The organism is Crocosphaera sp., assembly GCF_030064895.1.
Taxonomy (GTDB): domain Bacteria; phylum Cyanobacteriota; class Cyanobacteriia; order Cyanobacteriales; family Microcystaceae; genus Crocosphaera.
Genome location: NZ_JASJEB010000019.1, coordinates 1 through 56,602, shown reverse-complemented (window position 1 = coordinate 56,602; position 56,602 = coordinate 1). Strand labels below are relative to the sequence as shown.

At 34.8% G+C, this 56,602-nt stretch carries 63 protein-coding genes and 2 pseudogenes (1 of these 65 cut by a window edge); 18 read left to right on the top strand and 47 right to left on the bottom strand.

The window, feature by feature from the left end; genetic code table 11:
- The 3 genes from QNJ66_RS07410 to QNJ66_RS07400 all read right to left on the bottom strand — a co-directional run.
- Positions 1-99 carry the beginning of an Rpn family recombination-promoting nuclease/putative transposase gene (locus QNJ66_RS07410; RefSeq protein ID WP_300504678.1) on the bottom strand. It extends 696 nt beyond the left edge of the window, so only the first 99 of its 795 coding nucleotides appear in the window; it begins with the start codon at positions 97-99; its stop codon lies beyond the left edge, outside the window.
- 109 nt (positions 100-208) lie between these two features.
- Positions 209-565, bottom strand: a complete 357-nt coding sequence (locus QNJ66_RS07405; RefSeq protein WP_300504675.1) for a DUF5615 family PIN-like protein — start codon at positions 563-565, stop codon at positions 209-211.
- Positions 558-959 carry a DUF433 domain-containing protein gene (locus QNJ66_RS07400; RefSeq protein ID WP_300504672.1) on the bottom strand — a complete coding sequence of 134 codons (402 nt, stop codon included), beginning with the start codon at positions 957-959 and terminating at the stop codon, positions 558-560. The genes QNJ66_RS07405 and QNJ66_RS07400 overlap by 8 nt, the downstream gene beginning before the upstream one ends.
- 174 nt (positions 960-1,133) lie before the next feature.
- Between QNJ66_RS07400 and QNJ66_RS07395 the strand changes: the two genes are divergently transcribed.
- Together QNJ66_RS07395 and QNJ66_RS07390 are read left to right on the top strand one after the other, a co-directional pair.
- Positions 1,134-1,316 carry a hypothetical protein gene (locus QNJ66_RS07395; protein WP_300504669.1) on the top strand — a complete coding sequence of 61 codons (183 nt, stop codon included), beginning with the start codon at positions 1,134-1,136 and terminating at the stop codon, positions 1,314-1,316.
- An 11-nt stretch (positions 1,317-1,327) separates the two neighbouring features.
- A complete protein-coding gene (locus QNJ66_RS07390) occupies positions 1,328-1,732 on the top strand; it encodes a PIN domain-containing protein (protein WP_300504668.1) in 405 nt (134 codons plus the stop codon).
- Positions 1,733-2,142: 410 nt separating this feature from the next.
- Here QNJ66_RS07390 and QNJ66_RS07385 read toward each other — a convergent pair whose 3' ends face one another.
- From QNJ66_RS07385 to ruvA, 10 genes are all read right to left on the bottom strand, one after another.
- Complete coding sequence (locus QNJ66_RS07385) at positions 2,143-2,925, bottom strand: Rpn family recombination-promoting nuclease/putative transposase (RefSeq protein WP_300504665.1); 783 nt, start codon at positions 2,923-2,925, stop codon at positions 2,143-2,145.
- A gap of 143 nt (positions 2,926-3,068) precedes the next feature.
- Positions 3,069-3,488: a secondary thiamine-phosphate synthase enzyme YjbQ gene (locus QNJ66_RS07380; protein ID WP_300504662.1), complete on the bottom strand. Its 420-nt coding sequence runs from the start codon at positions 3,486-3,488 to the stop codon at positions 3,069-3,071.
- Positions 3,489-3,859: 371 nt separating this feature from the next.
- Positions 3,860-5,014 carry an NAD-dependent epimerase/dehydratase family protein gene (locus QNJ66_RS07375; protein ID WP_300504659.1) on the bottom strand — a complete coding sequence of 385 codons (1,155 nt, stop codon included), beginning with the start codon at positions 5,012-5,014 and terminating at the stop codon, positions 3,860-3,862.
- A gap of 148 nt (positions 5,015-5,162) precedes the next feature.
- A complete protein-coding gene (locus QNJ66_RS07370; protein ID WP_300504656.1) occupies positions 5,163-5,540 on the bottom strand; it encodes a DUF423 domain-containing protein in 378 nt (125 codons plus the stop codon).
- Positions 5,541-5,578: 38 nt separating this feature from the next.
- Entirely contained in the window at positions 5,579-6,241 is a 663-nt protein-coding gene (gene nfi, locus QNJ66_RS07365) for a deoxyribonuclease V (RefSeq protein WP_300504654.1), read from the bottom strand.
- On the bottom strand, positions 6,238-7,110 hold the full coding sequence (locus QNJ66_RS07360) for a phytanoyl-CoA dioxygenase family protein (protein ID WP_300504651.1): 873 nt from the start codon (positions 7,108-7,110) through the stop codon (positions 6,238-6,240). The genes nfi and QNJ66_RS07360 overlap by 4 nt, the downstream gene beginning before the upstream one ends.
- Before the next feature lie 245 nt (positions 7,111-7,355).
- Complete coding sequence (locus QNJ66_RS07355) at positions 7,356-8,195, bottom strand: sulfotransferase domain-containing protein (RefSeq protein WP_300504648.1); 840 nt, start codon at positions 8,193-8,195, stop codon at positions 7,356-7,358.
- Between the two features lie 127 nt (positions 8,196-8,322).
- Positions 8,323-9,519, bottom strand: a complete 1,197-nt coding sequence (locus tag QNJ66_RS07350; RefSeq protein WP_300504645.1) for an ABC transporter ATP-binding protein — start codon at positions 9,517-9,519, stop codon at positions 8,323-8,325.
- 214 nt (positions 9,520-9,733) lie between these two features.
- Entirely contained in the window at positions 9,734-10,018 is a 285-nt protein-coding gene (locus tag QNJ66_RS07345; RefSeq protein WP_300504711.1) for a hypothetical protein, read from the bottom strand.
- A 20-nt stretch (positions 10,019-10,038) separates the two neighbouring features.
- A complete protein-coding gene (gene ruvA / locus QNJ66_RS07340; protein WP_300504643.1) occupies positions 10,039-10,671 on the bottom strand; it encodes a Holliday junction branch migration protein RuvA in 633 nt (210 codons plus the stop codon).
- Positions 10,672-10,943: 272 nt separating this feature from the next.
- Between ruvA and QNJ66_RS07335 the strand changes: the two genes are divergently transcribed.
- Together QNJ66_RS07335 and tatC are read left to right on the top strand one after the other, a co-directional pair.
- Entirely contained in the window at positions 10,944-12,944 is a 2,001-nt protein-coding gene (locus QNJ66_RS07335) for a diguanylate cyclase (RefSeq protein ID WP_300504640.1), read from the top strand.
- Between the two features lie 64 nt (positions 12,945-13,008).
- Positions 13,009-13,773, top strand: a complete 765-nt coding sequence (gene tatC / locus QNJ66_RS07330; protein ID WP_300504638.1) for a twin-arginine translocase subunit TatC — start codon at positions 13,009-13,011, stop codon at positions 13,771-13,773.
- Position 13,774: 1 nt separating this feature from the next.
- Here the strand turns inward: tatC and QNJ66_RS07325 are convergent, their stop codons facing one another.
- The 3 genes from QNJ66_RS07325 to QNJ66_RS07315 form a co-directional block, all read right to left on the bottom strand.
- Positions 13,775-14,206 (bottom strand): universal stress protein, encoded by a 432-nt coding sequence (locus tag QNJ66_RS07325; RefSeq protein WP_300504635.1) that lies wholly within the window; start codon positions 14,204-14,206, stop codon positions 13,775-13,777.
- Positions 14,207-14,597: 391 nt separating this feature from the next.
- Positions 14,598-17,678: an alpha-mannosidase gene (locus QNJ66_RS07320; protein ID WP_300504634.1), complete on the bottom strand. Its 3,081-nt coding sequence runs from the start codon at positions 17,676-17,678 to the stop codon at positions 14,598-14,600.
- Positions 17,675-18,070, bottom strand: a complete 396-nt coding sequence (locus QNJ66_RS07315; RefSeq protein WP_300504631.1) for a hypothetical protein — start codon at positions 18,068-18,070, stop codon at positions 17,675-17,677. Before QNJ66_RS07315 ends, QNJ66_RS07320 begins: the two co-directional genes overlap by 4 nt.
- A 68-nt stretch (positions 18,071-18,138) precedes the next feature.
- Here QNJ66_RS07315 and fni point away from each other — a divergent pair, with 68 nt between their 5' ends.
- The gene (gene fni / locus QNJ66_RS07310) at positions 18,139-19,221 is read left to right on the top strand and encodes a type 2 isopentenyl-diphosphate Delta-isomerase (RefSeq protein ID WP_300504628.1); all 1,083 of its coding nucleotides are present in this window, start codon (positions 18,139-18,141) and stop codon (positions 19,219-19,221) included.
- On the opposite strand, the gene QNJ66_RS07305 is transcribed toward fni, so the two are convergent.
- The 5 genes from QNJ66_RS07305 to QNJ66_RS07285 form a co-directional block, all read right to left on the bottom strand.
- Positions 19,211-19,666, bottom strand: coding sequence for a DUF29 domain-containing protein (locus tag QNJ66_RS07305; protein ID WP_300504625.1), 456 nt, complete (start codon positions 19,664-19,666; stop codon positions 19,211-19,213). The two genes, fni and QNJ66_RS07305, sit on opposite strands and share 11 nt — an antisense overlap.
- Positions 19,667-19,695: 29 nt before the next feature.
- Positions 19,696-20,151, bottom strand: coding sequence for a DUF29 domain-containing protein (locus QNJ66_RS07300; RefSeq protein ID WP_300504622.1), 456 nt, complete (start codon positions 20,149-20,151; stop codon positions 19,696-19,698).
- A 451-nt stretch (positions 20,152-20,602) separates the two neighbouring features.
- On the bottom strand, positions 20,603-21,586 hold the full coding sequence (locus tag QNJ66_RS07295) for a glycosyltransferase (protein WP_300504620.1): 984 nt from the start codon (positions 21,584-21,586) through the stop codon (positions 20,603-20,605).
- Between the two features lie 7 nt (positions 21,587-21,593).
- Positions 21,594-22,766 (bottom strand): glycosyltransferase family 4 protein, encoded by a 1,173-nt coding sequence (locus QNJ66_RS07290; RefSeq protein WP_300504617.1) that lies wholly within the window; start codon positions 22,764-22,766, stop codon positions 21,594-21,596.
- Positions 22,767-22,836: 70 nt separating this feature from the next.
- Positions 22,837-23,652 (bottom strand): glycosyltransferase family 2 protein, encoded by an 816-nt coding sequence (locus QNJ66_RS07285; protein WP_300504614.1) that lies wholly within the window; start codon positions 23,650-23,652, stop codon positions 22,837-22,839.
- A gap of 163 nt (positions 23,653-23,815) precedes the next feature.
- Between QNJ66_RS07285 and QNJ66_RS07280 the strand changes: the two genes are divergently transcribed.
- From QNJ66_RS07280 to cysC, 3 genes and pseudogenes are all read left to right on the top strand, one after another.
- Positions 23,816-24,034: an NAD(P)H-quinone oxidoreductase subunit O gene (locus QNJ66_RS07280; protein WP_300504612.1), complete on the top strand. Its 219-nt coding sequence runs from the start codon at positions 23,816-23,818 to the stop codon at positions 24,032-24,034.
- Positions 24,035-24,046: 12 nt separating this feature from the next.
- Positions 24,047-25,018 (top strand): malate dehydrogenase, encoded by a 972-nt coding sequence (gene mdh / locus QNJ66_RS07275; protein WP_300504610.1) that lies wholly within the window; start codon positions 24,047-24,049, stop codon positions 25,016-25,018.
- A 569-nt stretch (positions 25,019-25,587) separates the two neighbouring features.
- Positions 25,588-26,145: pseudogene (gene cysC / locus QNJ66_RS07270) on the top strand (adenylyl-sulfate kinase); the annotation flags it as partial.
- An 89-nt stretch (positions 26,146-26,234) separates the two neighbouring features.
- Here the strand turns inward: cysC and QNJ66_RS07265 are convergent.
- The 8 genes from QNJ66_RS07265 to QNJ66_RS07230 all read right to left on the bottom strand — a co-directional run bounded on the left by QNJ66_RS07265 (position 26,235) and on the right by QNJ66_RS07230 (position 31,523).
- A complete protein-coding gene (locus tag QNJ66_RS07265) occupies positions 26,235-26,690 on the bottom strand; it encodes a DUF4351 domain-containing protein (RefSeq protein ID WP_300504608.1) in 456 nt (151 codons plus the stop codon).
- 33 nt (positions 26,691-26,723) lie between these two features.
- Positions 26,724-26,903 carry a hypothetical protein gene (locus QNJ66_RS07260; protein WP_300504605.1) on the bottom strand — a complete coding sequence of 60 codons (180 nt, stop codon included), beginning with the start codon at positions 26,901-26,903 and terminating at the stop codon, positions 26,724-26,726.
- Positions 26,904-26,928: 25 nt separating this feature from the next.
- Complete coding sequence (locus tag QNJ66_RS07255) at positions 26,929-27,918, bottom strand: ornithine acetyltransferase (RefSeq protein ID WP_300504602.1); 990 nt, start codon at positions 27,916-27,918, stop codon at positions 26,929-26,931.
- A 20-nt stretch (positions 27,919-27,938) separates the two neighbouring features.
- Complete coding sequence (locus tag QNJ66_RS07250; RefSeq protein WP_300504600.1) at positions 27,939-29,285, bottom strand: AAA family ATPase; 1,347 nt, start codon at positions 29,283-29,285, stop codon at positions 27,939-27,941.
- 50 nt (positions 29,286-29,335) lie between these two features.
- Positions 29,336-29,809 (bottom strand): hypothetical protein, encoded by a 474-nt coding sequence (locus tag QNJ66_RS07245; RefSeq protein ID WP_300504597.1) that lies wholly within the window; start codon positions 29,807-29,809, stop codon positions 29,336-29,338.
- Between the two features lie 9 nt (positions 29,810-29,818).
- Positions 29,819-30,115 carry a HigA family addiction module antitoxin gene (locus tag QNJ66_RS07240; protein WP_300504594.1) on the bottom strand — a complete coding sequence of 99 codons (297 nt, stop codon included), beginning with the start codon at positions 30,113-30,115 and terminating at the stop codon, positions 29,819-29,821.
- A gap of 52 nt (positions 30,116-30,167) precedes the next feature.
- Positions 30,168-30,401, bottom strand: coding sequence for a type II toxin-antitoxin system RelE/ParE family toxin (locus tag QNJ66_RS07235; RefSeq protein ID WP_300504591.1), 234 nt, complete (start codon positions 30,399-30,401; stop codon positions 30,168-30,170).
- 108 nt (positions 30,402-30,509) lie between these two features.
- Positions 30,510-31,523: an NHL repeat-containing protein gene (locus QNJ66_RS07230; RefSeq protein WP_300504588.1), complete on the bottom strand. Its 1,014-nt coding sequence runs from the start codon at positions 31,521-31,523 to the stop codon at positions 30,510-30,512.
- Positions 31,524-31,871: 348 nt separating this feature from the next.
- Between QNJ66_RS07230 and typA the strand changes: the two genes are divergently transcribed.
- Both typA and QNJ66_RS07220 read left to right on the top strand, forming a co-directional pair.
- Positions 31,872-33,665, top strand: coding sequence for a translational GTPase TypA (typA, locus tag QNJ66_RS07225; protein WP_300504585.1), 1,794 nt, complete (start codon positions 31,872-31,874; stop codon positions 33,663-33,665).
- Between the two features lie 144 nt (positions 33,666-33,809).
- A complete protein-coding gene (locus tag QNJ66_RS07220) occupies positions 33,810-34,679 on the top strand; it encodes a site-specific DNA-methyltransferase (protein ID WP_300504582.1) in 870 nt (289 codons plus the stop codon).
- Here the strand turns inward: QNJ66_RS07220 and QNJ66_RS07215 are convergent.
- Positions 34,666-35,256, bottom strand: a complete 591-nt coding sequence (locus QNJ66_RS07215) for a ScaI family restriction endonuclease (RefSeq protein WP_300504579.1) — start codon at positions 35,254-35,256, stop codon at positions 34,666-34,668. The genes QNJ66_RS07220 and QNJ66_RS07215 overlap by 14 nt on opposite strands.
- Positions 35,256-35,474, bottom strand: coding sequence for a helix-turn-helix transcriptional regulator (locus QNJ66_RS07210; protein WP_300504576.1), 219 nt, complete (start codon positions 35,472-35,474; stop codon positions 35,256-35,258). The genes QNJ66_RS07215 and QNJ66_RS07210 overlap by 1 nt, the downstream gene beginning before the upstream one ends.
- Before the next feature lie 179 nt (positions 35,475-35,653).
- On the opposite strand from QNJ66_RS07210, the gene QNJ66_RS07205 reads away from it, so the two are divergent.
- Positions 35,654-36,094, top strand: coding sequence for a hypothetical protein (locus QNJ66_RS07205; protein ID WP_300504574.1), 441 nt, complete (start codon positions 35,654-35,656; stop codon positions 36,092-36,094).
- Here the strand turns inward: QNJ66_RS07205 and QNJ66_RS07200 are convergent.
- Positions 36,091-36,492, bottom strand: coding sequence for a ketosteroid isomerase family protein (locus tag QNJ66_RS07200; protein ID WP_300504571.1), 402 nt, complete (start codon positions 36,490-36,492; stop codon positions 36,091-36,093). The two genes, QNJ66_RS07205 and QNJ66_RS07200, sit on opposite strands and share 4 nt — an antisense overlap.
- Positions 36,493-36,589: 97 nt before the next feature.
- Between QNJ66_RS07200 and QNJ66_RS07195 the strand changes: the two genes are divergently transcribed.
- The 3 genes and pseudogenes from QNJ66_RS07195 to QNJ66_RS07185 all read left to right on the top strand — a co-directional run bounded on the left by QNJ66_RS07195 (position 36,590) and on the right by QNJ66_RS07185 (position 39,077).
- Complete coding sequence (locus QNJ66_RS07195; protein ID WP_300504568.1) at positions 36,590-36,787, top strand: hypothetical protein; 198 nt, start codon at positions 36,590-36,592, stop codon at positions 36,785-36,787.
- A 246-nt stretch (positions 36,788-37,033) separates the two neighbouring features.
- A pseudogene (locus tag QNJ66_RS07190) lies at positions 37,034-37,363 on the top strand (formylglycine-generating enzyme family protein); the annotation flags it as partial.
- The gene (locus QNJ66_RS07185; RefSeq protein WP_300504566.1) at positions 37,356-39,077 is read left to right on the top strand and encodes an ABC-ATPase domain-containing protein; all 1,722 of its coding nucleotides are present in this window, start codon (positions 37,356-37,358) and stop codon (positions 39,075-39,077) included. The pseudogene QNJ66_RS07190 and the gene QNJ66_RS07185, both read left to right, overlap by 8 nt.
- Before the next feature lie 84 nt (positions 39,078-39,161).
- Here the strand turns inward: QNJ66_RS07185 and QNJ66_RS07180 are convergent, their stop codons facing one another.
- The 9 genes from QNJ66_RS07180 to QNJ66_RS07140 form a co-directional block, all read right to left on the bottom strand.
- On the bottom strand, positions 39,162-39,473 hold the full coding sequence (locus QNJ66_RS07180) for a hypothetical protein (protein ID WP_300504564.1): 312 nt from the start codon (positions 39,471-39,473) through the stop codon (positions 39,162-39,164).
- Positions 39,474-39,516: 43 nt separating this feature from the next.
- Positions 39,517-40,068 (bottom strand): nuclear transport factor 2 family protein, encoded by a 552-nt coding sequence (locus QNJ66_RS07175; RefSeq protein ID WP_300504561.1) that lies wholly within the window; start codon positions 40,066-40,068, stop codon positions 39,517-39,519.
- 82 nt (positions 40,069-40,150) lie between these two features.
- Positions 40,151-41,086, bottom strand: a complete 936-nt coding sequence (locus QNJ66_RS07170) for a DMT family transporter (RefSeq protein ID WP_300504558.1) — start codon at positions 41,084-41,086, stop codon at positions 40,151-40,153.
- 120 nt (positions 41,087-41,206) lie between these two features.
- The gene (locus QNJ66_RS07165) at positions 41,207-41,947 is read right to left on the bottom strand and encodes a hypothetical protein (RefSeq protein ID WP_300504556.1); all 741 of its coding nucleotides are present in this window, start codon (positions 41,945-41,947) and stop codon (positions 41,207-41,209) included.
- Between the two features lie 103 nt (positions 41,948-42,050).
- Positions 42,051-42,938 carry a hypothetical protein gene (locus QNJ66_RS07160; RefSeq protein ID WP_300504554.1) on the bottom strand — a complete coding sequence of 296 codons (888 nt, stop codon included), beginning with the start codon at positions 42,936-42,938 and terminating at the stop codon, positions 42,051-42,053.
- A 109-nt stretch (positions 42,939-43,047) separates the two neighbouring features.
- Complete coding sequence (locus tag QNJ66_RS07155; RefSeq protein ID WP_300504552.1) at positions 43,048-43,305, bottom strand: hypothetical protein; 258 nt, start codon at positions 43,303-43,305, stop codon at positions 43,048-43,050.
- Positions 43,306-43,308: 3 nt separating this feature from the next.
- A complete protein-coding gene (locus tag QNJ66_RS07150) occupies positions 43,309-44,187 on the bottom strand; it encodes an S-methyl-5'-thioadenosine phosphorylase (protein ID WP_300504550.1) in 879 nt (292 codons plus the stop codon).
- 135 nt (positions 44,188-44,322) lie between these two features.
- On the bottom strand, positions 44,323-44,580 hold the full coding sequence (locus QNJ66_RS07145) for a hypothetical protein (RefSeq protein WP_300504547.1): 258 nt from the start codon (positions 44,578-44,580) through the stop codon (positions 44,323-44,325).
- Between the two features lie 352 nt (positions 44,581-44,932).
- Positions 44,933-45,508, bottom strand: coding sequence for a DciA family protein (locus QNJ66_RS07140; protein ID WP_300504544.1), 576 nt, complete (start codon positions 45,506-45,508; stop codon positions 44,933-44,935).
- Between the two features lie 143 nt (positions 45,509-45,651).
- Between QNJ66_RS07140 and QNJ66_RS07135 the strand changes: the two genes are divergently transcribed.
- Positions 45,652-46,788, top strand: coding sequence for a SpoIID/LytB domain-containing protein (locus QNJ66_RS07135; protein ID WP_300504541.1), 1,137 nt, complete (start codon positions 45,652-45,654; stop codon positions 46,786-46,788).
- A gap of 155 nt (positions 46,789-46,943) precedes the next feature.
- A complete protein-coding gene (locus QNJ66_RS07130) occupies positions 46,944-47,975 on the top strand; it encodes a DUF2207 domain-containing protein (protein WP_300504539.1) in 1,032 nt (343 codons plus the stop codon).
- Between the two features lie 26 nt (positions 47,976-48,001).
- On the opposite strand, the gene cobW is transcribed toward QNJ66_RS07130, so the two are convergent.
- The 6 genes from cobW to pcrA all read right to left on the bottom strand — a co-directional run bounded on the left by cobW (position 48,002) and on the right by pcrA (position 54,530).
- A complete protein-coding gene (gene cobW, locus QNJ66_RS07125) occupies positions 48,002-49,030 on the bottom strand; it encodes a cobalamin biosynthesis protein CobW (protein WP_300504536.1) in 1,029 nt (342 codons plus the stop codon).
- Positions 49,031-49,094: 64 nt separating this feature from the next.
- Positions 49,095-49,727, bottom strand: coding sequence for a type I restriction enzyme HsdR N-terminal domain-containing protein (locus QNJ66_RS07120; RefSeq protein ID WP_300504533.1), 633 nt, complete (start codon positions 49,725-49,727; stop codon positions 49,095-49,097).
- A 58-nt stretch (positions 49,728-49,785) separates the two neighbouring features.
- On the bottom strand, positions 49,786-50,571 hold the full coding sequence (locus QNJ66_RS07115) for an ion transporter (protein ID WP_300504530.1): 786 nt from the start codon (positions 50,569-50,571) through the stop codon (positions 49,786-49,788).
- Positions 50,572-50,577: 6 nt separating this feature from the next.
- Entirely contained in the window at positions 50,578-51,351 is a 774-nt protein-coding gene (gloB, locus tag QNJ66_RS07110; protein WP_300504527.1) for a hydroxyacylglutathione hydrolase, read from the bottom strand.
- 235 nt (positions 51,352-51,586) lie between these two features.
- Positions 51,587-52,081 carry a thioesterase family protein gene (locus tag QNJ66_RS07105; protein ID WP_300504525.1) on the bottom strand — a complete coding sequence of 165 codons (495 nt, stop codon included), beginning with the start codon at positions 52,079-52,081 and terminating at the stop codon, positions 51,587-51,589.
- Between the two features lie 127 nt (positions 52,082-52,208).
- Positions 52,209-54,530, bottom strand: a complete 2,322-nt coding sequence (gene pcrA, locus QNJ66_RS07100; protein WP_300504522.1) for a DNA helicase PcrA — start codon at positions 54,528-54,530, stop codon at positions 52,209-52,211.
- Between the two features lie 451 nt (positions 54,531-54,981).
- Here pcrA and trxA point away from each other — a divergent pair, with 451 nt between their 5' ends.
- A complete protein-coding gene (trxA, locus tag QNJ66_RS07095) occupies positions 54,982-55,305 on the top strand; it encodes a thioredoxin (RefSeq protein ID WP_300504518.1) in 324 nt (107 codons plus the stop codon).
- 82 nt (positions 55,306-55,387) lie between these two features.
- A complete protein-coding gene (locus tag QNJ66_RS07090) occupies positions 55,388-56,443 on the top strand; it encodes a cyclase family protein (protein ID WP_300504515.1) in 1,056 nt (351 codons plus the stop codon).
- Positions 56,444-56,602 lie beyond the last annotated feature (159 nt).

Sequence of the window (56,602 nt, the reverse complement as noted above, 5' to 3'; positions counted from 1 at the left end):
GGGTTTTAATTCTGTGAGTTCAATGGGTTCATTTAATAACCAGTTAGCAAAATCACGACTAAATCTTTCCGCTAAGAATTTACAAACATTATCATACATCAGCAACAAAAATAAGTTAACAGTTTGAGTGCATAATAATATTATGCCCCTACAATAATTATAATGCTTTGTAGGGGTTTAACACTGTTAAAGCCAATTTCGATAAATCCTAACATTTCCATTGATTTAACCAGCGAATTTGTCCCTGTAACTCCTCTGCCTCTGTTTCAGATAACATCTTACTCAATGCAGCAATTAAACTTGATAAATTCCAACTACTTTGTGCTGCCAAAATAATACCATAATGATTTTTGTATCTTTCTCCTAAGATTAAAAAATCTCGAATATTGAACGTAAATATACATCTTTCTTGTGCTGTTGCCCCTAATAATTGTACATCATCACTTGCATCTAATGCCATCCAATCTGTGGGAGTTCGAGTAACATCATAACCTTTATTAATTAGAGCATTCTGTAACGCTTTAATAGAAGTATCAGCATCCAAATGTAATTTTAACTTACTCATTATAGATAGATTCAAGAACTTTATCCGTAGCGATCGCTGTATCAATTTCTTGACGATGCTGATCATAAAATGCCATCACATTATTAACTTGTTCTTCGCTTATTTCATATTCATCAGCAACTTGTTGAGGGGTTAATTGCCAATTTTTCACAGCAACTACTAAAGTTTTAACTTGTATATTTGTTCCTCGTAATTTAGGAATCATTTCACCTTCTTGATTACGAGAATAGACAATATCTGGAAAATTATTATCATCTAAATTTTGTTTTAAACTGCCAATCTTTTCAGCGATTGCCCAAATAATTAGATTATCTAATGTTATACCTTGATCAGTGGCATATTTTTCTGCTTCTTGTTGTAATTTAGGCGGTAATTTAAGAGAATATTGTGTCATGATTACAAAATACCAAAATTTCCTATCTTGAGTATAGCTTGATTTTTCTATTATTTTATTTCAATTAACATTTTAGCTAAATCTGAAGCAATTTAACAGTGTTAAACCCTATATATATTGTTTTCAGGAGAAAATTAGTGTTAAACTTAGAATGTAGAATTTGTAAATGGAATAATGGTATCTATCCCAGAGAATAAAACATTGCAAACAGAACAAGAAACCGATGAACTTTTAGCATTTCTTCAAGAAAAAGGTTGTAAGACAGAACTTAAAATCGGTTTAAATATTACTCCTGCTGAAAAAGGAAGTGGTAAAACTGATATATCAATTAATCATGACCAATTTTTTGCTGAATAAGTTAATAAAAAGTGAAAATACGAGGAATAATTGCAGATACAGGGCCGTTATATGCTGCTATTGATATAGACGATCAATATCATCAGCGATCGCAACAAGAATTAAAAATAATAAATCAACAAAAATTAGCAATTCTAGTTCCTTATCCTATTTATTTAGAAACCAATAAATTAATTTTACAATCATTAGGAATAACTGCTGCTTTAAAATTTACAAGAGACATTGAGAAACAAGTGAATTTTATTAATCCTACTACTGAAGATTATCAAGCAGCAACTTCCATCATTACTAAGTTTCCAGATCAAAAGATTACCTTATTTGACGCAGTTACAGTTATTTTAGCTAATCAAATTAACTTACCTGTCTGGACGTATGATTATCATTTTGATATTATGAAAGCTGAAGTTTGGCGTTAATTTTATCCTAAATAATATAAAAAATCTAAATGTAATTTTAACTTACTCATTATAGATAGATTCAGTAACCATCCCATTTTTCCAACTATAGCAGTCGAAGTATAGTTTAGGACAGTCTATATTCTTGAAACCCCTTCAGAGAGTGGTTTTACCTCCTGCCCTCTGCCCTCTGCCTTCTGCCTCCTGCTATACCTTTCAGTTTAACATCAATTCTTAAGGGCATAATAATATTATGCCCCTACGGTAATTATAGCAGTCGCCAAAGCTATTAGGACATTTTTCTGTTCCCTGTTCCCTGTTCCCTGTTCCCTTAAAATATAATTTATGTGTCCTAACTAGCCTGTCTATTGCTATATAATGTTTTGTAGGGGTTTAACACTGTGTTTTACCCCATGTATTAATATTACTATTTAGTTTGATTCCTCTCTATTTAAAGATGAATTAAGTTGCTCAATTTCTTGTAAACTTAATCCCGTTAGTTTAGCAATATCATTAATATTCATACTGTTTCTAAGCATATTTAAAACAATATTTTGGATAGCTTGTTTTTCTCCTTTAATTTCACCCTCATGGAAAATTTCTTGATAAACAACTGATTCTTTCATGATATCGCTCCTAAGAATGCGTTTAATACTGTCTTGATCTAATTTTAACCCAGATAAAATAGCTGTGGATGCACTAATATCACTTTGCTGTTGTTTATTGGGCATACTATCAATAATAGTAGCAATTTGGGTTAAGGTTTCTCTAGGGTTATCCGTACGAGTTAGTACAGCGAAAGGTAATAAACCTGAGTTATTAAGAAAACTATCTGTTGGTTGTTCCCAGAGACGAATAACATTAAATTGATGACGTAAATTCGTCAATTCAAAGCTATTTTGATATACTAATTCTGAATTACTGGGTTTCAAATATATCACCACTTGATACATTTCTTTATTGGGATAACGACGATAAACCCGTAAACGATAGTCAGTCATCCTAAAAGGTATATCTTCATCTGGTGAGGTTTGAAACTCAATATGTAAAACAACTTCTTCAGATTGCAAAAAGATTAAAGAATCTGCTCTAATAGGATTTAATGACAGTTCTGTAGGTTTTAATTCTGTGAGTTCAATGGGTTCATTTAATAACCAGTTAGCAAAGTCACGGCTAAATCTTTCTGCTAAGAATTTACAAACATTATCGTACATCAGCAACAAAAATAAGTTAATAGTTTAACGGCATAATAATATTATGACCCTATAATAATTATAAAATTATAACTCGTATGCTTGTGTTGTAGATAACATCTTACTTAATGCAGCAATTAAACTTGATAACCGCTTTTTCAGTTCTAGCTACCATTAATATGAACAACAATCTCTCGGTTATGACTCCTTTGACGGTGTTCCCAGAGATAAATACCTTGCCAAGTTCCTAAGACTAATCTACCATTAGAAATAGGGATTTGTTCTGATGTTTTTGTTAACATGGAACGAATATGAGCCGGCATATCGTCAGGTCCTTCCGTACTATGCTCATACAGTTTAGAATCTTCGGGAACTAGCTTAGAAAAGAAGTTGGCTAAGTCTATTAAAACATCAGGATCGGCATTTTCTTGAATAATTAAAGAAGCAGAAGTATGACGCACAAAAATAGTACATAAACCCGTCAAAATTCCTGATTTACTAACAACATTTTCAACGTCACTGGTAATAGGATGAAAGTCTTTTCCTCTAGTACGAATAGATAATAATTTCTGATAATGATTCATGAAAATTTCAATCCTAATCATGTTGAAACAATAATAATTTCTCCCCACATCCCTCATATTCCCGTCTTCCCTAACTACGATGCCAAGTTGTTACTTCTCGAGCTTGATCCACTAAAATAATACCTTGTTCCTTTAACCCATCTCAAATGCGATCGCTTTCAGCAAAATTCTTATTTTTTCTGCCTTCTTTTCTCTGTTCAATTAATACTTCAATATAACCATGATCCAACCCATCACTTGCTTCAGGTTTCAATGGTTATGAAAGAGTCTTTTTTCCGGGCTAAGGTGTCGATAAATTTAGTGTCATTTGTCATTTTGTTGACATGAAGTTACAGGGTGCCTAGATGGCCACCCTATAACTGAACAAGCAATTATTTGCGATGCCAAGAAACAGTAGGTAAAATCTGCTCTTTGTCAACCCTTCCTTTATATTTCTCAGCAAAATTTAACAAAGAATCTAGAAGAGAATCAGACAGATAATGAGGTTGTAAACCTAACTCTAATAAGCTAGTATTCTTAGCGTTGAAATAGTGTTCATCTAATTCAACCCTGGGGTTATCTAAGTTGTCAATTTCAACTTTTAAGCCAATGGCTGTTCCAGCTTTTTGCACCATCTCAGCTAACCCTTTAATACTGAATAACTCGGTAAACTGGTTAAAGACGCGCATTTTTCCGGCCTCAGCAGGATTTTTAATGGCGATATCGATACAGCGTACTGTATCACGAATATCTAAAAAGCCTCTGGTTTGTCCACCTTTACCATATACCGTTAAAGGATGACCAATGGCTGCTTGAATACAGAAACGATTTAAGGCAGTTCCAAAGACTCCATCGTAGTCTAAACGGTTAATGAGCATTTCGTCCATACCCGTTTCTTCCGTCAAAACCCCATAAACTACACCTTGGTTTAAATCAGTGGCTCGTAAGCCCCAAATTTTGCAAGCAAAATGGATATTATGGCTATCGTGTACCTTACTCAAATGATAGAAACTACCGGGTTGTTTGGGATAGGGTAAAGTGTCTTTACGACCATTGTGTTCAATGGTAATGTAGCCTTCTTCAATGTCAATGTTGGGGGTACCATATTCTCCCATAGTTCCCAGTTTAACGAGGTGAGTATCTGGGAAATCTTCTTTCATGGCGTAGAGAATATTCAGGGTTCCTACCACATTATTAACTTGGGTAAAGACCGCGTGTTCCCTATCAATCATGGAATAAGGGGCAGAACGTTGTTCTCCAAAATGGACAATTGCCCCAGGTTCAAAGTCTTTCAGGGCTTGACTTAAAAAGCTATAATCGGTAATATCACCTACAAATAACTCAATGGTTTTCCCTGTCAACTCTTGCCAACGTTGAATGCGTTTTTGAATGGGGGCGATTGGGGTTAACGTATCTACTCCGAGTTTAGAGTCCCAATAACGTCGGCTTAAGTTGTCGAGAATACCAACGTCATACCCTTGGTTGGAAAGATGTAGTGCGGTTGCCCAACCACAATAACCGTCACCGCCAATAACAATAACTTTCATACTGACTCTAATAAATAACTTTGCTGATCTCAGGCAACAGTAACAAGTTTTGGGACTGCCTAGACCATAGAATATCAAAACTTTTGTGCCTAATAGGTCAGTTTATCATCTTAGAGGGAACACTACCGCAAAAATATGTAATTTTAATTTACTCCATCCCCCAAGCTGCGATCGCCAAACTTAACCAACCGATGAGAAAGGCCGCCCCACCAATAGGCGCGATCGCTCCCAACCATTTTATGCCTGTTAAACTCAGGGCGTAAAGACTGCCGGAAAAGATTAGAATACCTATAATAAAAGCATATCCTGCACTAACCATAGTTATTGGGGTATTTTCTTGGCTCTTTAACAGTAAAGCCACCAAAATTAAAGCTAGGGCGTGATACATTTGGTATTTTGTCCCCGTCTCAAATATTTCTAGGGAGCGATCGCTTAATTGATTTTTTAAAGCGTGAGTAGCAAATGCACCACCGGCAACGGATAAACCAGCTAAAATTGAACCAATAAGTAGAAAAAATTTGGCCATATCGTGTAATGAAAAAACTAATGACTAATAACTGTTTACTAATGACTTGATGCTAACTTATCTGCCCATCTAGTGGTTTCGGGTAAGCGATATTTTGTTAAACAGTCTATTACGTAATTCAAGGCTGTTGGTAGACTAATTTTATGACCAATAGAGATGTAAATGGGTTTAACATTAGTTCTTGATCTTAGCACGGCTCCAATAATTTCTCCTTTATCTATTAAAGGTTGCCAACTTCCTTTTTCTAAAGGGACTTCTTCGTGTTTGCCGATGAATAAAGATTTAGCAACACCAATGGTAGGAAGATCGAGTAAAACTCCTAAATGAGAAGCAATACCAAAGCGTCTAGGATGGGCTATTCCTTGCCCATCACAGAGAATTATATCAGGCATAATGTCTAGTTTTTCTATGGCTTTTAATAGGGCAGGAATTTCTCGAAATGATAAGAAACCAGGGATATAAGGAAAGGTTGTAGGAGTTAATGCAGTTTTACTTTCTACTAATTCTAGACTAGGAAATTTTAAAACAGCGATCGCCGCTTTGGTAATTTTATAATTATCTTGAAATCCTACATCCACCCCTGCTACATAATCAACTATTTCCAAGTTATCTTTTTTGATAACTTGATTAGTTAGCTTTTTTTGTATGATTTTTGCTTCTTCTAAAGATTGAGGTGATAGAAATTTTGTCTTAATTTTCATTTTTTTAGTTTTTCAAAATATTCTTCTGCTAGTAGAATGTTATTTTCAATAAATTTTTGTCTATTTTCCATTGACAAAAATAACTTACTATTTTTATTTTGTTTAATTTGCCGTTTCATATTGTTAATAGCAAAGTTTTTTGTATAATCATTAGGAAAACCATAGGTAAAGAAGATAGATAATCTATCGCCATACAAAGTATCATAGATTTGTTTGAGATATTGATCACTTTTTTGAGGGGATATTTTTAAAATTTTCTTGAGACCCTTTTTTATTAAATCATTAGGTTTTTGTAAAAAATCAACAGGAAAAACATCTCTTTGTCCTGTATGAGTTAACCTTACATCAAAAATAATAATATCTCCTGCTTTAGTTTTTAAATAAGTCTCTTCTCCTTGATTGATATCTGAAAATTTATGAGAACCTTTTCTAACTGTTAATCCGGCTTTATTATGATCATGGTCTTGTAAATAAAGGGCAATTTTATACACTTTACAATCTTCTTGATCATAGGTGGGAAATCCAAAATAGCCCCCTTTCATCACTGTCATTCCGTCATCTTTGTGCCATGCTGATAAAGTACGACAATGAAGATCACAATGACTGGTAAACATTATCTCTTCTTGTCCGAGTAATTGACGCATCACTGCTAAAATTTTAGGGTGATAAAATATCCAATTAATATCAGGAACTTCTACAGCAGCATTAGGTTGAGTTAAACCTAATATTGTCGACACTCCACGAGAACTAAAATGATTTTTGATTAATTTTCTTAGAGTAACGATTTCGCCCTTAGAAAGAATGTTTGGTAAGAGAATAAAACCATTATCAGTAATCTCTTTGATCAAATTTTCGTTAGAGTAGTGCATTTTTTTTGAAGAAATAAAAAAGGAGGGGAGCATCCCATTTTTGCAACTTAACCGTTTTAGGATGACTGAAACCCTTGCCTGTCGTGGCTTTGAGTCATGGACTTACGAAAATGGGATGCTCCCAAAAGGAGGCTAATAAAATGATAGTGAGTCTATAATTCTAAAATTATCCTGTATCAAATTAGCAATAATCAATCATCTGAAATTTTTCTAGCAATAAAACCAATCCAGATCATGATTTTTTATCAATGACTGTATCCATATCTTCTTGGTAATTTTTCCATCAAGGCGTTGCAATAGTCTATATCTTCGCCTGACAATTCTTTTAAGTAAGAACCAATTTTAGCATTCCTGACTTTTAGTGAGTTTCTATCAACGTCCAAAAAGTTCATTCCGTCAATTTGACCTTGAAGTTCCATTTTTCTCATATTATCTGCCTCACTTATTTGATAAACATTCCTAATCAAATCTTCGTCAATACTCTTCAATTTTGTAAAATCAATAACTTTCTGTAATGTTTCTACACCTTTTCTAACCAAATCTTCATATCTAATAAGCAACAAGTGTTTATGAATCCAACGATAACGATTCCATATTTGATAAAAACGAATAATACGTTCAAATCCATATAAGGGATGACGAACAAATTCAGTTAAAGAATTTATTTGGATAGAACAATTCTTAACTCTTTTCGTTATTTGATAGTAATGAGATACAACTACATCACGAGGATCTCTAACTAATAAAATTACTCGGTTGTTTAGATATTTTAAACGTCCTCCATAAATAAATAATTTTTCAGCGTCATTTTGATTTGCTCTTTCATCTATCAAGTAACTATCTTCATGGGTTGGAATTATTGGTGGCAAGCTAGGATATTTTTTAGTGAGTTGATCAACAAAAACAGTAGTCTTCTCTGATTCAAGGTTGTAAGCCTTAATTATCATTTCTGATAACATAAAGCACAACCAGGTTCTACCACATTTTGGAAAAGATACTAAATAAGTTGTCTTGCCATTTGATCTACGCATTTCTTGCAGATCATTGATAGCGTACTTTAACCACTTTTTTTGAGTTTGTAACATAGATAATCCTTATCATTAATGAATTAATACGCTTGTTGACTATTTATAAGTTAATCACAAGTAAGCCAAGATTAACAATTGTTTGTCCACAAGTATTCTATAGTAGTGTTACTATTCATGATATACTTTATGTTTTTACTAACCAATTTCCGTATATTTGAATTGGTGATGCACAAAAATGTTCACCAGTTACTTTTAATTCATAAGCATTATTATGTTTACATAAGATTTTTCCATTATCTTTTGTAGTAATAATCACTGTAATTAAATAGCTTCCTGGACTTAAATTTATTTGACCTAAATCTACAGAAATACTCATTTTATTGTTCTGGTTAGTAAAATGTGTTTGGTTAAAATAGGAATTGCAATAAGCTACAGGTTGTAATTCCTGACTAACAATAGCAATAACAACATCAAAAACATCTATATGTAGATCAACAGAGACTTCTAGGTTTATTGAAGTTTGATCTAGATAGTTAATACTATCCATTACTAATTTACCATTACTTTCTAAATCTATAGAATGAATGGTTGCTTCTCCACTACCAGTGGCCACTCCTTTCTCAGATTCAAAATAAGAGTAGAATTTATTAATTCCGTTGGCTACATCCCTACCTTGGAAAACACATTTACCATGATCCATAACCACGATATCAGAACAAACTCTGGAAATTTGAGGCATGGAATGAGAAACTAGCACAACTGCCGCTCTCTCCATCATTTGATATATAGTATTAAAACACTTAGCCCGAAAGCCCACATCTCCCACAGCTAAGACTTCATCTAATAAAAGGACATCGGGTTCCATCTGGGATGCCACAGCAAACCCCAAGCGAACTTTCATACCTGAACTATAATTAACTACAGGTGTATCAATAAAGTCTTCTAGCTCAGAAAAATCGATAATAGCATCTAGTTTCTTCTGAATTTCTGCTTGAGTAAAACCCAAAACTGCCCCTCTGCTATAGATATTCTCTCTACCTGTTAAAATGGCGTTAAATCCAGCACTTAGTTCAATTAATGCGGCTATTCTACCACGCAGTTCAACTCTTCCTCTATCCGGTTTTATCAGTCCATTGAGAATTTTTAAAAGCGTACTTTTCCCCGCTCCATTGGGTCCAATTAATCCTAAACATTCGCCGCGACGTAACTCAAAAGAGATATCGTTTACTGACCAAAATTCGTCTTCTCTAAGTTCGCGTTCATAATTACGAGCCGTGGCCTCTGACAGGATATCCTGAACCCCGTACCATAAAGATCGTTTAAGATCACGACAAAATTTTTTTGAAACATTATCAACTTTAATTAGTACGTCATCAGCCATGTATGTAAAATCTCCTGATCTATAGATTGTCTGATTCAAAAGTAGAGTGGCGTTTACCTAAAATCTGTAATTTTACTAAACAGCATTAGTATCGAGCAGAAAACAATTATTGAGTCTTCCTATACAAAATATCACAAACCTAGAAAAATGGGTAAATATTTGTCCAACAAAGCCTTGTAGTGTTTATGTACTAAATATTGTTGTATCTCTAATTTTAGAATAAGTTTTCCATCTGTTTCCAAGTTAATCCTTTTTCAATGTAATTAGGCTCATTGGGATTATAAGGGCTTTGAAGGCGATCAATACTGATAATATCTGCTGCTTCCGGAAGCATGGGAACATCTGGGTTAAATTCTGTTGGACGCATTAAAGAACTAGAAAATCCTTTAAAAACCATCAGTTGATCCCTTTCTTTCTCAATAGTAGCTGTTATTAGTAATACTTCTTGAGGATGTTTAATTGTGTATTGTTCTAGTTTTTGTATTTTTGATAATGACATGGTTGATAATTGATAACTGTTCACTGACTTAACCAAGCGATCGCTTCTTTGATCCATTCTTCTGTGTTAGTATTTTTGAGCATAAGATTATCTTGACTTAAGGTAGAAATAGCTTTGTCTATCTCTTCATTAGTATACCCTAAAGCTAACAAGGTCATCTCAATATCTTCTAAAATATCCAAGGATGGCATAGCAGAAGAGGAAGTTACTGTTACTCCTACGAGTTTTCGCCATTGTGATAGCTTAGTTTTTAATTCTAAAGCAATTCTTTCGGCAGTTTTTTTGCCGACTCCTGGGGTTTGATATAATTTTTTGATGTTGCCTGTGACAATGGCTTGTACTAATTCTTCTAATCCTAATGTATCGATTAAGGCAATTCCTGATTGTGCGCCAATACCACTCACACTGATCAATTGGCGGAATAAGTCTCTTTCTGCTGTGCTAGAAAAACCGTATAAAATTTGCTGATCGTCTTTGATTTGTAAATGGGTAAAAATTGAAATAATCTCTAATTTCTCTTGAGAAATATGTCGGGCAAATTTTGAAGGTATTTGCAATTCATAGCCAATCTGATTAACTTCTAAAACCAATATTATCCGATTATTGGTATTCTTAATCACTTCTATGGGAATGCCTTTTAAATAGTTAATCACAGGGTTTCAATAAATAAAAAATAATTGATAGATTATAGCATTAATTCAGCTTTTTAGTTAAGATTAAGTTAAGAAAAATAAACTAATTCTCCTAGATGTTACTACATTGTTAGCATGAAACAATTACTATAAAATTAACAATGGGTTAAAATTAAATTGATAGTATAAAGTGGCCTAATCCGTTTAATTATTTTAACCTAATCTTAATCATAAGTAGAGAAGGTTGAAATATAGTTTTTGTTATCAATATGCCTAAGTAAAACTTAAAAATAATGCAGTATTTTCTTAATCATTTATCTTCTCATAATCAATATATTCCTCATGGAAACTGTTATTTATGGCAACCATCTTTATTATGGTTACATATTATTTCTGATAGTTTAATCGCTATTACTTATTTTTTCACACCTCTTATTTTATTATATTTTATTCGTCAGAATAAAGGAATTCCCTTTAGAGGAATTTTGATTCTATTTGGGCTATTTACTTTATCCTGTGGAACAACACATATTTTTTCAATTATTACCCTTTGGGTCCCGATTTATTGGCTATCTGGTGCTATTAAAAGCTTTACAGCTATGGTTTCTGTTTATACAACTATTGCTTTAATACCCATTATTCCTCAAACTTTAAGCTTGCGTTCTCCTGATGAATTAGAAGTTTTAAACCAACAATTAAAATCTCAAATAAAAGAAAAAGAAAAGGCAGAAAAAATAGTTATTCAACTCAATGAACAGTTAGAAAATAAAGTAAAGCAAAGGACAGATGAATTAGAAAAAGCAAATTATGCCCTTGAAAGAAAAATAGAAGAAAGAAAACAAATTGAAGAGATTTTACGAGACAACCAAAAATTTAATCAACGAATTGCTGAACTGACCCCAAACCTTGTTTATATTTATGATTTAATTGACAATAATACTGTCTATTGTAATCGATTTATTACAGAAATTTTAGGTTATAGTATTGAAGAAATTAAACAAATGAAGTCTGATATTTTTTCCTGCTTAGTTCACCCAGACGATAAAATTAAAATTGATAAATTTAGACAGCGATGTTTGAAGCTAAAAAATGATAGTTATTTGGAAATAGAATGTCGTTTACGAGATAGTGAAAATAACTGGCATTGGATTCAGATTAGGAAAACGATTTTTAGCCGTACTGCAAAACAGGAATCTCGACAAATTTTAACCGTTGCTGCTGATATTACAGACAGAAAAAAAACAGAATTAGATATTAAAAGAATTAATGAACAGTTAGCAGAAAGAGTCAAAGAATTAGAAGACCGCACCCAAGAAATGATCTTATTAGGAGAAATGACTGATTTTTTACAAACTTGCTTATCTATCTCTGAGGCAGAAAGAACTTTATCAGATTTATTAAGACCGATATTTCCTGATTTTTCTGGTTCTGTATTTACCTTAAAACCATCTCGTAATTTACTGGAATTAGTGGCACTCTGGGGAGATAATACCAATACGAATAATCTTATTAAACCTCAACAATGTTGGGGTTTAAGGCGAGGAATTTCTCATTTAGTTAAAAGTAATTCTCCTAATTTATATTGTGATCATGTTAAACATAATGAGTCTATGGGTAACACTTTATGTGTTCCTATGATGGCGCAAGGGGAAACATTAGGATTACTTTCTTTATATTCCAATTCCAAGAAAAATATCTCCCTTGCTCAAAAGCGTTTAGCAGAAGCAACATCAAAACAAATTGCTATTTCTTTAGCGAATTTAAAACTGAGAGAAACTCTACAATATCAAAGTTTTCGAGATCCCTTGACAGGACTATTTAACCGTCGTTATTTAGACGCTTCTATGGATCGAGAATTACATCGAGTGATGCGAGAAAATAAACCATTAGCAATTATTATGTTGGATGTGGATCATTTTAAAAAATTTAATGATACCTTTAGCCACGATGCTGGGGATGTTGTACTAAAAACCATTGGTAATTTTATACAAAAAAGTGTTCGTCAATCGGATATTGCTTGTCGTTTTGGAGGGGAAGAATTTACTATTATTTTACCTTATTCTTCCCTAGAAAACGCTATAGAAAGGGCAGAACAATTAAGATTGGGTATTAGAAATTTGTATATTCAATATGGGAATCAATCTTTAGGGTTAGTGACAGTTTCTCTCGGGGTTTCTGCTTATCCAAATCATGGAAAAAAATCCAAAAAATTACTACAAAATGCTGACTTGGCTTTATATAAAGCCAAACAAGAAGGACGCGATCGCGTAATTTCTTTTGATTTAATCTCTTAGAAGTCGCGGAAGCTGAACATTTTTTCTTACAATGGGTAATGATTAAACCCACTGTAGCCGAGTTATGACCCAAACCAATAGTGAACCCCGTACCGATGTTGAAAAAGAAGCCTATCTTGATGAAATACCCGATGAGGTTGAGATGTCTTTGTTTGACCATCTCGAAGAACTGCGGATGCGCATTTTTTATGCTTTGATTGCGGTAGCAGTGGGTATGATTGCTTGTTTCCTGGTGGTTAAACCTTTGGTCCGATGGTTGGAGGTTCCGGCGCAAGGGGTCAATTTTTTACAGTTAGCCCCTGGTGAGTTCTTTTTTGTGTCAATTAAGGTGGCTGGTTATAGCGGTTTATTGGTGGCGAGTCCTTTTATTCTTTATCAGGTTATTCAGTTTGTTTTACCAGGTTTGACTCGTCGGGAACGTTTTTTATTGGGTCCTGTAATTTTGGGATCAAGTGTGCTATTTTTTGCAGGAATTGGTTTTTCTTATTGGGCTTTAATTCCGGCTGCTTTAAGGTTTTTTATTGCTTATGGATCGGATGTTGTTGAACAAGCTTGGTCCATTGAGCGTTATTTTGAGTTCGTTTTATTGTTAATGTTTAGTACGGGTATTGCTTTTCAAATTCCTGTGATTCAATTAATTTTAGGACAGTTGGGTATTGTTTCTTCAAATCAGATGTTGAAGGGATGGCGTGTTATTGTTTTAGGGTCGGTTATTTTGGGTGCAATATTAACTCCTTCTACTGATCCCTTGACTCAATCTTTATTAGCTGGGGCAGTTTTAGGATTATATTTTGGTGGTATTGGCCTTGTTAAATTGAGTGGGAAATAAGTTAATGGGTGGGGACAATTAAAATTGGACATTGGGACTGAGAAATAACTCCTTTACTGACACTTCCTAAAAATAGTTCGGAGATGAGGTTATGTCTATGAGAACCGATGATAATCATCTCCACTTGCAGTTTTTTCGCTTCTTTAATAATTGTCTCTACGGTTGAACCTTGTATTAATAAAGCGCTTGCTTCTATGCCTTCATTACGCAAGTTTTTGGCTATTTCTTGAATCTGAGAATGTTCTGAATGCAAGACTTTGGCAACATAATCTCTCTCTGTTTGGGGACCTGTATTATATCCCACAAAATCGGGTTCCGGTTGGGCAACATGGATAACCCATAGTTTGCCTGACAAAGCTTTAGCTATTTCTTGGGCTTTGTTAACTACTTTTTGAGTTGAGTCGGAACAGTCAACAGCAACTAGAAGATTCACTGTTTTTTTCCTAATTTTTCTACTTTTATGATAACACAAATCTTACTAATTTGTTGTTTATTTTACAGAAGTTTTTATTTGTATATAACAGTTCTATTTACTTATGAGGTACAGGAGTTTTTAGTATTAGGGAACAGGAAACAGGAAATATAGCACTTCTCATACTTGTGAGGTACATAGGTGATCTCTTTGAGGCAGGAGGCAGGGGGCAGGAGGCAGGAGTTAGGTGTACCTCATGAGTCCGAGAAACGCTATAAAATCAAGATGTACCTCACGAGTCAGAGAAACCCTATAGATTAAACATTAAAATATCAACACTTTCCATAGTTTCCACAGTCCTCTAAACAAAATATTAATACACTCAATTGAAAACTGCTATTCGTGGCGATCGCTATTCTTTTTTTAGGTCAAAGGTGACAATTTTCCAAGGTTTAATTTTATACTCATCATTGGTTATTTCTTCTAATAAGTTTCTTGCCTGACCTAACTTTAGGTTTAAATCACTTTCTATTCCGATTAGATCAGGTTTACCTTCGCATTCATAACAGCGTAAAATATAGTTATCTTTTCCCTCTTCTATTGGTTTCAATGCTGAAATAATTAAGTTATCTGGTGTTACTTTTAATCCTGAAAATACGGGAGGTAATTTTCCTTGATTATTATTTTTATTATTAGAAATTATTATTTGTAAAGGAATATTTAATTCACGGGCTTTTTGTACTGTTTTTGCTGTTTGCCAACTTCCTCTATGGGGATAGATAGCATAGGTAAATTCGTGTTTTCCAATGTCACAAGTGGGATCAGGCCATCGGGGACTTTTTAATAGGGTAAGTCTGAGGCGATCGCTTTTACTATCATAGCCATATTTACAGTCATTTAATAAGCTTACTCCATAGTTTTTACTATTATCTGTTAAATCTGCCCATCGTAAAGCTGGTACTTCCCATTTTGCTTTTTCATATGGTGTTTCTGGACAGTTTGACCTTTGAATAGTCCCAAAGGGAATTTCATAACTACTATATTCTGCTGTTAAATTAAGTGGAAATGCTGCTTTAACTAAGACATATTTTTCTTCCCAATTTACTTTGCTTTTTATTTGCAAAATTGCTGAATTTTTCTGCAAGATATAATCTTGTGTAAAGTCTGATTTACCTAATGTTCTAGTTACTCTTACTTTCCATTGAATGGGACCTACTTCTAATATTTCTAGAGATATTAATTTTGTATTTGCTAATGGATAAGTATTATAATTTGGGTCAATATTCCAAGCATCCCAATATTGTCCTTGATCTTGAAAGCTTTGTAATTGATTACCTTCTCCTTTTAAAATTTCTATATTATTGTTTTTATCATAAATACTGTCAATGTTTCCTGTCTGCTCATTAATCTTTACTTTCAGGTACTCATTCTCTAAAATAGTTTCATTTTGTAGCAATATTTTTTCTTTCTTTTTCTTGGTATCTATGGGAACTAGATAAAAAATACGATAACCAAGAGAAGGAATGTTTTTTGCTAAAAATAGAAGCTTATTATCATGGGAAACTTGAGTAATTATTTTATTGCTTTCTAAGTCATAAATTTCATAATTATCATCAATATTATCAATTTCTACTATTTCCGAACGCTCCCAGTTGAGAGAATTAAAAATAATTATTGGTTTTGCCTCAAGCTTATATAGAAAAGGTATTTTAATCCAAGATACGATTTTTTTTAAAGCAGATTTAAAGACATTATTTCCTATGATTTGAGATTTTTCCCAGTCTTCATTTGCTTCTACAAAAACATCGGTAATAGCAGTTCCTGGTAAGATATCATGAAATTGATTCAATAAAACTTTTTTCCAAGCTAATTCTAGGTTACTTTTGACTTCATTATCCAGAGGTTTATTTTCAATGATAGCCGCTAAACATGACCATAACTCTGCTTGATATAATAAGTCTTCACTGCGACGATTATAATATTTTTGGTCTGCGTGAGTGGTATAACAACCGCGATGTAAATCTAAATATAGTTCATCATCCCATACAGGAATTTTTAAACCATTTTCAACAGTATTTTTTACCTTATCTAGATAACTTTTAGCAGTTGTAAAATTAACTTGTGGAAAAAAGGGAGAATGTTTCCAGCGTTGACTAACTTCTACCATGTCACGAGTTGGACCACCTCCATGATCTCCAACACCTGGTATCCATAAGATTTCTTGTAAACCAGTTTGTTGTTCCCATTCCACACTATAATTAGTCATAGGAATAGGATTGGTTGTCATTACTCCTTCTACATTTGGGGGAGACATTACGGTTAATAATTTTGTGCCATCAAGAGATTGCCACCAAAAGGCACCATAGGGAAATTCTACTGTATTGTTCCAGTGTAGTTTCCCTGTAACAAAATAGTTAATGCCACTTTGTTTAAAAATTTGTGGTAGCTGTAAACAAAATCCAAAACTGTCGGGTAGCCAAGAAACTTCTGTGATAGTGCCAAATTTTTCTCTGATGTATTTTTGTCCATATAAAAGCTGTCTGACTAAGGATTCTCCTGAGACTAAATTTACCTCTGGTTCTACCCACATTCCGCCTAAAATTTCCCATGTACCGGCTTTATATGAGGCTTTAATTTGTTTAAAAAGCTCAGGACGATTTTTTTCCATCCATTCATAAAGAAGAGGGGTTGTATGGCAAAATGTAAGATAACTAAATTCTTTTTGTAAGTTAATAACTGACCTAAAAGTTCGTTCTGCTACTTCCCAAGTTTCCTTTACTGTCCATAACCAAGCCATATCTAAATGAGCATGGCCAACAATATTAAATTTTCGTTGTTTGATGGTATCACTAAAAGGTTGTAATTCTCTTCTCATCTTCGTTAGTTCGTCATTAAACTTGTTTACATCATGAACATAATTAAAGTTAATATTATTAACAGTCTCTTCTAAAATATCTAATTTTTTAGGGTAAAAAGTCGATATATAGTTAAATAAAACAGCAATTTCTTCTGCTACAAAACCAGGATCGATTTTCTTATAATCACTTTCATATATTAATTGAGACTTCATTAATGCCCCAATATCATGGCCAGGACTAACTAACCGTAAACAGACTAAAAATTCTTGCCCAATCTCAGCAGAAGAAGTTAATAAAACTCTGGCTAAAGAGTCAAATAAATCTCCCTCTTGTACCAACTCACCATTGACAAAAATTTCTGCTACTTCTGCCCACCAAACGAGAGATAATCTTAGAGAAAGTTGTTGTAAAGGATAACCATTTAATTGTTCAGGAATAACCAATTTTTGAACCAACCATTTAACCTTACTTCCTGCTTCCCAGGTTAAATATCCTTTTTCGTTAGCTGTCATTAATTGTAAATCATCAAAACTAAAATCATTAATGTCTATTTCTTCCGAACTACCTAACCAATTATTTTGGACACTAACTTGTGTGAGGGAACGTAACTTATCAATAATGTCAGTAATCTTCATTTTTTAGCCACAATTAACATAATTAACATTGTCATCAAAACTATTTCAGTACCAACTAAACCATTTAAAGTTTCTATATCCTCTGGTTTGGTAATAAAATACTGACGAAATAGAGTATAAGGTATAATTTGTAAGAGAATAATACAAAAAAAAAAAGTAATTATTCCAGAAAAAGAATGAAACCAAAGACTAATAGCAATAATCACATCAAAAATTAATAAAATAATATCCATGACTCGCCACAGAAGAGGTGTTTCTAACCAAGAAACGTCACCTAAACTTAAAATGTTGCTACAATGTACCAAGGCACCATAAACCAAACAAATAGACAAAAATCTCAAAAAAATTCCCGTCCAATATTGAGGAAAGGATTCTTCTAAATCATTAAACATTTTTGATATCTACCCAATGAGTTTTTTGCTAGAATAAATAAAAAAACCGATCTACCCTACTTTAACCCATGTCTTCCTCTGTTAATCAATCTCCCATTGTTCCTCCTACTCTAATCGAAAATAGAAAAGCGGATCATATCAATATTGTTTTAGAGGAAGATGTAAAAGGTAAAGGCATCACTACAGGATTTGAGCAATTTTTCATCGAACATGATGCCCTTCCTGATGTGGATCTCGATGAAGTTGACCTCAGTTTACAACTCTGGGGCAAAACCCTAAAAGCCCCTTTACTAATAAGTAGCATGACCGGCGGCACAGACTCAGCCCATGTTATTAACTTGAATTTAGCAGAAGCAGCACAAACTTTGGGTATTGCTATGGGAGTAGGTTCCCAACGTGCAGGCATTGAACAGCCAAACTTAGGCAAAAGTTATCAAGTACGGGGAGTTGCACCCGATATCTTACTATTTGCTAACTTAGGGGCAGTACAGCTTAATTATGGTTACGGTATCGATGAAGCCAAAAAAGCCATAGATATGATCGAAGCCGATGCTTTGATCCTCCATCTCAACCCCCTACAAGAAGCTGTCCAAGGAGAAGGCGATCGCAACTGGAAAGGACTCTATAGCAAGATCGCAACGCTAGCTACTCAATTAGAAGTACCCATCATCGCCAAAGAAGTCGGTAATGGTATCAGTGGTAAAGTAGCCAGTCGTTTAGCTGACTGTGGGATGTCTGCCATCGATATTGCCGGTGCTGGAGGTACCAGTTGGAGTGAGGTCGAGGCATACAGACAAAGAGATCCCCATCTTCGTCAGATAGCCCATTGTTTCGCCGGTTGGGGCATTCCTACAGCCGTGTCGTTGATGCAGGTACGTAAGGCTGTCCCAGAGTTGCCTGTGTTTGCTAGTGGGGGTATTCGTAGCGGGATCGATGTTGCTAAAGCGATCGCCCTGGGAGCAACGTTGGTTGGTAGTGCAGCACCTTTTCTTGATGCTGCTACCTATCAGTCTGAAGCGGTTTATGATAAGTTCTCAATCTTATTGGAAACCCTGAAAATTGCTACTTTTTGTGCCGGTGCTTCTAATTTAACTGAGTTAAAACAAGTTCAGTTACATCATAAAAATAGTTCGTTTTACCCTATGGAGTAGGACACCAATCTTCATCTAATAGTTGTTGTAATGTATAAGGACAGTCTTCAGGAAATGTATCTAAACCGGACTTTATTTCTACATATTTACGGGCTTTTCGATAAATTTTGGCTAAGTTTTCCTCCAGATAATTATAGAAGTTACTGGTCATGCGATCGTTAAGCTGATCCCGAAAATTGAAAATCTCTGACCGCCAATGTCGGTAATTTCTATCATGCTCATTATGCCAATACTCTAATAATAATAAATGACGAATTATTTGCTGTAATAAACTTTCTACCTTATGCCTTTTCTCACTACCCAAGTCCTCTAACTCCTCAATTAAATTCTCTAAATCTAATTCATCAAACCGCTTCCCTTTCAATAGTTTAACCGTTTCTTCTATCCATAAATAATCGTCAATTTCATATAATTCCTTGAGTTTGTAGTTCTCTAGTTCTAACATAATTTATTTCGACTTATTTTTATTTTATTTTAATTCGTTATTAACCAATCTTCATGTAATAATTGTGATAGGCTATAAGGACAATCTTGGGGAAAGGTATCTAACCCTGACTTAGCTTGTACATATTTACGTGCTTGTCTATAGATTTTTGCTAAATTTTTCTCTAGATAATTATAAAAGTTTGTAGTCATCCGTCTATTAAGTTGAGTACGAAAACCAACAATTTCTGCTTGCCAATGTCGATAGTTTCTGTCATATTCATAGTGCCAATATTCAAGGAGCAAAAAATGACGGATAATTTGTTCTAATAAACTTTCTACCTTATGCCTTTTCTCACTACCCAAGTCTTCTAACTCCTCAATTAAATTCTCTAAATCTAACTCATCAAACCGCTTCCCTTTCAACAGTTTAACCGTTTCTTCTATCCATAAATAATCGTCAATTTCATATAATTCTTTAAGTTTGTCCACATTCTTAACTACCATAACTAAAACTCATTCTTAAGCTAAATTACCTAATAACTGTTCACTGTTCACTGTTCACTATTCACTATCTAACCCACCCAAAAAGCTTCTATAGGCAGACATATTTTTCACCCATACACCTAACACTGTCATTATTATATAAAAAAGTAGTATGGTCTGTCAACCCCATTGTCTCGTTACTTATTGCAAAAAATTAGTAATAATTCTGTGGTAGTATTGAACAGTTTGTTGGTCATTTTGTAATCTATGTTACTGTTTTTTGGAAAACGGCTAGAAAAACTTTATATTAAAAATACAAATATAATACAAGAAAATATTAGCTATTACTTATCAATTCCCCAAAGATAATTGAACCATAAAGGGGAGGATGTCAATGGCCTTATCTTTTTATCTAAAATGTCGAGTTAAATAAGTTAAAACAAGTTCAGTTGCATCATAAAAATAGTTGATATTAGTCTAATTCTTGAAGAAAAGTAATAAGTTTTTGCCGAAAAAACTGCTCATTTTTTAAATACCAATTTCTAGCATTTTCTGCCAGTTCTTTGCGTTGTTGATGACTCATAGCCAAAACTTCTTCTATTTTCTCCTCTAAGTTTTGGGGATCAACATAATAATTAGTTCCTAATCTTTGGGGTTTTGTGTTGTGATAACCCACTAATAAACCTCTTTCTGGGGTAATTAATTCATTCATAGGAGGTGCATCTGTGGTTAAAGTTAAAGCTTTGGTACTCATAGCTTCTAGAATATAATGACCAAACCCTTCTGCTTCTGAAGGACATAAATGAATACCCAATGTATTTTGATATTTTCTGAGGGTTTCATCATCTAAAAAGTCATGAATATACTCTATATTAGGGACAGAAACATGAAAAGATTTTTTGTTTTGTCTGAGTATAAGGGGAGGCCACTCAGGATGACGACTCCAAAGGTCAACAATGGTTTTTGTTCCTTTTTGAATAGACCCACTACCTGCTAAATGAAAAAACTGATTATAATTTTTTTCTTGATGTTTATCCCAACAATCAAAACTGGTAAAACTGATAAATTCTGTTCGACATCCTAATTTGTTAAAGATAGATTGAGCATATTTTGTTTTACAGAGAATATAATCTAATTTGGGAAGAAATTGCAAACAACCATCCCTAAACCATTCTTGATTCGGAATTAAACAGTTAATCTTAGCATAAGCAAACCAAGCGGGAATAATATCCTGCAAAAATAGGTTAATATCATAGGGAGGAGTCTTGGTAATTTTCTCACTAAAAAAAAGTTCCCCATAGGTATAGATTCGGTGTAACTTATGAGCAATAGTAGGTTTTCCTACTTCAAAAACAGAAACCTTAAAACCTGATTCCTGTAAAACTTTTTTCAGTATTTTGGCATCTCTTGTTAAGCCACCATTGTTATCTACAGTAATGATATTAATCTTTTTCATGATTTTCTTAATTAGTAGTATAGGCAATATTTTTTATTATTTTAAGAGTTTCTTCTGTCATTTTTTCTTCAGAAAAGTCTTGCAATCGCAATGCAGAATTTTTGGACATTTCCTGCATTGCTTCAGGATTTTTTAATGCCCAAAAAATTGCTTGTTTTAGTTGCTCTTTATCTCCTTTGGCAAAAAGGAGACCATGAATTTTATTGTCAAGAATCTCGGGTATACCACTAGCATCTGAGGTGATAATAGGTAAATTATAGGCCATAGCCTCACTAACTACAAATGATTGTCCTCCTTCGATATAAGTAGGAAAAACAAATAAATCTGACGCTTTCATTAATCGAGGAACATCTTTTCTATATCCCAATAAAATAACATGATTATTAAGGTTATGCTTGTTGATTTGTTCAACCAAATATTCCCTCTTGTCTCCTTCTCCTACCCAGACAAACTTAGCATGATTGAATTCTTGAATAATGGGTGAAATCACTTTAACTAAGTCTTGATATCCTTTGTGGAAATGTAAACGTCCTACGGTTAATAAGATGATATCATCATAATTAATTCCGATTTCTTGACGAACTTGATTACGAAGATTGAGGGTATCTTCTGGGGAGTAATTGAGAAATTCAGAACTGGTTTTTGCTCCATTATAGACCACGGGGAATTCTTCTTTAGGTATTTTAAAGGACTCACTGATAAAGTCTCGATTATTATTTGAGATAGCAATCCATTTTTGCCTTCTATTATATGCCCATTGATAAGCCTTTAATCTTAGGTTACTGTAATGGTAATGACCAGGGAATAATTGAAAGACAACCACGGTTGGAATATTTAAGACAGCACAAGTTACTAAAGTATCAAAACACCAAAAAGGCCAGGGAACAGTAAGATGAACCACATCAGGGTTTACTTTTTTAAGCAAAGAGAAACTTCTATAACAATGGGGAATATGCTCTCTAAATAGTTTAAGTCTTTTCCCGGCTACAGGAGCAATATCTAAAGGATGATATGTAATTCCTATCTCTTGAAAATCTTTAATTAAAGAGGTTGTTTTTTCAGTTTGTGGAAAAGCAGCATTGACTTCCCAACCTTGGTTTATGGCCGCTTTACCAATAGTTAGTGCATATTCTTCTGCACCACTTCGGATCTCTGACGGAAAAATTATTAGTAATTTCATCTTAACTATTAGCAATAAATATCGGGGTTTAGCAAGATTATTTGTCTACTCCTTAAGTAATTTTATGTATTTAATGAGAAAAAATTGATTGCATTTTTTGTTTGAGAGAAGGAATGATGTCTTGAGGATGACGGTAAAAATATGTCACTCTCACCAAAACTAACATATACAATTGTAAAAGAAATGGTAATTTTTTTCGATAATTCTGTAAGAGTTTTCGATAACGTTTTTCTCCTTGACCACTCTTAGCATCTTCAACACTTTTTGTTCCTTCCAAATATCTAAAGTTTCCCCAAATTTCATCTACATATTTAACTTTAGCAGCTTGAACAGCCCTCAATAAAAAATCAATATCCATTGCATAGTTTTCCTCTAGATCATACAAACCAATTTTCTCATGAAGAGATTTATGATAAAAATAAGCAGAGGGATTAACAGGAGGTTGAGTAAAAGTCCATCCTAATAATAAATCAGTAATATGAAGTTTTGAGGGTTTATTCACTCCTTTGAGATTTTCTTGATTATCCCAAATATTACAATTACCCACTAATAAAGTCGGTTCGGGGAAATTATTAAAAACTTTTTCTATTTTATTAAGAACATTAGGCTCATAATAGTCGTCAACATTTAAAAATCCAATAACTTCTCCTTTGGCCATTTTAATACCTTTGTTCATAGCATCAGATTGACCTCGGTCAGCTTCAGAAATCCAGCGAATATGAGGATATTTTTCAGCATACTGTTTGATAATAGTAACTGTACCATCTTGCGAACCACCATCAACAATAATATGTTCAACATCAGAACAATTTTGCTCGATGACAACCTTAATACAAGACTCAATAAAAGACTCTCCATTGTAAACAGGAGTAATAACACTAATCATAATTAACTTGTAATTTTTCCGACTAAATTTAACATAATTACTATCCACGCCCCAATATAGCATTTTCAGGCGTGAATCGTAACACAGTCTTCTAGACTGTATAACTAGAGCTTGTGATAAAATAAAAAGCAAGCCCTAAAAATTGAGAGTAAAGGAATCATATATGCCAGCTAAACTTAAAAAAGGCGCATTAGTGAGTGTCATCAAAGAAAAACTTGAAAATAGTGTAGAAGCTAAAGCCAGTGATCAGCGTTTTCCCAGTTATCTCTTTGAAAGCAAAGGAGAAATTCTGGATTTGAACGATGAATACGCCCTAATTCGATTTTATGTTCCCACTCCCAGTGTTTGGTTACGCCTCGATCAACTCGAACTCATAGACTAAACCTTAAAAGTTATGACTGTCCCTTACGACCCCCTTATCCACTGTCAATCTCTCCGTGTGGCTATCATCGGTGCCGGTAATGTGGGGCGAACTTTAGCCCAACGCATCGTTGAAAAGGACTTAGCTGATGTTGTCCTCTTGGATGTAATAGAGGGACTTCCCCAAGGAGTTGCCCTCGATTTGATGGAGGCTCAAGGGTTAGAATATCACAACTGTGAAGTGGTGGGGACAAACAACTACGAAGACACAGCTAACGCCGATTTAGTGGTTATTACCGCAGGCCGAGCAAGAACCCCTGGTATCAGTCGAGATGACCTTTTGGCGATTAATGCAAAAATTGTGGCTGACGTGGCTGAAAAAGCCTTTAAATACTCTCCCAATGCAATTTTCATCGTCATTACCAACCCCCTCGATGTGATGACCTATTTAACCCGACAAGTGACTGGTTTACCACCACAACGGGTGATGGGAATGGCTGGTGTCTTGGACTCTTCACGTCTGCAAACGTTTATAGCTATGGAGTTGGGCATTTCTACTGCCAATGTGACGGCCATGGTATTGGGTGGTCACGGTGATTTAATGGTGCCTTTAGCCCGTTATTGTACCGTCAACGGCATTCCTATTACCGAGTTATTAGACTCCCAAACCATCGATCGCTTAATAGAAAGAACCCGTAAAGGAGGGGCAGAGGTTGTTAAATTATTGAAAACCGGAGGGGCTTATTATGCGCCGGCTTCTGCTGCTTATGTTATGGTGGAAACCATAATCAGGGATCAGTCTCGTTTATTGCCAACTGCGGCTTATTTACAAGGGGAATATGGATTAAATGATATTTATCTCGGGGTTCCTTCCTTTTTGGGTTGTCGTGGCGTTCAGAAAATATTAGAAGTAAAATTAACATCTGAGGAAACAGAAGCACTCCATATTTCTGCTAACTCTGTCAGGAAAAATCTCAAACTTGCTTTAGAAAGTGTTGGCATCTAAGCATTCTAAGACTTTTATTATTGGCGATCGCATATTTGTCCAGAAAAGTCAGCCTATTGTAATCAAAGCACAAAGGTTTTAACCAATTCTTGGCGAGAAATCCCCGATTGAGCAAGAGCAGGTCTTGCTTGAGGAACGAAAATCGAGGGATGATAGCCAAGCCAGCACTTTTGTGATATAGTATCCATTGGTTGCGACCCACCCGAACTTTGGATTGACAGACAGCCTAACATCAAAGCAAAGTAGCAATACTTTCGGCGCAGAAACATTGTCAGATCGGGAAGAGAAATTACTGAAGAATCAAAAAGTCGGCAGCAATAGCGTAAGTCCAAACAGTGATTTGTCGAAGAACAATTTATACTCCTTGGGACACAGGGAGTCTGCCTCGGTACAGTAAACACTGTACGACAGTTAGTACCACTTTTGTGAGTAAAACCTGCGGAGGGAACGTAAGACCAAAACAAAACTTGTTTTGTGGAGGCAGATCCCGTTGAAAGAGGAAGCCCCGTATGAAGCGTAGCGAAATACGTGGGTATGTCACAGTTATTCTTGACGACCATTAACAACACTATAAAAATAACATGGAACAAAGGGGCGTAACAGTTTGGTTTACAGGATTAAGTGGTGCGGGCAAAACCACCATTACCCAAGCTTTAGAAAAGAAATTAAGAGAAGCAGGTTATCCTCTAGAAGTATTAGATGGGGATATTGTTAGAACGAATTTAACTAAGGGGTTAGGTTTCTCTAAAGAGGACCGTGACACCAATATTCGCCGTATTGGTTTTGTGTCTCACTTACTTACCCGTAACGGTGTGATTGTTTTAGTTTCTGCTATTTCTCCCTATCGTGAGATTCGTGAAGAAGTTAAAGCTAAAATTGGAGACTTTGTGGAAGTTTTCGTTAATGCGCCTTTAAATGTTTGTGAAGATCGAGATGTTAAGGGATTATATAAACGGGCCCGCGCTGGTGAAATTAAATCTTTCACTGGAATTGATGATCCTTACGAACCTCCTTTAAACCCTGAAATTGAATGTCGCACCGACCTCGAAACTTTAGAGGAAAGTGTTAACAAAGTTTGGCAGAAACTGGAAGAAATGGGTTATCTAGCTAAACCTGTTGCTGTTTAAGTAATGAGTTTTGGGGAGATTTATTTTTATTTTAGTCTCCCCCTTTCTTACCATAAAGTTGTAAAAAATGCAAGCTGTTTTTTGTTTCTTTACAATTCAGGATAACCTAACCAAGCATCTAAATCATTAATATCTTTAAATTCCAGTAAAGACATAGCTAAATCTTCGATATCGTTTAAAGAAAGGGTTTGAATTTTATTGGTTAACCTTTCTTCTAAATTTGGAAATCTTTGATTAAGTTGTAACATTACTAATTTTAATCCTTCTTTTATTTCTCCTTTTCTTTCTCCTTTTTCTAGGATATCTTGGTAAATAACAGAACCTTTCATAATGTCCTCCTGAAATAGTGAGTTAACTAATATTTTATCAAATCGTAAACCGGCTAAAATACTGGTACAACTTCCTAAGATTTGACGCTGTTCAATATCTTCTAGGTTGTTTATTTTAGCAGAAATTTGTTGTAGTAAAGTGTTAGGATTTTTACTGTTAGTTAAGGGAGCAAAGGGATAAGCTAAAAAGCATTTAAAATGCTTTTTATAAGGCAAAAGGAAAAAAGCAAAAGGCAAAAGGGAAGAGGATTATAGCTTTTTTATCCATTTCAACAATAATAAGAATAAAACAGAATCAGCACGAATGGGGTCAACATTAAGTTCTGTTTTTAATATTCTTATCTTAACGGGTTCAATATTTAATAACCATTGGACAAAGTTAGATGGATATTTTTCTGCTAAGTATTTACAAACGTTATCAAAACTCATTTAGATTTTTCCTGAAGATGAAAGTTTATCGATTTAATTCTTTTTGTTTTTTATAAAGAAAATTGACCCATTGAGGTATATGATACACGGTTGAATTAGATTGAGTGGAAAAGTTACAAGATTTTGCATAAAATCTAGCTATTGCTAAAAGAACATTATCCTCAGCTTTATTTTCAGGAAGATAGTCGTCTTCAATTATAATTTCATCTTCCCAATAGGGTTTAGCTTTGACAATTTTTAGAATAACTTCTATGAGTTTTCTTTTTTCTTGAGGGGTTATTGTTGAATTTTGATGTAATTTTTCACATTCATTAATAAGACTGTTTTTATCGGGAATAGAAATAGATAAAAACTTTTCTATTCGTTGGAGAACATTATCTAAATTTTTATTAATATCTGCATTATTATTTATATCTTGAATCATGTCTTGATAAATAGAGTCTAAGGATAAAGGATTATTTTTATATGTAATTTTAGTGGAGTATAATTCATTTTGTAAATAGTATTGTAAGTCTGGTTCTAAAAAATATGCTTCTTTATGTATCCATCCAGTAATAATAATTTTTGATTGATCAATTATGTTTGTATCAATAGTATTATTTTCATAAATAGCATGATAAAGTTCTTCCGTTGTTTGATAATAAGGACAAATATTGCTTATATCCTGACACTGAATATCTAAGTCAATGAGAATAAATAGTTTATCTGGAGATAAATAAGAATCACTAGGATTATTATGATGTAAATCAATTAATTTAGGATAAATTCTCAGAATATCTGAACGGGAACCACAAGGGATAAAAATAGGTCTCCTCTTGTCCCAAGAATTATAAGGAATTGTTTGTCTCCAGAAATTAGCATCAGGTAAATATTCCAACTCACCAATTTGTTCAGGAGAATGAATATCTAAGTACCCTCTTATTCCCTCACACAGAATAACAAGGCTATCTATAATTCTTGGATACTTCAATATTTTACTACAAAAATCGTTATCAGTTTTTTCAATTTCACTCATGATACTACTTATTTTTCAGACTATGGATTTGATAATTTTGGTTTGATAATTTTAACATGACCAGGGGTTAATGCTTCACACAAATAGAAGGAATGTGTCGCTAATAAATATTGATTATCTCCCCAGTCTACTAACTCATTCACTATATTATATTGCCAATCGGGATGTAAACCATTTTCAATTTCATCAATGAGAATAATAGAATCATTGATATTATTATATTTTATCCAAGCATACAACCCTAATCTTTTTAATTCTCCATGACTTAACTCTTCGGGTTCTAGTTCTATAAATTCATTATCTGAGATTTTACGACGGACAATAATAGAAGTCATATCTGATGAAGGAAATATATATTTATCATTACCTAAAAAGTCATGAAAATCTTCTACTAATTCTTTTAACGCTGTACCGTATTCTAAATTATTTTGACTAATAGCTGTTTTAAAATCATTATTAACTGCTTGTTTAAATGCGTGTAATATTTCTGTTACTGCTAATTGATTATGAACATAAATATTAGATAAGTTTTTTCTCAGTTTAGTAATGTTCTGTTGGTATTTATCAAAATCTTTTAATAAGTCTTGTCTAGATTCCTTATCCATAAATAAATAAGGTTGAGTTGAAGGAGTTGCTAGATATATATGATTACTAACATATTCTAATAGTTTTTTTGCTACATCATAATCGTCCATATTGGTTTTACTAATTAATAATAAAGAGCGATTATTTTGCATAACATTACAAGAAATGATACCTTGTTTTTGTTTATTTTTTTCTAAGCTTGTAAGTTGAGAATTTAGATTATAAATTTTGTTTTTTAATTCTTCTTTTCTTGTTTTATAGTAACTTGTTTCTTGTTCCACCTCTTCTATTACATCCTCATACATCTGATCAATAAAATTAGATTTTTGTATAAATTCCCATTCAGTATAATATTCTGTATGTTGTGTTTCTAAAACCGTTAATTTTTTTTGTAAATCTTTATTCAAGTTTAGTATTTTTAAATATTCATCAATATCTTTATAAGAACTCTTCATTTCAATATCTGAAATTATATCAAAATCAACTTTTATATTTTTTTGATTATATAAAAATTCTACAGATGCAATTGTAGATTCTGTTGCTTCATTATTTTGAAAATACTTAGCAAAATTTGATGCAATAATAAAGTTCTCCAAATACTGAAATTTTGCCTCATCCAGCGAACAAGTAAGCAACACAAAAATCAACTGTAATAAGGTACTTTTTCCACCACCATTATCGCTACCAATAGGAAAAACAGCAGGTTTTAAACTGGGTTCAAAGGTTAACTCAACATTTTTAAGATTACGAAAATTAGGAACAGAGACTTTAAGTAGTTTCATAATAAATTTTACCTCTAATAATCATTGTACAAACTAAACAGTATAATAACTTACCAACTATGATAGAAGAAACGAAACTCTCCCCAAGGACTAATATATAATATACCACTTTCTTGATAACTGGGTTTAATATCAACCTCCCAACCTCCGTCTAACCTTAAATGAGTAAATCTCTGTCTTAATTGTACCGTCCCCAAAAGTCTCTTTTTCCCAACATCAAACTTAATGGGAATTTTTTGCCAGATAATTTCACCTTGAGTATTTTTAAGAACAATAACACTTTCAGTCGGGGTTAATAAGTATGATTCAAGAATATAAGTAGGGATTCCTAAACGAGATAATTTAATTTGAGACTCTAAGGTTAATAATTCAATATCTCCTCCATACTCTTCTGAATAATAGGGTCCGTCATCCAAATTCAAAAAATGAGGCTCAAACTTATACAAAACATACCATAATGAACCAAAACAAAGCATAAAAAAAATGCTTATAGTTATGATAATTTGTTTAAATCTAGGTTTCATATATCTATTTTATTTGATTTTTTCATAAGGAGTAATCATATTTAATTTATCTCCTAGTTGTACTTCTGCTATTTCTAAATCATAAGCTTGTTGTAAATTCATCCAAAAATTAGCCCCCGTATTAAAGAATTTTCCTAATCTTAAAGCAACTTCTGCATTAAGGCTAGATTTACCTTCAATAATTAACTTTAATTGTTCTTCCGAAACATCAATTTTTTCAGCAGTTTCATATATATTTAATCCAATTTCTTCAAGTTCATCAGCTAGAATTTCACGAGGGTGAATCGGTTCTGTCCAATGAGTCATAATTTTTCTCCTAATGATAATCAAAAATTTCTACATTATAGGAGTTATTATCCTATTCAAAACAAATACGCCATTGATCATTAATACGAATACTATATTGTCCTATTCTATCTGCTTTTAAAGATTCTAGTCGATTACTAGGAAGTCCTGCCAATGCTAGTAAACTATCAGCATTATCAAGAATACGTAATCTCTTTAAAGCTGATCTTTCAAAACCTGAGAATTTTCTGACGAAAATGCGATTATAAAGCCTTTCTGTATCCTTACATTTAAAACTTTTTATCATATAATTAAATAAGAATAAAACATAGATATTAAAACAAAATTTAGGTGGACAAATATTTGAGAAACAAAAATAAGTTTAAATAAATATCTAATTTGCCCACCCTACTATTTATTGTTTTTTGTTCTTTAATTCAATCAATTTCATTCCTCCTAAAATACCCATAAATGCTAATAGTCCTAAACTAGAAGAAGACTCAGGAACAGGTAAAGGTGTCTCCCCAAAAGCTAACCAACCGGCTGTACTTAAACCATTACTTCCCGAAGGAACAAATTCATCAATAAAATCCCCTGTTATTCCATCGTAACGCACCACACGATTATCATCTCGACTACTAATATAAAGATTGCCATCCGGTCCAAAAATAGGTTGTACAGGACCACCATCTAACAATCCATTACTATTATCAACAAATACATCAATTAACGCCCCAGTTGTCCCATCATAACGGTTAATATTGTCTGCTCCAAAATTAGCAACATAGAGATTACCATCCAGTCCAAAAGTTATCCCACCAGGAAAATCTCCAGGTGTTCCTGTTGCAAAGGTAGAGGTTGTTTCTGTTCCTACATCAAAAAGTAAAACCTCATTAGTCAAGGTACTACTAAAATATAAATTATCATCCGGGCCAAATCTTAAGCCGAATGGAGGATTTGCACCACCACTACCAGAAGGTACAAATTCATCAATAAAATTGCCTGTAACCCCATCAAAACGTAAAATACTATCGGTAGCGGTACTACTAACATAAAGATTGCCATCGGGTCCAAAGGTTAAGTCTTGGGGTGTATCTAAACCACCACTTCCTGACGTAACAAACTCATCAATAAATCTGCCACTTCTGCCATCATAACGAAGGACACTATTAGTTAACAAACTAATAACATAAAAATTATCATCAGGACCAAAAGTTAAAGCCACAGGCCCATTTAAACCACCACTTCCTGAATTAATAAAAGAACGAATAAAATCCCCTGTTTCAGCATCATAACTTAACACAGAATTAGTATCAAAACTTCCCACAAATAAAGCCGTTGCTTTTACTTTTTCCGCTATTAAATTCAGTCCTGTTAAACTAAGCAAAGACACGAAAACTGTACTTTGAATTGACTTAATTATGTTCATATTGTTGTAGATTTTCCCTAACTTAATTTTCCGTCATTTCATTTAACATTTAACATTTAACATTTATCATTCGTTTGGAAGTAGGCTTGAAACCTCTCCCAAACTTCTTTCTCCCTAAAGGGAGAGGCTTGAAACCAAAATGAAAGATGTTCAATGTTCAATGTTCAATGTTCAATGTTTGGTCACAGGGATTGTATCTAAATATTTCTCGATCCAAAAATAATCTTTAACTTTTTTACACAATTTTTCTCTTATTTATAATTTTTTTATCAAACCTTGCCAAAACTAAGTTAGAATTGTGAAGAAATCTGTAGTAATGTAACTATATCCTTCTCATCACCGTAACCTATGTCTCTTCCCATTCGTAACGTTGCTATTATCGCCCACGTCGATCACGGTAAAACCACCCTGGTTGACTCCCTTCTCAAACAGTCCGGTATCTTTCGTGAAGGGGAAGAGATTCCAGACTGTGTGATGGACTCCAATACCCTCGAACGGGAACGGGGTATTACTATCCTCTCCAAAAATACAGCAGTTCGCTACAATGACACCCTGATTAACATCGTTGATACCCCTGGACACGCGGACTTTGGGGGAGAAGTAGAACGAGTATTAGGGATGGTGGATGGTTGCATCTTGATTGTAGATGCTAACGAAGGCCCCATGCCACAAACCCGTTTTGTTCTCAAAAAAGCTTTAGAAAAAGGTTTACGTCCCATCGTTGTTGTTAATAAAATCGATCGCCCTCAAGCTGAACCAGATCAAGCAGTAGATAAAGTGTTTGACCTCTTTATAGAACTAGGGGCCGATGACGATCAATGCGACTTTACCACCTTATATGCTTCCGGTTTATCGGGGTTTGCTAAGGACAACTTAGAGGATGAGTCAGAAGACATGAAACCTCTATTTGAAGCCATTTTACACCATGTTCCCCCACCAGCCGGCGACGTAAGCAAACCCCTACAACTACAAGTAACCACCTTAGATTATTCCGAATATTTGGGCCGTATTATTATCGGTCGTATCCATAACGGAACCCTCAAAGCAGGACAACAAGCAGCTTTGATGAAAGAAGATGGTAAAATTGTCCGAGGAAAAATCAGTAAATTATTAGGTTTTGAAGGACTGCAACGGGTAGAATTAGAAGAGTCTAGCGCAGGGAATATCGTCGCTGTAGCCGGGTTTGCTGATGCTAACATCGGAGAGACTTTAACTTGTCCCGATGAACCCCAAGCGTTACCTTTGATTAAGGTAGATGAACCTACATTACAGATGACCTTCTCCGTTAACGACTCTCCTTTTGCCGGTCAAGAAGGTAAGTTTGTCACCTCCCGACAAATACGCGATCGCCTGATGCGTGAGTTAGAAACCAACGTTGCGTTAAGGGTTGAACCAGGAGAGTCCCCGGATCAGTTTTCCGTTTCCGGTCGGGGTGAACTCCATTTAGGTATTTTAATCGAAACCATGCGTCGGGAAGGGTACGAGTTTCAGGTGGCCCAACCTCAAGTTATTTATCGTGAGGTTAATGGCCAACCCTATGAACCTTTTGAATACTTAGTATTAGACGTTCCCGAAGAAGCAGTTGGATCTTGCATAGAACGTTTAGGCCAACGAAAAGGGGAAATGCAGGATATGCAAACCGGGGTTAATGGACGGACTCAGTTAGAGTTTGTTGTCCCGGCCAGGGGTTTACTGGGGTTCCGTGGTGACTTTATCCGTATTACACGGGGTGAAGGGATCATGAACCATAGTTTCTTGGAATATCGTTCCTTATCTGGTGAGTTGGAAACCCGTTACAATGGGGTGATTATTGCCTTTGAGGAAGGGACATCTACTTTCTACGCTATGAAAAACGCAGAAGATCGTGGTGTTTTCTTTATTACTCCCGGAACTAAAGTTTACAAAGGGATGATTATTGGTGAACATAACCGTTCCCAAGACTTAGAATTAAATGTGTGTAAGACGAAACAGTTAACTAACCATCGCGCAGCTAGTGGAGAGGAATTAGTTCAACTCCAGGCCCCTGAAGAAATGAGTTTGGAAAGGGCCTTAGAATATATTGGTTCGGATGAGTTAGTAGAGGTTACACCAGAGTCTATTCGTTTACGGAAGATGAAAACCAAAAAATTAGCTAAACGTTAAATTTTCTTGATTTTAGTGATCAAAAGGTTGAAGATGTTGATGTCTTCAACCTTTTTTCGTTTGTGTCGTTAGCTATTATATTGACTAAAAAGAGTTAAATCGCTATGATGACAATAAGTAGCCAAAAATGCAGGAGAGTATTATATGGAATTATCTGATTTTAAATCTTTTTTAGGACAACCTATTTATGAAGATAAAAATGCTTTAATTTATCATGGAGATTCTTTGGAATTAATGAATTTTATTCCTCAAGAATCTTTACCATTAACTGTTACTTCACCTCCCTATAATATCGGAAAAGAATATGAATTTGTCTTAGAATTGGATGATTATATTGAATGGATAGCTAAATGGATTAATCAAGTATATCATTGTACATCCTCTCAAGGTTCATTTTGGCTAAATTTAGGTTATTTATCAATTCCCAAAAAAGCAAAAGCAATTCCCATTTCTTACTTAATTTGGGATAAAGTTCCTTTTTATTTAATACAAGAAATTGTCTGGAATTATAGTGCAGGAGTAGCTGGAAAACTATTCTTTTCACCAAGAAATGAGAAATTTTTATGGTATGTAAAAGACCACAAAAATTATGTTTTTAATTTAGATGATGTTCGTGATCCAAATGTTAAATATCCTAATCAGAAAAAGAATGGTAAGTTAAAATGTAATATTAAAGGAAAAAATCCTACTGATGTTTGGCAAATACCAAAAGTAACATCAGGAAAAAATAGAAGTTCAAAGGAAAGAACCCCACATCCTGCACAATTTCCTGTTCAATTAGTGAGTCGTATTATCTTAGCAAGTAGTCAGGTTAATGATATTGTTTTTGATCCTTTTTTTGGTTCAGGATCAACCGCAGAAGCAGCTATTAAAAATGGTCGTAAAGTCATTGGATTTGAAATAAATGAGAACTATATTAATATTGCAATAGAAAGAATTAAGAAAATTTGTTATAATGAGAGTGGGACGATTAAACAAGGAAATTTATTTGATATCATAACTAATAACTCTTGAGGGTAATTAACTTTAAACGAGCTAATTTTGCTCCGATAGATGCTTGTTGTCCAGTGGGTTTATTTTGACCTAACCAGTCCTCATCGTCTATCCAACCAAAACGAATTTTCCATAGTTGACGAGTCAAATCTTCTTCTTTTGGTAACTTGTAATTAATTACTAGATAATAACCTGTTCTATATTTTGTGCGATCACTGGAACGATGGCCTGTGCTTCTGTTTCCATATAAACCATTTTTACTAGAGGATGTTTTAATCTCGAATGAATAACGATCATTGTTAACATAAATAATATCCTTTTCTTGCTTGGTTTGACCTCCTCTCCACCCTGAATAATTTTCAGTTAAAATAACAGCAATTAACTTTTCTAAGATAACTCCTGTTGCTTGAGCCGGTAAAAAAATATCTTGACCAATTTTTAGTTGAGAATTACCTAAACTAGAAGAAAAAAGTTCTTCCCATGCAGACTCGACTAAATAGATTAAATCATCTTGTAAGAGAGGAAAATTGTCAACAAGTTGCTTAGTAATGTTTGGCCATTCTTCCTCTGAATAATCTATGTAGGGAGATGTTAACATTATTCTACATCTTTCAATAAGGTACTCGCTGAAACACCAAGAGCGCAAGAGATAGCTATAATATTATCTAAACTTACATTCCGTTCACCCCGTTCCACTGCACCGACATAAGTACGATGTAAACCAGCTTTTTCTGCTAGTTGTTCTTGTGAAAGTCCTAGAGATGTCCTCAGTTGTTTAATATTATTACCTAATTGTTTACGCGGTTGATTGTTCATATTAAAAAACAAATCATTAATGATAACTTAAAATCTACAGACGATAAGTAGCATTAGCGAGAAAGTTAAGTTTTGTAAATTTTTCTGACAGAATCTCCATAAACCTTTAGAATTTGAGACAACAAGTGCAATAATCAGCAATTTTTAAATCTATAGTAAACTACGATTACAAAATATCAATGATGAGCCAACCCTTGATTCTCGCACCCCGCTATCGTTTAGACGACGAAATAAACTGGTTAGAAGGGATCGATCCCTCACGACGTTACTGGTTAGCAGTTAACGGCGATCGCCAGTTAAAAGTCGTTATTCCTGGGTTGTGTGTGACTTCTTCTCAAGAGTTGAAAGATGCTATCTTAAAGTTTCGTGGGTTGCAACCTCAAGAAAAAATGGTAATCAAGCGTCCTTTTGGTCAATTAATAATTCATTGTGTTAGCGTTAACTGTTATGCTATAGAAGCAAGGGTAGAAGGGGCTTTGGCTTGGCATCTCTTTGATAAGGAGACCATAGAAAGCTTCTTGTTAACCAGCCATCCTGATTGGGTTCCCTCACCAAGAGATGTAGAGTTAGGTCGTAAGCTGTTAGAATTAGCTTTTGAACAACCTGCTTATGCGGTTTAACGCCTCAATTTAACTAATTCTTCCAAAGAAGCTAATAATTTCACCTCTACTGAAATGATTTCTTTTTGATGGTTAAGAATGAAAATCCAGGCTACATTGACAGTAAATAAGGTGGTTGTAACTTTGCCTTTAATTCTTGCTTGAATGTGGCCGTTTTCTGTTGTTTCTAAAGCTTCCTCAAGAGGAGAAAGTGTCATCTCCCTTGCTTCTTGCTCTAAATAATTGGCGATCGCTTCGGGTCCAGTTATTGGAGACTCAAAGGGAGGTTGTAAAATGCCATCAATAGCGAATAATTTGGCTGTTTCTGGAAAGTTGGCCTGATTTAGAGTTTCAAAATATCGTTGAATAACAGGCTCTGTTAAATTAATGGCATTTATCTTCTTAGACGATCCTATCATGTTTATATCAAAATAGTGTATAAAGTTTTATTTTATCTTATAAAGGTTAACCACTGCTGTGTGGTCTTAATATTATTAGGCCCTTACTAAGATTACTATGAATCTTTATTGTCTTAACAACGAAAATGATCCGATTTATCATAGTAGTCAAGCGATTTGGTTATGGCAAGAATATTTAGAAAAAAACGAGGTTAAAATTAGTGATAAATTAAGTCATGTTTTAAATAAAATGTTAGAACATTTAGCTCAAAATCGTTACAATAATATTCAAGAAATATTAGAATATTTACAATAATAACCTACTCATATCCAACTAGGAGAAAGTTTTACTAATTTATCTACTTCGGAAATACAAAAATCTAGTAATTATAATTCACTTATTATCATTAAAAAAGAAAAAAAGTTAGTGCTTTAAAATTGTTTTAGCAGCTGTATTATTGTTTTTTTGATAAAATACTTGTTTGATCTATCATTTCAGATTTCTTTATTAATGTGGCAACAAATCATAAAATATTCAGCCTTACTCAGTGTATTTATAATATATCGACAACAAACCACAGAAGTTGGTTCATTTCCTGCCAATAATTTTGGTTTATATGATCTGCACGGAAATGTTTGGGAATGGTGTGCTGATGATTGGCACGAAACATATCAAAATGCGCCACAAGATGGTAGTATTTGGATAGATGGAGACGACCAACATTCTCCCATGCGAGGAGGATCTTGGGCTGCTTTGCCCTTTCATTGTTGTTGTGCAACTCGCAATAAAGTTCAGCGTAATAACCGAAGTCTTTACAATGGATTTAGGGTTGTTTATAACTTTAAAAAAAGTAACACATTTTTCCAGATAATAACAAAAAATAATGGATAATCAAGACTTATATAATATACTAATCCAACTAGACGGAAGAAATTACAAAGCGTATAAAGATATCAAGGCAAATTATCAATTTTCTAAATTTAATTTAATTATCGAACATATCCAAGGTGATCCCTTTGCTTCACCGAGTAAACTAATTATCAAAATCCCTAATACTGTTACTCAATTTCCCAGTGATTTATATAAAAATGAAAGTAGAAAAATTGCTTTAGAAGACTATTTAATTCGTCAATTTAGTCAAGTTTGTCAACAAAAAAGTAATCATAGAGGAACAGGAAAAAGTGGAAAAATTAGTATTACTAAAATTGGCCAAGAAATCTTAAAAAGAACAGCAGCAAATATTAATAAAAATGAGATAGAAATACGCTTTTCTGTAGGACTTCCTGCAAGGGGAAGAACTATTTTAGGTCATCAAGCAGCACAAATGTTATGCGAAGATATACCCGATATTGTTGATAAAACATTACTCTATCAAGCTTTAGATTCCCAGGCGATTAAAACACAAGTTGAAACAGCAGAAGACGCAGACTTTATCCGTCAGCAACTATCAAAAAATAACTTAGTTGCTTTTATCGCTAATGGATCTATTTTACCCCGAAAAAGTGGCGTTGATCCTCGTCCCTTAGAAATAGATGCTATACCATTTCAATCCCCAGAATCATTAGAAATTTCTTTTCGCACCCCCAATAAAGGACTCATAAAAGGGTTAGGTATTCCCCAAGGAATCACCTTAATTGTTGGGGGAGGTTATCACGGAAAATCTACCTTATTAAAAGCCATAGAATTAGGTATTTATAATCATATTCGTGGAGATGGTAGAGAATTTGTAATTAGTGATCCATCAGCAGTAAAAATTCGTGCAGAAGATGGTAGAAGTATTATCGGTGTTGATATTTCTCCCTTTATTAATCAATTACCACAACAAAGATCAACTAACAATTTCACAACCACAAATGCAAGTGGCAGTACCTCTCAAGCAGCTAATATTATTGAAGCATTAGAAGCAGGAAGTAAAGTCTTATTAGTAGATGAAGATACCGCGGCCACTAACTTTATGATCCGCGATCGCAGAATGCAACAATTAATCGCCAAAAATAAAGAACCAATCACCCCATTTATCGATAAAATTAAACAATTATATCTAGATTATGGAGTATCAACTATCTTAGTAATGGGAGGAAGTGGAGACTATTTTGATGTAGCAGATCAAGTAATTGCCATGGATAATTTTGAACCATATAATGTGACCGAAAAAGCACAAAAAATTGCCCAAGAAAATCCCAATGAACGTATCAGAGAAGGAGGTAATAGTTTTGGTAATATAACCCCCAGAATACCTTTACCCCAAAGTATCGATCCCAGTCGAGGAAAAAGAGATGTTAAAGTTAAAGTTAAAGACGTAGATCAAGTAGTTTTTGGCACAGAAGACATTGATTTAACCGCCATTGAACAATTAATTGAACCAGGACAGTTAAGGTCAATTTCTGCTGCTATAATTTACGCTAAGAAACATTATATGAATGAAAAAAACACCTTACCTAATATTTTAGATAAAGTGATGGAAGATATTGATAGTAAAGGGTTAGATATTTTAAGTCATTTTCCCCAAGGAGACTTAGTAATTTTTCGTCGTTTTGAATTAGCTGCTGCTATTAATCGTTTGCGATCGCTACAAGTTAAATATAGCAGTCGCCAAAGCTATTAGGACATTTTTCTGTTCCCTGTTCCCTGTTCCCTGTTCCCTTAAAATATAATTTATGTGTCCTAACTAGCCTGTCTATTGCTATAATTACCTTCTGCGACGGCGAAGGCCTTCTTGATAACCCCGATCATAATCTAATGAGTTCCGTGGATTATCGTAATTGGCCCCATTGGTTCCATCTTGTATCCCTCTGAAATATTCTTGCTCAGGTGGAACAGGACGGTATCTCCGCTCCGCATCTGCTCTATTTCCCTCAATAATCGCTCCGACACCAAGAGTCGCCCCAACCCCTAATAAAAAGTCCCCAAAATTGGCTTGGGCCGGGGTTGTAAATAATTGTATTGTAGTCAAAAATGTGGTGACGGTTAAACTAAAACTAATCGCTGTCTTTTTTTTCATGTTTACTACTTTCCTAATTATTTTTAATGAGGTTTAGATTCAGTTATTCGGTGGGTCTTGGTTCGAGCCATCCTTGACTTTTTACAGAAATAATTTTGGGCTGATTATTAATAATGGCGAATCGAATAATATCTGTACCCGAAACAATAAAACTTTGATCATCTTTGGTAGTTAAATTTTCAAAAATGACTCGTGTTACCACCCCTACTTGACCATCGGGAGTAATTCTAACTGTCATATAATCATTGATAGTTTCCCGTTGTTTCACCAGGGCAAAGGTATCTTTTAACATACGTCGATGAGCATTAACCCCTTCTAAATTTGTTGTCAAAATATTACCTTTATATTCAACAGTTATTTCAGAAATAGAAAAGGGAGCTAAAAACTTTAACATTGCGTCAATATCTTCACGATTTTCAGCTTCATTAATAGCTTCCATTGCTTGACGTATCATTTCTTCGTCAAGTTCTTTGGTTTCTTGAGCAATAAGTATCCTGGGGTTGGGAATTTGTGCATAAGTAATGACTGGGATAGTCACAGTTAACCCGGTTATCACATTAGCAATTAACAAGGGTTTAAATAAATTGAATTTCATTGAGTTTATCTTGAAAAAAAGATGTGAAACAGTATAGCATATAGTAGTTTAATGGAGGATTATTATTAATAACCCTTCAAGATTAATGAACAGCAGAATTACTCGATTGGGCTAAATAAATTCCTGTTAAAATAATAACAAAGCCCATCCAAGTTGTTGAATTTAATGCTTCTGCAAAAATAACCCAAGCTAACATCGCACTAACAATAGGTTCTAATAATAAAAACATAGCGATAAAACTAGAGGAAAATTTATCCAAACAATCCGCTAATAATCTTTGTCCTAAACCTTCAGAAATAATACCTAATCCTATCACTGCTAACCAAGTTTGCCAACTCGTTGGAAATAACTTTGCTTCAGTAAATAAGATAAAGGGAACTAACAAAATACTGCCAACTCCACACCGCCATAATAAAATAGTGGTAGCAGAAAAATGATTCCTTAACTGTTCAACAATTAAAAAATAAATACCCAAAAAAACCGCAGATAATAGGGCATAAAAATCCCCAATTAAATGACCATTTGCCCCTTGTAAATCTTCTAAACCTAGAAAAATTGCCCCTGATAACGCTAATATCATGCCTAAGATAAATTTAGTATCAAAGCGTTTTCCAAAGCATAACCAAGCCCCAATACTGGTAAAAATGGGAGTCATATTATTCAATAACATAGAGTTAGCAACACTGGTATATTCTAAAGAGATTGCCCAGAGTCCTAAAGACGTAATTGAAATGATACCCACTGATAATAAAAGTAGCCAATTTTTAGTAGTTAAAGGTAATTTTATTGAGATATCTTCAGGAGAATAAAATCGTTGTTTAATAGTTTGAGCTAAGCCAAAGACCAGAAAGAAGATAAACAATCGATTAAAAACAGTTCCATTTGCACTCAGTTCTATTTCACTAATACGAATAAAAATCGGAGCAAAAGAAATAGAAATTAAAGCAATAACTAGAGTAGATAATTCTATTAGATTTACTCTTGTTTTATCTTGAAATGAAAATTTAAGTTGAATCATTTTTCTTAAATATTTATAAGACTAAAATCATCACAAACAAGGGGTTAGAAAATAATTTCTTAACCCCTTATTCCTAAGAACTAAACTCCAAAAAAACCATCGTTAAAGACGAGTTTTAAATTAAGTTCCAGGGAACAAAGTAGCTGGTTGTTGTTGCGCTAAAAAGCGTTGATTGACAACCTCTTGAAAAGCAGTCAAATCATTTTGCCAATCACTAATTCCTTGCTTTAACTTAGCCATTACTTCTTGAGGATTAGCCGCAGCTAAATTGTAATTAAAATTACCAGCAAACAACAAAGCCGGCATGGCAGATTTATCAGGCATTTGGATTTTAGCCTCATTAATACTTAGGCTAAATTGACAACGATCAAGTTGATACAATAAGTTTAAACCAGCTTGTACGGGTGCATTGCCATAATTTTGCCACTCACCAGGAGATAAAAGATTTTGAGTAATAAAGTTCCTAGCACCTTGATTATTATTTGGAAAAGGGATTAAACTTTTGGGGGTAATGGATAACCCTTGATATTCTGTGTTAGCAAGTTTTTCGACATATTGAGCAGCAACACTCGGAATATTTAGTTCATCGGGTTTTTTGTTCCCTAAAGACTCCATAAAAGTAATGGTGCGAGGTTGAGCAACGATACTAACACCATTTTGGAAGGTAACTTGTGACATATTTTGCCCCAAAACCGGTTGTTTACCCAATTCCCACTCATTGGGAACAATTCCTGTTTGTTTGAGAAACTCTTGGGAGAGCATGGTGGGATTAAGATTTTTGGCCGAAATAGCGATCGCTATTTCTTGAATTTCCCGAACTTCTAGGGGTTTTTTTTGCGTTTGATCCGATGGAGTTGCCATGATTTTTCTCTTAATAGTTTCTAAATGCGTTATCAAAATATGACTATTCCCAGTTTAGGGGTTAAGCCGCCCCTTCATTGTAGTTAATTAAAAAATCTTACGGTTATATCTCCGCTAATGCTCTTTCTATTAAGCGTCTGGCTAAAGTTTGGGTTCCTGTATGTTCATAATAATTGGTGGTCATATCTAAAAAGGCAGCAAGATAATCTAATTTGTCTTCTGAATATTCAATAAAATTGCTTAAATTTTCAAAGAGTCCCTCTGGAGTAACACCTTTGTCTTCAACAAATCCTGACATCCACCCTTTAACCGAGTCAAAACTTTCCCCGATAAAATTGAGTTGACTACCACTGTCACCACCAGGAATGGCTCCTTGAATGTTCTTAAAGGTGCCATTATTCTCTAATTCGTTGGGGGAAAGACTCTGAAGACTAGATTCTATTTTCATAATAAAATCGGGACCCAGGGGAATTAAACCGTCTAAACAGACTAAAGCGGCCATTCTCATCAACGATTCTCCGCCATAATCCCCCAAAGAACCCACAAAATCCCCAATACTGTCCCCAGGAATGCCATTAATTTGACAAAATGCTACTAATTCGGTGACTAATTTCAAGCATAAATCGATCGCTTGTGCTTTATCTGGGTTGGGGGTAATACGGTTTAAAAAGCCTAAAAAGGAGACTTTTTCCCCGATTTTATTGGCTAAAGCTGCGGCCCCTAAAGCACTATCACTATTATCGACAGTTTGATATAACCATAATGCAGTTTGATATCCTTGGGATTTATCATTAAAAAGATGAACCGCGCGATCGCCGATTTCTTGGATCATGTCCTCATCGGTTTCCCCTGTAACGGTGCGAATGGTGTTCTCAAACCCTACCAAGTTCTCCCATTCTCCAGGAACCACAAAATCTAGGGCTCTCAAGACTTTGATGGTCATGTTATTGGTTGGTAATTCGTCTACAATCTCGTAAATTGGTTTACTCATAGCAACTTTTAGCAACAATTAAACAGATTACACAAGTTTATCTTAAGTTGCGGAAGGCCATTCTGAGACTTTAATTTTCCAATGGGGAATGGTTTAAGTACTTAACAACTTATATTTTTTGCCAGTCTGGACACTGTTCACTTTTTAGCCAACCACTGGGATGAAAACCGCAAATTAATTGGCTTCTTTGCTCGCGATTATAACCATAAAATTTGCCGTGATAATGACAGCAACCCAGACAAGTTTTAGGACGGGTTGATTCTACTTGATTAAACCCCAATTGAGAACGCAAAACTTGGCAGCGAGACTGGTTAAAATTGTGCCGTTTTTTTAAGAGTCGAAACCGAGATAAATTTGCAGTTTTCATTCATCATAAATATTTGTTGATAATTAGACCTAATCTTTCTTTTGTTTCTGTACTGATCAGTTCAGGAGGGGTAAGAAGAGCATATTTTAGGGCAGAATGTGCTTCAGAAATAGGGGGATTTTTATCTAAACGTTTGACGGTTTCTATGATAACTTTTTGAGCATTAATGGCATTTTTGTGTAAATTATCAACGATCATTTCTACAGTGACATGATCGTGGTCTGGATGCCAACAATCATAGTCAGTAACTAAGGCCAAGGTAGCATAGGCAATTTCTGCTTCTCTGGCTAATTTTGCCTCTTGTAAGTTGGTCATACCAATCACAGACGCACCCCAATTGCGATATAAATTAGACTCAGCGATGGTGGAAAATGCCGGCCCCTCCATACAAACATAAGTGCCTCCTTTGTGTAAGGCAATCTCAGGTAATTGTAAACTCTCCACAACTTCGGCTAAAATGGCGGTCAGTTGTTGGCAAACCGGATGACCAAAACCAATATGGACAACAAGACCTTGCCCGAAAAATGTGGAAACTCGGCGATGAGTGCGATCTATAAACTGATCGGGAATCACCATATCCAGGGGTTTTAGTTCCTCTTTAAGAGAACCCACCGCAGACGCTGAAATTATATATTCAACCCCTAATTGTTTCATCCCGTAAATATTTGCCCGAAATGGCAACTCAGAAGGCATTAAATGATGATTACGACCATGACGGGCTAAAAAAGCCACTGACACCCCGTCTAGGTTGCCCACAATGAACGCATCAGAGGGCTTACCAAAGGGAGTATCTAGATGAATTTCTTGTATATCTTCAAGCGCGTCCATCTTATACAAACCGCTACCGCCGAGAATGCCTATTTTTGCTTGTTGAGTGACCATTGATACGGAACTTTTCTCATAAATGTGCTTTTATTAAAAATAGCATCCTTTGTTAACAAAGATGCTATTTTTTGTACACTAGCTTAAAAAAATAAGATTCTTTAATAAATTATTTTAACAAGAAAAAAATTGAGATCAATGAACAATTTGTTCATTAACTTTTTTGGTGGATTCTACCTCAACAGAGCATTCTAGAACTAAAGAACTTTCCAGTTTAACAACGTTTTCTAAACTTTCCCAAGTTTGGGTAAATGGTGCAACAGCTAAACTACAAGCCTTCCATTCTGCACGAACCGGAACACCCAATTGTTGGCACATTCCCCCTCGACGACCTTCTGTCTGATAATAGCGACAAAAGCGACAAGATGAAGTCAAACAATTAGAGGTTTTCATGGGGTTTTTACCACAAGGTGTGAGAGTTGAACTTTTCAGGTTTTCCTTTCAAGATTTATTATCCAATATCAGTTAACTATCATTAAATGTCCTTACCTATCCCTCTGTCTTGATTTCACTGTTCTTCTGAATTTTTCTGGCTTTAGATTTTTTTAATATTTATTTTACAAAAGTAAATATAATCTCCCTAGAATCAAAAAAACTTAATATAATTAAATTTCTGATCTTGAGTCCATTGACAGAGAAAAGACTGGGGATCAAGGGTAAAAACCATACTATCGAGGGAAAAGTTTATTAATAATCAAAGAATATACTGAGGAAAACAGAAAGAATGTCATTGTTAACTCAATCATTACTCTAAGTTTGACAGAGATTTTGTTTGCCAATGTTGCGTTATGCAAAGATAACATTTTGACCATCTTTCCAGTTCGATCTCAGGAGTCGGACAATGACACTGGGGACACAAAGGAAGGTTCTCGAAATGGTGGGCGATCGCATTATTCCATCGTTGAAAAGCTTCTTCTGGGGTGGTGGTTGCTTGGGTACTGGTTTCTGGAGGTGAGACAATATCAGTATAGGAAAAAAAGTTTTGACCTTTTTCTGAGGATGATGGTTGTGGATGGCCGTGATGTTTCTGCCATTGAGCAGGGGAAAACCGAAGTTTTTGCACAGGAGAAGCATATAAACGATGATTAAGTTGTTTGAGAAGAGAATAACTTTGAAAAGACAACTGTTGGGCCCAACCAGAACTAGAAGTGACTATCCAAAGCATATCTCTTTGAATATATAGGGGTTTACTGTGGGAGGCTGCTTTTTCTGGCACTATAGTTGACCAAATATCACAAATTTCAACATAGCGACGATATTCCTCCCATTGGGGAAGTTGTGTTATAGCTTCAAGGAGGCGATCGAGAGAGTTGAGGGACATATTTTAGATGTGATGGGGAGTGTGGGGAGACGGGGTGACTTTATCAATTATGACTAATCAGTTATCAGTTATATTAATTAAGGAAGTTATTGTTAAGTATTCTAACTATTTTTATTTTTTAAGATTATTTTTTTTGTTGCGTTATGAAAAAGTTGTTAAAAAACTTGTTGTTCAACCGTCCTCAACTTTGGGGCGTTCCTTTATTGTGTGCTGTAAGTGTTCCTTTTATTGTCGCTTCTTGGCAACCCTCTGATCGTTCTCAAGAAACTACACCCCAGACAACTACTTTACCTCCTCTGAGTCAATTACAACCCTCTCAACAGCAGTCAGAAGTAGGGGCAAAAGATACTTCACCCCGAGAAAACTCACAAGTTCAACAACCTTATCTCAAACAACCTTCTCAAAAGCAACCGGAGGTTGAAACTAAGAAGTCCCCTAACCCTACTCAACAGTCAGAGGTTAAACAGCAGGTTAGTTCCTCACCCTCTCAAATGTCTCCTCCGTCTCCTCCTGCTTCTGCTAAGTCTTTAGCACCGGCCCCTGCAAACTATCAACCTCCTCCTCTTGATATTCGTGTAGCCATTTTACGAGATGCACCCGGAACCACTTTAGGGGTGTCAGGACAAGCAGTGATCAGCGATCGCGATAGTAAACGACTAAAAACCCTTTCTGGTTCCCAAGGGTGGAATGTACGACCCAATGGGGGTTCTTTATCCTTTGGGGGACAGTCTTTACCTGGGGTGGTTTGGGTGCAACCGACAAAAGAGAGTCTTATTTATGTGGGCGATCGCTGGTATCGGGGCAAAATTTTATTGGTATCCAAGGGTAACAGCTTACTGGTGGTCAATCATGTTAATTTTGAGCAGTATTTATATAGTGTGGTAGGCAGCGAAATGCACGCTAATGCACCCACAGAAGCTCTCAAAGCTCAAGCGATCGCCGCACGGTCTTATGCTTTAGTTCACATGATTCGTCCGGCCAGTTCTTGGTACGATCTCGGTAATACCCAACGTTGGCAGGTGTATAAGGGGTTAAACAGTGAATATAATACGGGTCATCACGCGGTACGAAGCACTAAAGGACAGATTTTAAGCCATCGAGGGGGTGTGGTGGAGTCTCTTTATGCAGCGACAGATGAAATTGTGGCCCGCGCTCATAAGGGACGGGGAATGAGTCAAACTGGAGCTTATGAATTAGCGAGAAAAGGCTACGACTATCAACAGATTTTAGACTATTATTATCCCGGGGTGGGTTTATCAAGATTAGTTTTGAGTAATTAGGGCAGCGTGGTGGAAATAACCCACCAGTCGCAAAGGGTTCAAACCCTTACCAGTCGCTACTTTTGAATTTTGACTTTCCCTTAGCGGGACTAGGGTTTTCGTAAAGTTTTGTTAAAAAATTCGGATGTATGCGTGCTTTTTCCAGATAAATCTATATGAACTATTCTGGAAACAACATGAACAAGAACATCATTTATGTTTTAACTAAAACAGTTTGGTTGAGACATTGTAGAAAAATTGCTTTCGGGATTATCAGTTGTTTGCTGATTTTGCTTTCAAATTTATTCATTACTGATAATTTATATCCCGTAAATGCTCAAAGCCATTTACCTTTTTATTGGGATTTTATTAATGTTGATATTGATGTTCAAAATAACGGAGATATGCTGGTTAAAGAAACTCAAAAATATACTTTTAATCAAAATTATTCTAACCAGCGTTACCGTTATATTCCTCTTGGTAAAGTAGATGATATTACTGATGTATTTGTAACAGAAGATGGCAAAAGCTTAAGGAGTATAAGTACGAAAGAGAACAACAATTTAATTATAAAATGGAACCATGAGCCTATTATTAACACTCCAAAATCTCATACTTTTGTTATTAGTTATCGTGTCATTGGTGGTTTGCATATTAACGAAGAATCCAACCTTGATCAAGTTTATTGGAAAGCTATTTTTCGGGATCGCAAGGTTCCCATTAAAAAGGCTAAAGTTACTGTAAGATTACCTCAAGAATTAGTAGGAAATATTATTGATTTTAGAAGTTTTGGTGTTCCCACTCGATCATATTCAATTGATAATAGAACTGTGGAGTTTATTTCTTCACAAGAAATTTTACCACAACAAGAAATTGAAGTTCAAGTTAGTTTCCCTCATAATATCTTGAACTTACCCTCTCCCTATTGGCAATCGAATATTAAACGGGTAATTGATAAAATACAACCCTTTATCAATTATACTATTAGCTTCTCATCTAACATAGGTTATGGTGGTTGGGTCATTATTTGCATAATATTATCGATGATATTTGGTGATGGTGGTAGTCGTCGTCGTGGTTATAGTGGTGGTGGTGGTTATAGTGGAGACGGTGGTGATGGTGGTTGCGGTGGTGATGGTGGTGGTTGCGGTGGTGACGGTGGTGGTGATGGTGGTGGTGATGGTGGTGGGGGTGGTGGTGGCGAATAATAGCAGTCTAACCTATGTTCAAACTGCTACAATTGTCCTTGAATGGTTTGTTGCTTTAATTCTCTACCAATGAAGACTAAACGGGTTTGTTTGGCTTCATCTTCGCGCCAAGGGCGATCGTAGAAATAATCAAAGCGATCGCCTACTCCTTGTAAGACTAACCGCATAGGTTTATTAGGAACATTAACAAAGCCTTTAATACGATAAATCTCGTTATCTTGGACTAATTTTGTTAAAGTTGTCACTAATTTTTTGGGATCATAAGCTTGTTCGAGGATGATTTGTACTGAGTTAATATCATCGTCATGATCGTGTTCTTCTTCGTGATCGTGATGAGAATGACGGGTTTCTAAGTTGTCTTCTACAGCAGCATTAAACCCGAGTAAAATATCAGGACTAATTTGACCTTGATTACAAGAAACAATTTTGACACCGGGGCGTAATTCTTGGGATAACCAAGTTTTAATTTTGTTTAATTCTGTCTCTTTAACTAAGTCGGTTTTGGTTAGTAATACTAAGTCTGCACAAGCTAATTGATCCTCAAATAATTCTTCGATGGGGGTTTCGTGTTCGAGGTTGGGATCGGCTTTTCTTTGAGCTTCTAACGCGTCTAAATCTCCTACTAATGTACCTGAAGCCAATGCTTGGCAATCAACTACTGTCACAACACCATCAACGGTTGCACTATTACGAATTTCCGGCCAACGAAAGGCTTGGACTAAGGGTTTTGGTAGGGCTAAACCTGATGTTTCTATTAACATACAGTCGAGGGAGTCTCTTCGTTCTAGAAGTTGCTGCATGGTGGGATAAAATTCTTCTTGAACAGTGCAACAAAGACAACCATTATTTAGTTCTATAATGTTTTCGTTAGGGTCTTCTTCTTCTTCACAAATTTGACAATCTTTGAGTATTTCTCCGTCTATTCCTACTTCTCCAAATTCATTGACTAATACAGCAATGCGTCGCTTTTCATTGTTTTGTAACAGATGGCGAACTAATGTGGTTTTTCCTGCGCCTAAAAAACCTGTAATTACTGTAACTGGAATTTTGTGCATTTAATACTTTTCCCTAGAATTTCTTGTCCTGTTGAATCATATCATAGTAAGTTGAGGTAATAAATTAAAGTAAGAATTGTTTAATATTTTTGATGATTTGAAAAACTTGATAAAATTCTTGATTGTTTCTTTTTCCTAAGGTTAATTTATCGGAAATATCATATTGTTGATTTTGATGACTAACTTTGATGAAAATATAATCTTCTCCATTGGTTACTAAACCAAAAATAGGACTTTCTTGCTTAGTATTAGCCATCATAGAAGTTAAAGCTTGAGGAATGGCTAAAGAAATATTGAAACCATAACGTTTGGCTTCAATAACAATAACCCAAAATTGTTCTTTAATCACCAAAGCATCAATAAAACCTTGTAAGATAATGTCTGAGTCTTTAAGCTCAATCTTAACAGCTTGTTCTGCTTTTATTTTAAAAGGAGTATCACATAAGTTTGCTAATTCTAATAAAGGGGAAATCATAATAATATTGAGAGTTACCTCGGTAATGGAATTATCAGAAGCATAATATAAATATCGCTCTTTTAAACTATCTAAAGTTTGTTTCTCTTGAACACTAAGATCAGGTAAATTATCAGTCCATTCTGTAAAAAAATTACTGCTTTGATTGCGAGTTAAATTAAACTTCAGATGAACTTCTGTTAAATTTCTAATTCCTTGAGATATACCAATAGTTTCCACCATATCTAACTCCTATATGGGATTAATATTATTAAATCCCTACTAACTATAATTACTAATATCATAACTTGGTTCCACAAATCTTACAAAAATTGGCATCTCTATCATGAAATTTTAAGCCACAATGAGAACAAGTTCGATTACTTTGTTGAGTATTTTGTAAGAATTTTTGGGTTAATATACCCAGTTGCCAAGGAATTAAAAGAACACCAGAAAAAATCATAATTACTGTTAAAATTTTTCCTGCTTCTGAAAGGGGTATAACATCACCAAATCCCACAGTTGTCATAGTAACAACGGAAAAATATAAAGCATCAAAAAACGTTTTAAAAACATTAGGATTACTATAATGTTCAACTTGATAAATAGCTCCAGAATAGATAAATATCAAAGAAAATATAATTAAAAATATTCTTACTAAAACAACCCCATCTTCTGATTTTATTTTAAATAAAGATGTTTCAAAATTGATTAATCTTAGGAGTCTCAAAACTCGAAACCACCGAAGAATACGAATAAATCTAATGTCTATAAAACCGAGAAATAAAGGTAGGATTGAAAGTAAATCAATAAAAGAGAAAATACTAAAGACAAATTTTCGTTTTGATTCTGCACACCAAAAACGGGTTAAATATTCAAAAGTAAATAAAGCTAAAATAATATTATCTAATCTTTTAAAAACTCTAAAAATAGGATCAGACAAAGGATAAGTTTCTAGGACAAAGATAGCAGAAGATAATAAAATAAGCCCCAAAATTATTAAATTAACTGTAATCCCAATAGGGGTATTAAAATCATCCAAATAATGGGATATTTTTTCTTTTAATTTGAAGTTTTTGACTTCCATTTTAAGTTAAAAATTATCTTTCATCCCCCTAATTCTACCAAATACTCTAGCAGGATCACTCATCCCTGTTAAACTTTGTAAAGAGGGTTGATCCCATCGTAAAAAAGGATTAGTTCTCTTTTCTTCTCCCAATAAAGAAGGAACCGTTGCTTGGCGATTATTTCGGGCTTTAATTACTGCTTGATAACGACTTTGTAACTCCCTATTATCTTGTTCAACTGTAACAGCAAATTTAAGATTATTTAAGGTGTATTCATGGGCGCACCAAACACGAGTATTATCGGGTAAGTTTCTCAGTTTAGTTAATGATTGAACCATCTGTGCCGGTGTTCCTTCAAATAAGCGTCCACACCCTCCAGCAAACATAGTATCACCGCAAAATAAATCCCCTATTTCTTCTGAATTATTGGGAGGAAAATAGTAGGCAATATGTCCACGAGTGTGACCCGGAATAAAATAAATCGTAGCAGTTTTTTCTGCAAATTTTACTGTATCTCCTTCTTCTAAAAAAACTTGTTGTCCTGGAATTCTCCCTTGATCTTCTTTCCCTCCATAAATACAAATATCAGGGAATTTTTCCATTAGTTTTTTATTAGACCCAACATGATCAGCATGATGATGGGTGTTGAAAATAGCAACTAACTTTGCCCCTAATTCATTCAAGCAATTTAACACTGGTTTAGCCTCTGCCGGATCAACCACAGCAGCCGTGTTATTATGGGTATCATGTAAGAGAAAAATGTAATTATCAGATAAGGCAGGTAAGCGTTTAATTTCCATAAAAATAATTGTTTTATTTGTCTTGTATTTTATCAAAAAATTAGGGTTAGCCGACGCTAGTTTTAACTATAATGTATAGTGATATTTCTCTATGTTATATATTGTTCTTCAAATTTCAAAAACTACGTTTTATCGAAAAAAGTAATCTCAACTAGAAACTTTCTCACACTCCTATAATCCTAAAAAGTAGGATTATAGGAGTATCATCGAATTATTGTTAATATTTTTCAAAGCTTCACAAGTCCACTATTTTAGTTAAAGCATCTTTAACCGTCGGGGGAAGTTGACGCATAATTTTTCCTTTTTCTCGATCCATGGCCACTAAGGTAATTTTTCCCGTGACATGGACAACTTGGCGATCGCTTGATTCAATAGCGCAATCCCAATACATCCGAACTCCTGTCATAGCGGACATCCGAGTTTTGACGATCGCCATTTCTCCCAACCGCAAGACTCGATGATACCGTAAGGATAATTCCACCACAGGGAGATCACATCCTAATTTTACCAATTCGGCAAAATCTATGCCCATAGAACGGAGACATTCCACTCTAGCAGTTTCCAACCAATTAATATAAGTACCATGCCATACTAATCCTGCATAGTCGGTATGATGAGGTTGTACCCTAACCGAATACTCAAACCACTTTTCTGTAGTTGCTTTGAGAGGGTTTTTCTTGGTGATAGCTGAGGTGGGGGGAAGTTGGGGAGACTCTGGTGAAGAAGACAAAGTAATAAACTCTCGGGAAATATGGGTATCACTTGTTCATTAGTTTATCAGTTATCAGTTATCAGTTACCAGTTACCAGTTACCAGTTACCAGTTATTAGTTCAATTAACTGATCACTGTTCACTGTTTACCGTTCAATTTTAGTAATAGAGTTGGTTCTTGGGTCAACAATTTTACGGCCAAGTCCAGCAAATTTAATGGCTAAGTTTGTTTTTTTTCCTGAACCTAAAATATGGGTGATTTCTCCTTCTCCAAAACTATGATGAATAACGCGATCGCCAACTGACCACTTTGTATTAGGGGAACTAGAAACTGTTTTTTTCTGATGTACTTTCCTTCTAGTTTGTCGCAGATTAGTACTGATTAAATCTTGGGGAATTTCTTGGATAAATTGTGACACCATTTTCGCTTCTTTTGAACCCCAAACATAGCGTTCTCTAGCGTGACTAATAAATAATTGTTCTTGGGCGCGGGTAATTCCTACATAACATAGTCTTCGTTCTTCTTCTAATGCTAACGGATCGTTTAAACTGCGAAAATGGGGTAAAGTTCCTTGTTCTAATCCTACCAAAAAGACAATAGGAAATTCCAAACCTTTGGCAGAGTGTAAGGTCATTAAAGATACCTTTTCTTGTCCTTCATCCAGGTTATCTAAATCCGAAGCCAGAGAAGCATTAGTTAAATAACCTTGTAAACTGGTATCTTCATTTTCTTCTTGATATTGAGCGATCGCGCTGTACAATTCATAGATATTTTCTAATCTATTATCGGCTTCTTCCGTTCCCTTTTTCTTCAAATCATCCACATAACCTGATAATTCCATAATCTGATCAAAAATCTCAGTTGCTGAAAGTTCCTTTAATTTTTCCTGTAAATCTTTAATCATATTAGCAAATTTGTTAACTGACTTAGCTGCCCTTCCTGCTAGGGTTTTCACAGATGTTTCATCGCTAATAATTTCCCATAAAGGTATCTCTAATTCTTGTGCTGCTTTTAGGAGAGAATCAATAGAAGTTTTGCCGACTCCTCGACGGGGAGAATTAATAACTCGTAGTAAACTAACCGTATCAAAAGGGTTGACAAGTAACCGTAAATATGCAAGAGAATCTTTTATTTCCTGACGGTCATAAAACTTAAATCCGCCCACAATATTATAAGGAATATTGTTACGAATTAAATTATCTTCAAAGGGTCGAGATTGAGCATTAACCCGATATAATAAAGCAAAATTTCCCCAATTTAATTCTGGGTTTGTTTCCACTAATTCTTGAATTTTAGCGATCACAAAATCTGCTTCTATGCGTTCATCATCTGCTTTATAACAGTAAATTTCTTCCCCTTCTCCTCTAGTGGGGCGCAAAATTTTATCGATACGTTGACTATTATTTTCGATCAGTTGATTAGCTGCTTGTAAAATAGTTTCCGTAGAGCGATAATTCTCCTCTAATTTAACCATTGTTCTTGTATCTTCATCCGGCAAACCATCACCAAAGTCCGATTGAAAATTCAATAAAATAGTAAAATCTGCCATGCGAAAACTATAAATAGATTGATCCGCATCTCCCACCACAAAAATAGACCTATTTTCCCAACTCCACTCGCTTTTACGGGTTTCTGCATTGGTAGTTAACAACTGAATTAACTCGTATTGAATACGGTTAGTATCTTGATATTCGTCCACTAAAATATGTTTAAATTGAGAATGCCAATAACCCAGAATCGATTCATTTTGCTGAAATAAGCGCACAGGAATCAGAATTAAATCATCAAAATCCAAAGCATTATTAGCAGCCAATTGAGTTTGATATTCGTTATAAACTTCTGCAATCACACGACCCTTAGCATAAGCATTTTCCTTTAAATAAGCTTCAGGAGATAAACCCAAATTCTTAGCATTACTAATAGCATAACGAACATTACGAGGATTAAACTTTTTATCGTCTAAATTAAACTGTTTGAGAACAATATTTTTAACCAAACTCTGAACATCAGACTCATCAAAAATAGAAAAATTACGTTCCCATTGTCGCTTCTTCTCATCCTGATATTTATTAATATCGTAGCGAAGAATTCTAGCACATAAACTATGAAAAGTACCGATCCATAACTTTTTTGTAATTTTCTTATAAACTTGGGAAAGTAAACGTTTTTGATCGTATTCTGGCAGAGAATTAAACGGTTGACCTTGCTGTTTTAACGCCATTTCTTGAGCAAATAATCTCTCCAGTCTATCTTTCATCTCCCGTGCCGCCTTATTCGTAAAAGTGACCGCCAAAATGGACTCAGGATCAACTTGATGATGGCTGATCAGATGTGCAATTCTATAGGTGAGAGCGCGAGTTTTGCCCGAACCTGCCCCCGCAACCACCAAAAGCGGTCCACAGAAATGTTCAACAGCAATACGTTGTGAAGGGTTAAGTTGAGAGAGAAAATTAGCAGAAGCGGTCATAAAACTTTACAATTTGTTGACTGGAACTATCTTGATTTTATCCTTTACTATGGAATAAACGAGATTATCTAATAATCAAATTCAAGCCATATCAACCATGTTTTAAACTCTCAAACTTAGGAACAAGGCACTTTTTAGAGATTCTCCTCAAACCAGAAATCAGGTATAACTGCCTAGTTTAACACATTAAGCAAAAAAAAAAATTTCGATTAGGCAAAATTTAGTGTCTCAAAATGGGAATTCTCCCTTACAATAGAGATAGCGGAGACAAACGTTTCCGTTCACTCCTCACACCACACTCCGCCCGGCATTAGTTCGGGCGGTTTCTTATGGAAGCTTTTTCTGGAAAACCGCACTTCACTTTGATGGTTGTAAACAGCCAGAAAGTTTTTGGTATGGTAGAATTCTAGAGTATTCTAGGTAAACACGAGCAATCAAAGGAATTCATGATATGTCAGCTGCACCTCAAGTTACAGATAGTAGTTTTAAAGCAGATGTTCTAGACAGCGAGCTTCCCGTTCTTGTGGATTTTTGGGCCCCTTGGTGTGGTCCTTGTCGTATGGTCGCTCCCGTTGTGGAGGAGATAGCCGAACAATACAAGGACCAGGTTAAGGTTGTTAAGCTCAACACCGATGAAAATCCTAACACTGCTAGTCAATATGGAATTCGTAGTATCCCCACTCTGATGATCTTTAAGGGAGGTCAACGGGTGGATATGGTTGTGGGTGCTGTTCCCAAAACCACCCTCGCTTCTACTTTGGAAAAGTATCTTTAAGTTTTGATACAAATCAAGACTTTATCGGAAGAGGTAAGCTATTTCAGGTTTACCTCTTTTTTGATCCCTAATTTTAAGAAATATGAAGAAACAAATTTTTCTCAAAAGCTGGTTTTTTGGCGTTGTGATTATCCTGTGTATCGTTTTATTCCCGATCTTAACCCTAGCTGATGATAGTCCCTTAAAACCAGGTTGGAATGCTTCGGTATTTGGGAAAGATGACGAAATAGGTTCAGTTAATTGGATTACAGATAAAAAGGTTCTAGAAGCAATTAAATTAGTTAAAAAAGGCAAGGTGGTTACTTTGGGTAAAGTTTATCAAAATGATATGCCGTTTTTTGGTAAACGTAACTGGAAACTAACAATTCCTGGTTTAGCTACCGGTGAACTAGGTAGCAATAATAGTATTGTTTATAATGATGAATATGTGGTTACCGAATTAGGACAAGTTGGCACACAATTCGATGGTTTAGGTCATATTGGGGTGAATACATCTCGAGGAAATTATTTTTATAATGGTAATTTTTTAGAAGACTTTGGTACTGCTTACGGGTTAAATAAATTAGGAGTGGAAAAAATAGCCCAAAAAGGATATGTTACCCGAGGGGTGTTATTAGATATGGCTGCGTATAAGGGAGTTGAACGTTTACCAGTTCCCACAGGAAAGGCTAAAAATGAGCCTGGAATTATTACAGTTGATGATATAAAAGGAGCCATCAAAAAGCAAAGAATTAGTCCGATTAAACAAGGAGATGTTGTCTTATTTTATACCGGACATGGTAACTATTGGGGTAGTGATTGGGATAGTTTAAGCGATGAAGAAAAATCCGAAAATACACAGTTATTTAATGCAGGAGAACCAGGGCCGGGGATTACCGCTTGTCGTTATTTATCTCGCCAAAAAATTGCGATGGTCGGGTCAGACACTTTGGGAACCGAAGCGATTCCAGGAGAAGATCCTAACCGTCCTATTGATTGTCATGTTGAATGGATGGTTAAACATGGTATTACCAATATAGAAAATTTGGATTTGAGTGAATTAGTTGATAATAAAGTTTACGAATTTATGTTTGTTTTTGCTCCATTAAAAATGAAGGGTGCAACCGGTTCTCCTGGTAATCCCATTGCTATTTATTAAGGCTACATATTTCCGTAGGGGTCATTTCATTTATCATTTATCATTCGTTTGGAAGTAGGCTTGAAACCTCTCCCAAACTTCTTTCTCCCTAAAGGGAGAGGCTTGAAACCAAAATGTTCAATGTTTAATGTTCAATGTTCAATGTTTGGTAAATGGTTA

What these genes read in the sequence shown, in the direction of transcription:
- QNJ66_RS07405 (WP_300504675.1), bottom strand. Translation starts at nt 565, where the DNA reads ATGAGTAAGTTAAAATTACATTTGGATGCTGATACTTCTATTAAAGCG.
- QNJ66_RS07400 (WP_300504672.1), bottom strand. Translation starts at nt 959, where the DNA reads ATGACACAATATTCTCTTAAATTACCGCCTAAATTACAACAAGAAGCA.
- QNJ66_RS07395 (WP_300504669.1), top strand. Translation starts at nt 1,134, where the DNA reads ATGGTATCTATCCCAGAGAATAAAACATTGCAAACAGAACAAGAAACC.
- QNJ66_RS07385 (WP_300504665.1), bottom strand. Translation starts at nt 2,925, where the DNA reads ATGTACGATAATGTTTGTAAATTCTTAGCAGAAAGATTTAGCCGTGAC.
- QNJ66_RS07380 (WP_300504662.1), bottom strand. Translation starts at nt 3,488, where the DNA reads ATGAATCATTATCAGAAATTATTATCTATTCGTACTAGAGGAAAAGAC.
- QNJ66_RS07375 (WP_300504659.1), bottom strand. Translation starts at nt 5,014, where the DNA reads ATGAAAGTTATTGTTATTGGCGGTGACGGTTATTGTGGTTGGGCAACC.
- QNJ66_RS07370 (WP_300504656.1), bottom strand. Translation starts at nt 5,540, where the DNA reads ATGGCCAAATTTTTTCTACTTATTGGTTCAATTTTAGCTGGTTTATCC.
- nfi (WP_300504654.1), bottom strand. Translation starts at nt 6,241, where the DNA reads ATGAAAATTAAGACAAAATTTCTATCACCTCAATCTTTAGAAGAAGCA.
- QNJ66_RS07360 (WP_300504651.1), bottom strand. Translation starts at nt 7,110, where the DNA reads ATGCACTACTCTAACGAAAATTTGATCAAAGAGATTACTGATAATGGT.
- QNJ66_RS07355 (WP_300504648.1), bottom strand. Translation starts at nt 8,195, where the DNA reads ATGTTACAAACTCAAAAAAAGTGGTTAAAGTACGCTATCAATGATCTG.
- QNJ66_RS07350 (WP_300504645.1), bottom strand. Translation starts at nt 9,519, where the DNA reads ATGGCTGATGACGTACTAATTAAAGTTGATAATGTTTCAAAAAAATTT.
- QNJ66_RS07345 (WP_300504711.1), bottom strand. Translation starts at nt 10,018, where the DNA reads ATGTCATTATCAAAAATACAAAAACTAGAACAATACACAATTAAACAT.
- QNJ66_RS07335 (WP_300504640.1), top strand. Translation starts at nt 10,944, where the DNA reads ATGCAGTATTTTCTTAATCATTTATCTTCTCATAATCAATATATTCCT.
- tatC (WP_300504638.1), top strand. Translation starts at nt 13,009, where the DNA reads ATGACCCAAACCAATAGTGAACCCCGTACCGATGTTGAAAAAGAAGCC.
- QNJ66_RS07320 (WP_300504634.1), bottom strand. Translation starts at nt 17,678, where the DNA reads ATGAAGATTACTGACATTATTGATAAGTTACGTTCCCTCACACAAGTT.
- QNJ66_RS07315 (WP_300504631.1), bottom strand. Translation starts at nt 18,070, where the DNA reads ATGTTTAATGATTTAGAAGAATCCTTTCCTCAATATTGGACGGGAATT.
- fni (WP_300504628.1), top strand. Translation starts at nt 18,139, where the DNA reads ATGTCTTCCTCTGTTAATCAATCTCCCATTGTTCCTCCTACTCTAATC.
- QNJ66_RS07305 (WP_300504625.1), bottom strand. Translation starts at nt 19,666, where the DNA reads ATGTTAGAACTAGAGAACTACAAACTCAAGGAATTATATGAAATTGAC.
- QNJ66_RS07300 (WP_300504622.1), bottom strand. Translation starts at nt 20,151, where the DNA reads ATGGTAGTTAAGAATGTGGACAAACTTAAAGAATTATATGAAATTGAC.
- QNJ66_RS07295 (WP_300504620.1), bottom strand. Translation starts at nt 21,586, where the DNA reads ATGAAAAAGATTAATATCATTACTGTAGATAACAATGGTGGCTTAACA.
- QNJ66_RS07290 (WP_300504617.1), bottom strand. Translation starts at nt 22,766, where the DNA reads ATGAAATTACTAATAATTTTTCCGTCAGAGATCCGAAGTGGTGCAGAA.
- QNJ66_RS07285 (WP_300504614.1), bottom strand. Translation starts at nt 23,652, where the DNA reads ATGATTAGTGTTATTACTCCTGTTTACAATGGAGAGTCTTTTATTGAG.
- QNJ66_RS07280 (WP_300504612.1), top strand. Translation starts at nt 23,816, where the DNA reads ATGCCAGCTAAACTTAAAAAAGGCGCATTAGTGAGTGTCATCAAAGAA.
- mdh (WP_300504610.1), top strand. Translation starts at nt 24,047, where the DNA reads ATGACTGTCCCTTACGACCCCCTTATCCACTGTCAATCTCTCCGTGTG.
- QNJ66_RS07260 (WP_300504605.1), bottom strand. Translation starts at nt 26,903, where the DNA reads ATGAGTTTTGATAACGTTTGTAAATACTTAGCAGAAAAATATCCATCT.
- QNJ66_RS07255 (WP_300504602.1), bottom strand. Translation starts at nt 27,918, where the DNA reads ATGAGTGAAATTGAAAAAACTGATAACGATTTTTGTAGTAAAATATTG.
- QNJ66_RS07250 (WP_300504600.1), bottom strand. Translation starts at nt 29,285, where the DNA reads ATGAAACTACTTAAAGTCTCTGTTCCTAATTTTCGTAATCTTAAAAAT.
- QNJ66_RS07245 (WP_300504597.1), bottom strand. Translation starts at nt 29,809, where the DNA reads ATGAAACCTAGATTTAAACAAATTATCATAACTATAAGCATTTTTTTT.
- QNJ66_RS07240 (WP_300504594.1), bottom strand. Translation starts at nt 30,115, where the DNA reads ATGACTCATTGGACAGAACCGATTCACCCTCGTGAAATTCTAGCTGAT.
- QNJ66_RS07235 (WP_300504591.1), bottom strand. Translation starts at nt 30,401, where the DNA reads ATGATAAAAAGTTTTAAATGTAAGGATACAGAAAGGCTTTATAATCGC.
- QNJ66_RS07230 (WP_300504588.1), bottom strand. Translation starts at nt 31,523, where the DNA reads ATGAACATAATTAAGTCAATTCAAAGTACAGTTTTCGTGTCTTTGCTT.
- typA (WP_300504585.1), top strand. Translation starts at nt 31,872, where the DNA reads ATGTCTCTTCCCATTCGTAACGTTGCTATTATCGCCCACGTCGATCAC.
- QNJ66_RS07220 (WP_300504582.1), top strand. Translation starts at nt 33,810, where the DNA reads ATGGAATTATCTGATTTTAAATCTTTTTTAGGACAACCTATTTATGAA.
- QNJ66_RS07215 (WP_300504579.1), bottom strand. Translation starts at nt 35,256, where the DNA reads ATGTTAACATCTCCCTACATAGATTATTCAGAGGAAGAATGGCCAAAC.
- QNJ66_RS07210 (WP_300504576.1), bottom strand. Translation starts at nt 35,474, where the DNA reads ATGAACAATCAACCGCGTAAACAATTAGGTAATAATATTAAACAACTG.
- QNJ66_RS07205 (WP_300504574.1), top strand. Translation starts at nt 35,654, where the DNA reads ATGATGAGCCAACCCTTGATTCTCGCACCCCGCTATCGTTTAGACGAC.
- QNJ66_RS07200 (WP_300504571.1), bottom strand. Translation starts at nt 36,492, where the DNA reads ATGATAGGATCGTCTAAGAAGATAAATGCCATTAATTTAACAGAGCCT.
- QNJ66_RS07195 (WP_300504568.1), top strand. Translation starts at nt 36,590, where the DNA reads ATGAATCTTTATTGTCTTAACAACGAAAATGATCCGATTTATCATAGT.
- QNJ66_RS07185 (WP_300504566.1), top strand. Translation starts at nt 37,356, where the DNA reads ATGGATAATCAAGACTTATATAATATACTAATCCAACTAGACGGAAGA.
- QNJ66_RS07180 (WP_300504564.1), bottom strand. Translation starts at nt 39,473, where the DNA reads ATGAAAAAAAAGACAGCGATTAGTTTTAGTTTAACCGTCACCACATTT.
- QNJ66_RS07175 (WP_300504561.1), bottom strand. Translation starts at nt 40,068, where the DNA reads ATGAAATTCAATTTATTTAAACCCTTGTTAATTGCTAATGTGATAACC.
- QNJ66_RS07170 (WP_300504558.1), bottom strand. Translation starts at nt 41,086, where the DNA reads ATGATTCAACTTAAATTTTCATTTCAAGATAAAACAAGAGTAAATCTA.
- QNJ66_RS07165 (WP_300504556.1), bottom strand. Translation starts at nt 41,947, where the DNA reads ATGGCAACTCCATCGGATCAAACGCAAAAAAAACCCCTAGAAGTTCGG.
- QNJ66_RS07160 (WP_300504554.1), bottom strand. Translation starts at nt 42,938, where the DNA reads ATGAGTAAACCAATTTACGAGATTGTAGACGAATTACCAACCAATAAC.
- QNJ66_RS07155 (WP_300504552.1), bottom strand. Translation starts at nt 43,305, where the DNA reads ATGAAAACTGCAAATTTATCTCGGTTTCGACTCTTAAAAAAACGGCAC.
- QNJ66_RS07150 (WP_300504550.1), bottom strand. Translation starts at nt 44,187, where the DNA reads ATGGTCACTCAACAAGCAAAAATAGGCATTCTCGGCGGTAGCGGTTTG.
- QNJ66_RS07145 (WP_300504547.1), bottom strand. Translation starts at nt 44,580, where the DNA reads ATGAAAACCTCTAATTGTTTGACTTCATCTTGTCGCTTTTGTCGCTAT.
- QNJ66_RS07140 (WP_300504544.1), bottom strand. Translation starts at nt 45,508, where the DNA reads ATGTCCCTCAACTCTCTCGATCGCCTCCTTGAAGCTATAACACAACTT.
- QNJ66_RS07135 (WP_300504541.1), top strand. Translation starts at nt 45,652, where the DNA reads ATGAAAAAGTTGTTAAAAAACTTGTTGTTCAACCGTCCTCAACTTTGG.
- QNJ66_RS07130 (WP_300504539.1), top strand. Translation starts at nt 46,944, where the DNA reads ATGAACTATTCTGGAAACAACATGAACAAGAACATCATTTATGTTTTA.
- cobW (WP_300504536.1), bottom strand. Translation starts at nt 49,030, where the DNA reads ATGCACAAAATTCCAGTTACAGTAATTACAGGTTTTTTAGGCGCAGGA.
- QNJ66_RS07120 (WP_300504533.1), bottom strand. Translation starts at nt 49,727, where the DNA reads ATGGTGGAAACTATTGGTATATCTCAAGGAATTAGAAATTTAACAGAA.
- QNJ66_RS07115 (WP_300504530.1), bottom strand. Translation starts at nt 50,571, where the DNA reads ATGGAAGTCAAAAACTTCAAATTAAAAGAAAAAATATCCCATTATTTG.
- gloB (WP_300504527.1), bottom strand. Translation starts at nt 51,351, where the DNA reads ATGGAAATTAAACGCTTACCTGCCTTATCTGATAATTACATTTTTCTC.
- pcrA (WP_300504522.1), bottom strand. Translation starts at nt 54,530, where the DNA reads ATGACCGCTTCTGCTAATTTTCTCTCTCAACTTAACCCTTCACAACGT.
- trxA (WP_300504518.1), top strand. Translation starts at nt 54,982, where the DNA reads ATGTCAGCTGCACCTCAAGTTACAGATAGTAGTTTTAAAGCAGATGTT.
- QNJ66_RS07090 (WP_300504515.1), top strand. Translation starts at nt 55,388, where the DNA reads ATGAAGAAACAAATTTTTCTCAAAAGCTGGTTTTTTGGCGTTGTGATT.